Here is a 56,753-nt window from a genome sequence, read left to right as displayed (position 1 = left end):
GAGACGACGGTGCAGTTGCAGCACCGCGTGCAGGAGGCGAGCCGGGTCCGGCTGCCGCGCGGCCTGTTCGAGAAGATGAGCGGCATCGTCCGCCGGCACGTGGCCGGGCCGGGCGAGTACGCGTCCACCCTCGCGGTCGCCGCCGCCGACAAGGCCCTCCGGAGCGCGGACCTCGACCCGCTCGACATCGACGTTCTGCTCTTCGCCTCGGCGTCGCGGGATCTCGTGGAACCCGCCACGGCGCACATCGTGCAGGCCGAGCTGGGGTCGAAGGCGCACGCGCTCGACGTCACCAACGCCTGCAACAGCTTCCTCAACGGCATCGACCTGGCGCGGTCGATGGTGCTCGCCGGCCGCGCCGGGCGGGTGCTGGTGGTCACCGGCGAGACACCCACGCGGGTGATGCGGCCGTCGGTGCGCAGCCTCGCGCAGGCGCGCGAGGCGTTCGCGGGGTTCACGTTCGGCGACGCGGGTGCCGCCGTCGTGGTCGAGGCCGTGCCGTCCGGCGGCATCTTCGACGTCGACACGGAGACGCTGTCGCAGCACTGGCGGGTGGGCGGCATCCCCGGCGGCGGGTCGCGGCACCCGCGCGGCGACGAGCACACCTACTTCTCCGGCGACGGGCGCGCGCTGCGCGGCGTCTTCGAGAAGGTCGGAACCGCGATATTGGACCGCGTGCGCTACCGCACGGGCCTCGACTGGCCCGACTACGCGAAGGTGCTCGTGCACCAGGTGACCCAGCCGTACCTGGAGCGCTTCGTCGAGGTGACCGGCGTGCCGGCGTCCCTTCTCGACGTGACGGTGCCCTCGCACGGCAACCTGGCCTCGGCGACCCTCGGTGTTCAGCTGGCCCGGGTGTGGTCCTCTTTGGACGCCGGCGACCGGGTGCTGTTCGTCGGCCTCGGCGGTGGCGTCAGCGTGATGACGATGGCGTGGCAGCGATGACCTCCCTGTGGGTGATCGTGCCCGCCTACAACGAGGCGGCCCGGATCACCGCGACGCTCGACGCGCTCGCGGCGCAGACCGACCGGGACTTCACGCTGCTGGTGGTCGACAACAACTCGCTCGACCGCACCACCGACGTGGTCCGTGCCTACGACCGGCTGCCGGTCGAGCTGATCGTCGAGCCGCACAAGGGTGTCGGCTGCGCGGTCGACACGGGTTTCCGGCACGCGATCGCGCACGGCGCCACGATGCTGGCCCGCACCGACGCCGACTGCCTGCCCCGGCCAGGCTGGGTCGCGGCCGCCCGCGCCGCCCTGGTGTCCAACCCCGGCCTGGTGGCCGGGCGTATCGTGGCCCGCCGCGACGAGCACGGCCCCGTCGGGCGCGCGGTGTTCCGCGTGGTGGTGGCGGTCGCGGCGGCGTTCGGCCGGCTGCGTCCGGCCAACCGCGGCACGCGGTACCTCGCCCCGTACCGGATGCACGCGGGTAACAACATGGCCATCACCGCCGCGCTGTACGAGGCGTGCGGCGGGATGCCGCGCCGCCCGTCGCCGACCGACCGGGCCTTCCTCAACCGGGTCCGCCGCACCACGGCCGTGATCACGCGCTGCAAGGCGATGGTGGTGGAGAACTCCACCCGCCGGCTGCGCGCGTACGGCCTGCGCGGCGCGGCCCGCTGGTACCTCGACCGCGGCAGCGGCGGGCTCACCCCGGACCCGCGCTGATGCTCACCGAACTGGCGGCGGCCCTGCGCGGCCGCGACTCCGACCGGCCGGCCGTGATCGGCCGGATCACCCGCGGCGAACTGGCGCTTCTGAGCGACCGCTACGCCGTGGCGCTGCACCACAGTGGACTGTCCACAGGGGACACCCTCGGGTTGGCGGTGCGGCCGGGCCCGCGCGCGCTCGCCGTGATGCTGGCCGCGCACCGGCTCGGCCTGCGCGTGGCGGTGCTCGACCCGTCCGCCGGCCCCGACGTCCTCGTCGCCCGCCTGCGGCTGGCCGCGCCGGCGCTCGTGGTGGCCGACGCCGCCGCACAGGCCGCGGCCGGGTGGGCCGCACCGGTGGCCCGCCGCGCCGGCCTGTCCCTTCCCCGGCTGCGCGCGATCGCGCCGGTGGTCACCGTGGGCCGGCGGCTGCCGGGTTGCGCGCCTTCTATACGGGACCGGGACGGAGCGCCGCCCGCGGCCTTCGACGGCGACGGCGACGCGCTGGTCATCTTCACGTCGGGCACGACGAGCCAGCCGCGGGCCGTGGTGCACACGCGGGCGAGTGTCGCCGCGGGGACGCGTGCGGTGGCCGACCTGGTGCGCCCGGCCGCCGGCGTGCCGGTCGTCGGAGGGACGCTGTTCGTGCTCGTCCCGGCGTTGGCGTGCGGGGCGCCGGTGGCGCTGCCCGCGCGGTCGCCGCGCCGCCTGGCCCGGCAGATCTCGGCCGTCCGGCCGCAGGCGACCTACCTGACGCCGCCGCAGCTGCGGGCGGCGCTGTCGGCCGGCGCCCGGTTCACCGGCTCCGTCTACAGTGGATCGGCCCCGGTGAGCGCGACCCTGCTCGGCCGCGTGGTGGCGGCGGGCGCCGCCGACGCCTTCGGCGTGTACGCGCTCACCGAGATCTTCCCGGCGGCGGTGGTGTCGGCGGCGGAGAAGACCACGTTCGCGGGCACCGGTGACCTCGTCGGCGCGCCGCTGCCCGGTGTACAGGCGAGCGTCGACCGCCACGGGGTGCTGCGGCTCGCCGCTCCCCAGGCCGCCGACCGGTACCTGGGCGAGGACCCGTTCCTGACGGTGGACACCGGCGACGTCGGGCATCTCGTCGACGGTCGCATCGTCCTCGGGGGGCGGGCGAAGGACATGATCCTGCGCGGGGCCGAGAACATCTACCCGGGGCTGTACGAGCCGGCGCTGCACGTGCCGGGTGTCGACCTCGCACTCCTCGTGGGCGTGCCGGCCGGCGACGGCGACGAACGGCTGGTGGCGGTCGTGCAGCCCCGGGCGGGCGCCTCGGCGCGTGCGGTCCGGGCCGCCCTGGACACGCCGCTGCGCCGGATGGGCGCCGCCCGTCCCGACGCGGTGCTCCTCGCCGATGTGCCGCTGACCGGCCGGTCGCGCAAGCCCGACCGCGCCGCCGCGTCCGCCTTCGCCGCCCGATACCTCGAAGGAGTGGCGCCATGAGCAGGCCGGCCCTGGGGCCGGCGTCGCCTGGACTGAGGAGCGCAGGGAGCGCAGCGACCGAAGCGACGAGGGAAGGCGACGCCACACAGGCCCCAGGGCCCGCGCCCGCGCAGGCGGGCGCATCAGGCAGAGCGTGGGGACGCGTCAAGCGGTCGCACGAGCGGTACACCTCGGCGAACGGCGACGCGCTCGCCGGTGCGCTCACGTACGCGTTGCTCATCAGTGCCGCCCCGTTCGTCGCGCTGGCCGCGCTCGCGCTCGGCGGGCTCGGCGTCAGCAGCGGTGCGATGGCCTCGGTGGCGCACCGGGCCGCCGGCGTGGTGCTGCCCGACAACGTGGCGGCGGCGGTCGACAGCGTGCAGCCCGGGCCGGGGCTGCGGCTCGCGCTGGTCGGTGCGTTGCTGTGGGGGTCGATGCGGCTGGTGCGCGCGTTGCGCACCGGGGTCCGGGCCACCTGCGGCCAGCCGGCCGGCAGCGGCAACCCGTTCCGGGACGCGGCCCGCGACGCCGTGCTCGGCATCGGCCTGCTCGCCGCCATGGCCGTCGCCGCCGCGGTGACCGCGTTCGCCGCTACCGGCCGGTGGTGGGGGCCGCTGGTCAGCCTGCCGGTGGTGGCGCTGCTCATCGCGTGGGCCACGGTCCGCTGCGCGTGGCGCGGCACCGGGCGCCCGGCGTGGCCGGCCGCGCTGCGCGCGGCGTTCGCGGCCGCGGTCCTGCTGCATCTGCTCACGATCGCGGCCGGCCCGTACTTCGCCGCGACCGCCGACCTGCACGCGACCGTGTACCGCTCGGCCGGCGCGATCGTCGGCGTGCTGGTGTGGTGCAACCTGGCCGCGCGCATCCTCTTCCGCGCCACGGCGTGGGCGTCGACGGCCGCGCCGCCCGACGGGGCCGTCGCGGAGAGGCCCGGCGACCTCTGGGTGGTCGTGCCGGCGTTGAACGAGGCCACCTCGATCGGACGCACGCTCGAGGCGCTCGAGGCGCAGACCGACACCGACTTCACGCTCGTCGTGGTCGACAACGGGTCCACCGACGGCACGCCCGAGGTGGTGAAGGCCTCCGGAATGCCCGTGGTGCTGCTGACCGAGGAGCGCCCCGGACCGGGTACCGCCGCCGACGCCGGTTTCCGGTACGCGATCGCGCACGGTGCCACGTACCTCGCCCGTACCGACGCCGACTGCGTCCCCGCGCCCGACTGGGTGGCGACGGCCCGCGCGACGCTCGCGTCGGGGGTCGAGTTCGCCTGCGGCCGCAGCGTTCCCCGGCCCGACGAGTCGCCGTCGTGGGCGGAGCGCCGGCTGTTCCCGGCCGCCGTGCGGCTCGCCGCGGTCTACGGCCGGTTCGCCCAGCGCGGTCGCGCCTACCGGACGCCGTACGTGCTGTGCCACGGTCACAACCTGGCGTTCACCGCCGACCTGTACCAGCGTTGCGGCGGCGCCACCGACACCACGCTGCTCGACGGCTCGGAGGACGTGGAACTGCTCAACCGCGCCCGCCTGTACAGCGACCGGGTCCGGCGGGCCGAGAACCTGGTGGTGTACAACAGCCTGCGGCGGCTGCGTTCGTGGGGACCCCGGCGCACGCTGCTCTGGTACTGGGACCGCCGCTACCGCCCGGCCGACGAGGCCGAGACCCACGTGCGGTTGCCCGCGTGAGGGCACGACGGCGCGACCGGCTGGTGTACCTGCTGTCGCATCCGTTCCTGTTCGCGCTCCTGGGCGCCACCCGGTTCGCGTCCTCGGTGCGGATCGGGCGCACGGTGCTGGTGCACGGCACCGACGGCTACGTCGACGGGCTCACCCGCGTGCCGCTCGACCGCACCGCGCCGGGCAGCACCGGCGGGATCGCCCGCGCGGCCGGCGGAGCCGACGTCGTCTTCGACGAGGAGGGTCCGGAGCACCGCTCCACCCGCCGGTCGGTGGGGCAGGCGCTGGCCGGCAGCCGCCTCGCGCCCGTGTGGCAGGAGGTGCTGCGGCAGCGGCTGCGGCCGCTCGGCACGGGCGGAACCGTCGACGTGGTCGAGGTGGCGGTGGAGCTCACGGGCGCCACGGCGGCGGCGCTGCTGGGGGTCGACGCGCACCCGGTCCGGTTGGCGCGGGCCGCGCGGCGGGCGGCGGCCGACGCCGCCCGCGACCACCTCCGGCCCGGGCGGCGTCCGCAGAAGCCCGGGCGGCGTCCGCAGAGGAGCGACGCGGCGCGTGAGCTCATCGAGCTCGCCGGCTCCGAGCGCGGGGCGATGCTCGCCGTCGCCGCCGTCAACACGATGGTCTCCGCGCTGCCGCGGGCGGTGGCGTGGTGCGCCGACGACGACCTGTGGTCCGCCGCGGCCGACCCGGTACGGCGGCCGGTGCTCGTCGACGAACTGCTGCGCGTGCTCGCGCCCAGCCCGCTGCTGCCCCGGGTCGCGGCCGGCGACGGCACGGTCGCGGGCCGGCCGGTGCGGCGCGGCGACCGGCTGATCCTCGTCGCCCGGCACGCGGCGCACGCGCACCGCCGCGGACCGTCCACGGTGGACCCGGCGCCGCCGAAGGTGGCGCAGCTGGTGTTCGGAGCCGGTCCGCACGCCTGTCCCGGTGCCCGCCTCGCCCGTGCGCAGCTCGCCGACGCGCTCGCGGCGTTCGCCGTGTACCGCCCGGTGGTGGTGCGGGCGGCGGTCGACCGGTCGGCCGCGTTGCCCGGATGGTCCACTGTGGAGGTCCGGGCCGGATGAGGATCGTCGTCACCGGCGCCAGCGGCTTCTGTGGCGCGGTCGTCGCGCGGGCCGCGGCCGCCGCCGGGCACGACGTGGTCAGCGTCGGTCGCCGTCCGGGGCCGGTGGGCGTCCACCTGCCATGGGACGCCGAGAGCGGCGACTACCCGAACCTCGCCGGCGCCGAGGCGGTGGTTCACCTGGCGGCCGCGGTCGGCGACCCGGGCCCCGGACCCGCGGTGGAGCGACGGTTCCGGCGCATCAACGTCGACGCCACCGCCCGGCTCCTCGACGCCGCCGCCGGCCGGCCGGTGGTGCACGTGAGCAGCGCGAGTGTCTACGCGCCGGGTGTCCACAGTGGACCGGTGCGCGAGGACGGCCCGATCGGCGACCAGCACTCCGCGTACGGGCGCACGAAGGCGGCCGGCGACCGGGTGGCCCTCGACGGCGGCGCGGTGGTGCTGCGTCCCCGCGCCGTCTACGGCCCCGGCGACCCGCACCTCCTCCCCCGCCTGCGGCGCGTGGTCCGCGGGGGCCGCGCCCTGCTGCCGGGGCCCGACACCCGGATGAGCCTGACCGCGGTGGAGAACCTGGCCGACGCCTGCGTGGCGGCCCTCGCCTGGCCGGCCGGTGCCTACAACATCGCCGACGCCCACCCGTACCCCCGTGACGCCACGCTGAAGGCGGTCCTGGGAGCGAGGCCGCTGCACGTGCCGGTGACACTGGCGAACACGGCCGCCGCCGTGGCCGGCGCGGTGGCGTCGAGGCTGCGCCGGTCTCCGACGCTGACCCGCTACGCGGTCGACCAGCTGGCACACGGCCTGGTGCTCGACCTGACCCGGGCCCGGGAGCAGGGCTACGAGCCGAAACGCACCCTGCCCGACTTCCTCTGGGACCGCACCGCGCCGTAGCCGCGGCCCCACGATGTCAACACAAGGTGGCCGCCACCGCGTGTCATACGCGTGATGTTCGACGAGTACGTCCGCGCCCGCGGGCCGGCCCTGGTGCGGCTGGCCTGGCTGGTCGCCGGCGACCGCCACCTCGGCGAGGACCTCGCTGGTACGGGCGCCGGTCTCAACGCCGTCCAGTCGACGGTAAGGCTGTACCCGGGTACCGGATGCAAGTGTCGTGCGCCAGGTCACGCTTATTGTTCCGACGGCTCACGTCGCGGCACGGTCACCAGACCGCGGCGGGTCACATCCGGGGTGGAAGTGACCCGCCGTGGCACGCGTGGTCATCGGGCGGCCGGCACCGGTGCCGGGTTCCGGTCGGATCCCGACGCGGTCCCCCGGCGGCTCGGCCACCAGGCGCGGTGGCCGAGCACGCTCATCACCGCTGGTGCGAGGACCATGCGGATGACGGTGGCGTCGACGATCACGGCGGTGGCCAGGCCCACACCGATCATCTTGACGAGGACCTCGTCGATGCTGGCGAAGCTGATGAACACCACCGACATGATGATCGCTGCGGCGGAGATGACCCGCCCGGTGGCGGTCAGCCCGGCGATGACCGCTCGGTCGGGGTCGCCGGTGTCCCGGTAGCCCTCCCGGATCGCCGAGAGGAGGAACAATCCGGCCGCGAGCACCACCCCGGCGATGACCCACGGCAGCCGCACCGCGACGGCGTCCGCTGCGTCGATCATGAACGCGGTCTGCCCACCGATGTAGGCCCGGCCACCGTCGGTGAGGATGGCGGGGGCGATGATCTCGCGGATGTGGTGGACAGGTCGGTCACCTCGGCGTCCTGCGGTGCGTGCCGCGGAATTACCACCAGCAGCCCGAGATCGCCGTCCGGGCTCGACACCGGTTCGGTGACGTGCAGCACCTCCGGGTCCGTGGCCAGCCGACCAGCCAACCGCGCCACAGCGCCGTCCGACGCGCCGGACGGGTGCTCACTGCGATCAGCAGAGGAGCGTTGAACCCCGGCCCGAACCCGGTCGCGACCGCGTCGTAGGCGCGCCGCTGCGGCCACGTCTGCGGCTGGTTGCCGTCGTCGGGGGCGCCGAGACGCAGCGACAGCAGCGGCGCCGGTTGAGGTGCGCACCCCACCGCGCCCAGCCACGACCACCGCCCTCGGTAGCGGCCGGATCCAGTGAGGGGGCGGCCCGGCGACGCCCCCGTGGGAGCCGGAGCCGGTCGACGCGGTGCCCGAGCAGACCCAGCAACGCGGGCAGCAGGGTCAACGCGGCCGCCACCATGACCGCGATGGTGATCGCGGTGGCCAGGCCGAGGGTGGCGATGAACGGGATCCCGGCGAACATCAGCCCCAGGATCGTCACCACGACGGTGCCGCCGGCGAAGACCACCGCGTGCCCGGCCGTGGCCACCGCCCGCCCGGCCGCCTCCACCGGTGGTCTGCCGGCAGCCAGTTCGGTCCGGAACCGGGTCACCACGAACAAGGCATAGTCGATGCCCGCGCCGAGGCCGAGCATCACCGCGATCAGCGGCGCCGCGGTCGGCACGTCGACGACCGAGCCGGCAAGTAGCACCAGGCCGGTGCCGGCGGTCAGGCCTGGCATCGCGACCAGGATCGGCAGGCCGGCAGCCACGACCGAGCCGAACGCGATCAGCAGCACCAGCAACGCCACGCCGAGCCCGATCAGTTCGGCTTCGCCGCCCTCCGGTTCGAAGGCCCGCTCGATGATGATGCCGCGATGCTCCACCGCGACCCCTTCGCCACGGACGGGCTCGGCGGCGGCGTTCAGCCGGTGATACACCTGCGCGGTCAGATCCCGGATGTCAGCGCTGTAACGCACCGTCACGATCGCGGTCCGGCCGTCCGGGCTGATCGCCGCGTCGGCCGACTCGAGCCCCGCCAGCGGGTCACCCACCGCGGACACGTCCGGCTGCCTACGTACTTCGTCGAGCATGCCGCGGATCGCGGTGGCCCGCGGCGGATCGCGCAGCGTGCCGCTGTCGACGTGCAGCACGATGTCCGCGCTCGTCGCCCCGAAGCCCGGCATGTGGTCACGGGCCAGATCCGCCGCCCGCTGCGACTCCGCACCCGGAATTCGGTAGTCGTTGACGAACGTGCCACCCGACACCTCGCCCAACACGACCAACGCCACCGCGACCAGCAGCCAGCCAGCAAGGACGCGCCACGGGTGTAAGGCAGCGGACACACCCAACCGTTCCAGCCCCCTACGCACCGGACGGGGCCTCATCCGCCGCGGCGGCGTCGAACTGCATAACCATGCCGGACTCGTTCGGCGTGACCGTGAAGCCCTCCCCCGCGAGCCATTTCGTCATACCGGCAACCCCGTCGGCGGCGTAGTCCGGCGCGTAGAAGTACCCGTCCAGCATCGCGCGTGCGGTGTGCTCGTCGCCGTCGGCGACACCGTCGACCAGACTGATGTCCCACCACACTTCGCCGCCCGTGGTGCTGACCGTGAAGTTGTAGAACGGGCAGCACGCCTTCTCCCGGACGGCCAGGTCACGTACCCACGCCGCCACGTCCTCGTCGGCGCGGAACCGCAATCGAACCCCTCCATCGGTCCGGTCACGCCCGGCCAGCGCCTGGCTGAACAGCCGGGCGTACTCGGCCATCCGCTCGTCGGCGGTGTCTGGGGCGTCGGTCAGGTCGCATGCGATGGCCGGCACGTTCACGGTCACGGCGTTGTTGTCGTCGTTCATGCGTTGCTCCTCGGGGCTGGTCGGGCGTTGTGTCCAGTCACCCCGGAACCGTAAACTCTGAACTCAGGTCCAGAGTCAAGAGTGGAGCGCGATGAAGATCGGTCAGGTAGCTGCCGACGCCGAGGTAACCGTCGACACGGTCCGGTTCTACGAGCGGCGCGGCGTGCTCCCGCCGCCGCAGCGGCGCCCGTCCGGGTACCGCGAGTACACCCCGGCCGCGGTCGAACGCATCCGGATGGCCCGCGCACTGCAGCAACTCGGGTTCACCCTCGACGAGATCATCGACGCCCTCCACGCCCATGACTCCGGAGACACCAACGAGGCCAGCCAGCTCTGGCGTCTCGAAGCCGTCGTCGACCGCATCGACGCCAAGATCGCCGACCTACAGCACACCCGACGCACCATCACCGACACCATTGCCGAGTGCCGCGCCGGCCGATGCCGCTTCAACTCAACCAGACACTGCTGAACCGACGCCGAAACAACAAGCCGAACGATCAAACCGACATGCAATGGCCAATCGTCTGAGACCGCAGGCACAAAGCAGACCGCAGGACGGCGCCGACGACGTAAATCAATTGATCTGGGCGCTTCGATGTGACGTTTGGCGCGACCGTGCCGCCGAGGGCGGTGACGTTGGCCGACACCGACCTCGTCGTGAGCGGTCCTGCTCGCAGGGCGCTTGGTTCCTTCTCGGGGTGACCTGGACAGGTGCTTCGCCGAGCGCACCGACATGAGGCATCGGCAGGTCGGCCGAGGCCAGGTCGCCGACGAGCCGGGCGACGGTGGCGCCATCCGTTCCGCGGACACAGCGGCGATCAGGTTAGGAGGTCACCGACCGCGCGGTCATTTGAGCCCGGCGGTGGCACTCATCCGGAGTGACCCGCGCCGTAGGCGACAGCCTCGGCTTGGCGGTTCAGTGCCGACCTTGGGCGGGTTGGGGTCGGCGGCACTGGTGGCCGCGCGATGGGCGGCGTCTCGCGCGCCGCCGGCCTGGGCGGACACGGATGGGCCGCAGCGACACCCTCGGCGAACAGCCCGGCGAGCAGATGGCGGGTGCCGACCACGGTCATGCCGTCTGCTTGGGCGTGCTCGCCTGCCAGGCCAGGCACGCTTGCAAGCGCGACGGATGCTACGGGCGAACGGCGGCACACCGGTGACGGCGGCGCTGTCGGCGAAGCGTTGCCGCGCGGCCTGCTTCGACACCTGAGCCGGGCGCCGATATGGGTCCATCACAGACCGTTGCTCGGTGGCTGTTGTATTTGACTGCGGCGATCAGCGACCCGAGGCGGTGCTGCCGGTACCTGGCGCTGCCTCGTTGGCGAGCCATACTGCGGCGAGGACGAGTTGTGCGATGGCGGTGAGGGTTTCGGGTTCGACGCGGTCCGGCGTGTCGGCCGGGCTGTGGTATCCGGCCATACCGGCTCCAACGCCGATCGCTGGGAGACCGGCTGCGGCGTAGCGGCGGTTGTCCGACGCTACCGGCCCGGGCTTGAGGGGCACTCCGGTGTGCCGGCCGGCCTGATCAACGATCGCCAGCAGTGCGTGGGCAGGTCCTCCGGCTTCCACCGCGGCAGCCTCGTGCAGGTGGCCGGCACCGTCGACATTGACGACCAGAGGCGACGTTTCCAGCCGTGCGGCGTGGTGGGCCGAGCCGAGGGCGCCGGTCTCTTCTCCGTCCAGGAAAGCCACCGACAGGCCGGCGCCACCGTGCAGCACCGGTGCGAGTAGGCGAGCGACCTCGCAGATGACCGCGACCCCGCTGGCGTTGTCGGCGGCTGCGGGCTGGCGGAGGCCGGGGTGGTCGCCGACACCGTCGTAGTGGGCAGTGAGGAGCAGGTCCGGCCGGCCCGGTGCGGCGGGACGGATGCGGCCGTGGAGATTGGTGCCCGCCACGTCGATACGGCGGATCGGTGCGTCGGCGGCCAATTCGCCGCCGAGGTCGAGCATGCGGCGGTGCAGCGCGGTCTCGACAGTCAGCATCGGCAGCGGGCCGGGGTTCGGCCCGGCGAGCATCGTGTACTGCCAGCCGTCTGCGTCGACGCCGCGTGGGAGCAGCAGCCCGGCGGCGCGGTAGGCGTGGCCGTAGGCGTCGAACAGGCTCATGCCCGGTGGGACGACGAGCCACCGGTCGACGGGGCCGTCGGTGCCGGCGATGCCGAGCGCACCCGGCCGGGGCGTCGGAAGGTCGGCCGATGCCAGGTGGATGGCGACGTCGCGGCCGAAGGTCAGGGCGTGGACCTCGCCGTGGTGTCTCCAGTGGACGGTCGGCGCGCGGTAGATGTCAGGCACAGCGCGTACGGCGAACGGGTCCGTGTGCGGGGCTGCGCCCATGTCACTGAGTTGCCCGCCGAGCCAGGCGCGGGCGGCGGCACCGCCGGCCGTACCGACGCGCCGGCCGGTGAACTCGTCGCTGGCAAGGCGGGCGACGGTGGCGCTCATCCGTTCCGCGGACACAGCGGCGAGAAGGGCGTCGAGGTCACCGGTCGGCGCGACGGGTAAGCCGGCGGTGGCGCTCATCCGCAGCAGCCCGCGCCGGAGGCGACGGCGTCGGCCTTGGCGGTGGCACCGCAGCAGGATCCGGATGCCTGGGCCTCGGCCGGTGTGCCGCAGCACGGGGAGCCGGCGGCATCAGGAAGGGTGATGCTGGTGTTCTGGGGCGGGTTGCCGCAGCAGCCGCTCGATCCGGCCACGGACAGGGCTTCGGCGGGGTCGCCGGCGAATCCGCCCCGGGTCTGGGTGTCGCTCATGGATGGTCTCCCTGTCAGGTGAGAGGTCAGCGGATGCCGGCCCACGTGTAGGCGGCGGTGCGGTTGCGGTCGTAGCGGGTGTCAGCGCGCTGCGCGGCGGTGGTGACCTCGACGCAACTGTCGCAGAACTGGACGCCGACCTCGACGGGGCGCCGCCGCTTGATCCAGAACATGGCTGTTGCTCCTTGATCGTGTAGAGCTTGGTTAGACGGACATCTAAATGTAGGCACCTATTTCGAAGACTGTCAACTTAGACATGGGTCGAATCAGCCGGCGACGGGAGCGGCGAAGGACTTGCCGCGCGCGCGAGGATGCCGGCTGCGGCGACGAGACACGCTCCGCTGATTCCGACGGCGACCGGCAGGTAGCCACCGTCTGTCAGCAGGGCCGCAGCGCCGAGCGGCGCACCCGCCCGGGCCAGGGTGATGGGCACGGAGAGACTGCCGGCGATCGTGGCGTAGGCGACGGTGCCGTACCGGTCGGCCAGCAGGGCCGGTGCGGCGAGACTCGCGACACCGAACCCGAGCCCGAACGCCACGACCCCGATGACGGCTCCGAGCCGGCTACCCCCGACCACGAGCAGGCTGAGCGCCGCGACCGCCTGGACGGCGAAGATCGCGGCCACCACGGTCGTCATGCGGATCCGGCGCTGTGCCCCGGTGAGGACGATCCGGCCGGTCACCGACAACACGCCCAGCAGGCCGGCGACGGTGGCCGCGAACGTGGCCGGGTGCCCGGCGTCGGTGAGCAGGCCGACGAGGTGGAACGTCATCGCGGTCATCGCCGCGCCGTGCGCCACGAACGCAACCGCCATCGCCCAGAACCGCGCGTCACGAAGCGCCGCCCGGACAACGGCCGCCCGGTCACCAGCGGTGCGGTCGGTCGCTGCCGGTCGCGGTCCGTCGGGCTCCAGGTGCGGTGCTTTGCGGACGACGAGCGCGTGCAACGGCACCGTGACCGCACCGTGCACGACAGCCAGGACGAGCAGAGCGGTCCGCCAGCCGTACCGGTCGACGAGGGACCCGGCCAGCGGCAGGAAGATGGCGGAGGCGAAGCCGGCGACGAGCGTCACCCCCAGCAGTGCCTTCGGGCGTCGGACGGAGTCGAACCAGGACACCACGACGGCGAACGCCGGCTCGTAGAGCACCATCGCGCCGGTGACGCCGATCCCGATGAGGACGGCGTAGAGCTGCCACGCCTGCTGCACCTGCGACCACGCCACGAGCAGCCCGGTCGCCGCCAGTGATCCCGTTGTCATGAGTGCCCGGCCGCCGCGCCGGTCGAGCCACCGCCCGACGGGCACCGCCATCACGGCACCGGCGAGGATTGAACATGTCATCGCCCCGGTCACCGTCGCCGTCGAGACCTGCAGCGTGACGGCAATCGGCCGCATGAGCACGGCGAACGAGTAGTACAGGACGCCGTACCCGACGGTCTGCGTCACCGCCAAGGCGGCAACGATCCGCCAGCCACGGAAACCCGGCGGGCCGCCGGCCCGAGGACCGGCGGCCACCACAGGAGCGGACGTCACGGCGTCAGCCGCAGCACCCGCCACCCTGCCCCTCCGCCTGCTCCGTCGGCGTCTCGACAGTTGAGGCAACGGGCGGCAGGGCCAGCGGAGCGGACAGCAGCCCACCGGAGATGCCGGTGACCAGCCCACGTCCGGCCGGTGCCGCGACCGTCTCGGTCGCCGGGGCACCACAGCAACCACTGCTGCCGGCGTCGATGGTGTCGGCGTCGAGCACCGGGTTGCTGTTGCACACGCCGGTCTCGGGCAGGTCGAGTTGAACGTCGCGGGCGGCCTTCCAGTCGCCCGCCAAGGCTGCGACCACCGACCTGGCCTGTTCGTAACCGGTGGCGAGCAGGAACGTCGGCGCGCGGCCGTAGCTCTTCACCCCGATGGCGTAGTAGCCGGGTTCGGGGTGGGTGAGCTCGTCGACGCCGTGCGGCGGCACGGTGCCGCAGGAGTGCTCGTTCGGGTCGATCAGTGGCGCCAGCGCGCGCGTCGATCCCATGACCGGGTCGAGGTCGAGGCGCAGCTCCGCGGCGACGCCGTGGTCGGGGCGGAAGCCGGTCGCGGACACGATCCGGTCGACGGTGATGCTGTCGCTGCCGTCGGAGACCACGACGCGGCCATCGGTGACGGTCACCGACCGGACGCTGAAGTTGGTGACCAGCTTGATGATTCCTGCCTCGACGTGTTCGCGGAGCCGGCTGCCGAGCGCACCCCGCGCGGGCAACGCGTCGGCGGCCTGGCCGCCGTAGGTGCGCGCCGGGCTCGCCGAGCGGATCGCCCACACCACAGCGGTTCCCGGCTCGTCGCCGGCCAGTTCGGCCAGGGACAGCAACGTGTTCGCCGCCGAATGCCCGGCGCCGACGACCAGCGTCCGCTTGCCGGCGAACCGGTCCCGGTCGGCGCCGAGTACGTCGGGCAGTGCGTGCTCGACGAACCCGGTCGCGTCCGTTTCGCCGTGGGCGGGGATGCCGGCGGCGCCGAGCACGTTCGGGGTGCCCCAGGTGCCCGTGGCGTCGATGACCGCCCGTGCCAGCACGTCCTCGCCGTCGGCGAGGCGGACAAGGAACGGCGTGGTGTCGCGGCCGGCGGTGCGGAGGCGATCGAGGCCGAGCCGGGTGATGGCCAGCACCCGCGTGTCGTACCGGACGTACGGCTTGAGTTCGGGCAGGTCGGCCAGCGGCTGCAGATACTCCCCGGCCAGCTGGCCGCCGGTGGGAAGGACGTCCGGATCGGGCTCCACCCAGCCGGCCTCGGCGAGCAGCCGGCGGGCGGCCTGGTCGACATTGAACCGCCACGGGGAGAACAGCCGCACGTGCCCCCACTGCCGCACCGCCGCTGCGGGACTGGCACCAGCTTCCAGCACGGTGAACGGGATGCCCCGTTCGGCCAGGTGCGCGGCGGCGGCCAGCCCCACCGGACCGGCGCCGATGACGGCTACCGGCAGGTCCTCCAGGCGGATGCTCATGTCAACTTCCTCCACATACATCGCGATCCAGCACGTCTGACAAACGCTCGCTGCCTTGACGTCGCTCTAACTTGACGATTATCTAATCAGCAAGGTTGCAGGCTGTTTCGAGATCTGTCAACCTAGAGGAATGTCGAAACAAGGCTCGGGTCTGTCCCTCCTCGACCTGTCGGCCGAGCCCTGCTGCTCGCCGCTGGCCGAGGCCCGCATCCCGGCCGGAACCGCGGAACTGCTCGCGCCCGCGTTCAAGGCGCTGGGCGACCCGGTCCGCCTGCAGCTGATGTCGATGATCGCCTCGGCACCCGACGGCGAAGCCTGCGTCTGCGACCTGACCCCGGCATTCGACCTGTCCGGTCCGACGATCTCCCACCACCTCAGGACCCTGCGCGAGGCCGGCCTCGTCGACGCCGAACGCCGCGGCACCTGGGTGTACTACCGGGCCCGACCCGGTCTGATGCGCCAGCTCGCAGCCCTGCTCGCGACCGACGCGGCAGCGCCGGTCGCCTGACTCGGGTCCTGCTTCAGCCCTCCGGCGTACCCGCGTCCGGCGAGGGGGGTGGACAGCAGCAGGCGAGGTAGCCCTGCAGTTCGGTGAGCCGGGCGCCGATCGAGGTGGGGTCGGCCCGGTAGCGGACGAGTTTGCCTTCCCTGGCCGACTGCACCAGCCCTCCGCGGCGCAGGATCGCCAACTGCCCCGACGTGGTCGACTGTCCCAGGCCGCAGCATTCGGCGATCTCGCCGACCGTCAGCTCCCGCCCGCCGGCGAACACGGTCATCATCTGCTGGCGCGTCTCGCTGGCCAGCGCCTTGAGGAAGTCGCGGGCTGCCCCGTCCAGAACCGGCGGTGTATCCATCTCTGCAGTCTTCCTCACACATCATTTCGTCATCTTCCGATATGACGATACATTAGCCGGCATGACATCCCCAGACCTCGTGATCGTCGGTGGCGGCCAGGCCGGCCTCGCCACCGCCCACACCGCCCGCACCATGGGGCTACACCCGCTGGTCCTCGACGTGTTCGCACAGGCCGGCGGGTCATGGCCGCACTACTACGACAGCCTCACGCTGTTCTCACCGGCCCGGTTCTCGTCCCTGCCCGGCATGCCGTTCCCGGCGACCCCGACCGGTACCCACCGGCGGCACCACGATCGAAGCCCCACTGGTGATCGCAGCCGCCGGCAGCTTCAGCACGCCGCACCGCCCGCACCTGCCCGGCCTCGACACGTTCGAGGGCACCGTCCTGCACTCCTCGCAGTACCGGACACCGGAAACGTTCGCCGGCCGACGGGTCGTGGTGGTCGGTGGGGGCAACTCCCGCGGTCCAGATCGCCACCGAACTCGCCACGGTCGCCGACGTCACGATCACCACCCGCAAACCACTGCGGTGGCAGCGGCAACGCATCCTCGGCCGGGACTTCCACTGGTGGCTCGACCGCACCGGCCTGGACACCTCGCCCCTCGGCCCCCGAATCCTCAAGAGCAGCAGAGTCCCGGTCATCGACGACGGCCGCTACCAGGCCGCCGTCCGGGCCGGCCGCCCCGACCACCGGCCGCTGTTCACCCGCATCGACGGCGACCGTCTACTGTGGACAGACGAGACCCGCGAACGCGTCGACGCGCTCATCCTCGCCACCGGCTACCGACCAGGCCTCGGCTACCTCGGCGTGGCCGACCAGCCGGAGCACCGTGGCGGCGTGTCCACCGACGTGCCTGGTCTGGGGTTCGTGGGGCTGGAGCACCAGCGCAGTCTGGCCTCGGCCACGCTACGCGGCGTCGGCCGGGACGCGGCCCACGTGCTGACGGCCCTCGTCCGTCAGCGATCCGGACGCCAGCCCGTTCACTGAGCGACGTCGAGCTCCGACACCAGCTTCTCGACCCGGCCCCGGATGTCGTCGCGGATCCGGCGGACGGCGTCGATACCCTGCCCGGCCGGGTCGTCCAGATCCCAGTCCAGGTACCGCTTACCCGGGAAGACCGGACACGCGTCCCCGCATCCCATCGACACCAGCACGTCGGAGGACTCGGCCGTGGCGTAGTCGAGCCTGCGCGGCGTCTGCGCGGTGATGTCGATACCGACCTCACGCATCGCCTCGACGGCGACCGGGTTGATCTGGTCGGCAGGTTCGGACCCGGCGGAGCGGACCTCGACCGAGTCACCAGCAATATGCCGCAGCCAGCCGGCGGCCATCTGGGACCGGCCGGCGTTGTGGACACAGACGAACAGGACGCTGGGCTTGTCGAAGGTCTGGTCAGGCATGTCATGTCACCTTCGCTCGGGGCCGACGAGTGTCCGCGGCCCTCTCCATCATCATGTGGGCGGTGCGGGTCCATGCGGTCGCGGCGATCTGGACAGCGTCCCATGGGCTGCCCAGTGGCGGGGTGTAGGACAGGTCGAGGTGTTCGATGTCGTGGACGGCGGCGCCGTAGCTGATCGCGGTGGCGAAGATGTCGATGCGTTTGGCGATCTCGGCGCCGTGACTGCCCAGCAGTTGTGCGCCGAGGAGCCGTCCGGACCGGCGGTCCCCGGTGACGCGGACGCGGATCGGCGTGGCGCCCGGGTAGTACGCCTTGTGGTCGTCCGCCGTGATCGCCACGGTCAACGGGGCGAAGCCCGCGGTGCGGGCGGTGTCATCCCGTAGGCCCGTTCCGGCCGCGACGAGGTCGAACACCTTGACGGCCTGCGTGCCCAACGATCCGGCGAACACGGCGTCTCCACCGACGGCATTGATGCCGGCGACCCGGCCCTGCTTGTGCGCGGTCGAACCGAGCGGCAGGTAGACGTCGGCGTCCAGCAGCCGGTGGTAGGTGTGCACGCAGTCCCCTGCCGCGTAGACGTCGGGCAGCGTGGTGCGCATCCGCCGGTCCACGGCGATCGCGCCCCGCACGCCGAGCGCGGCACCTGCGTCCGCCGCCAGCTGCACATCCGGTCGCACACCGGCGACAACCAGAACGATGTCGCCGTGGAACCGGTCGGTGTCGGTGTCGACACCGAGCTTGCCGTCGTCGGCGGCGATCGCACGCACCTTCGTGCCGTGGTGGACGGAGACGCCGCGTTCCACCAGGTGCTCGGCCAACGGTTCGGCGAGCTCCGGGTCGATGGTGGGCATGACCTGGTCGAGTTGTTCGAGCAGCGTGACCTGCAGTCCACGAGCGGTCAGCGCCTCGGACATTTCCAGCCCGATGTACCCGGCACCGACGATCACCGCCGAACGGGCCTTGCGCTGCTCGATCGAGCGCAGCAGAGCGAAGGTGTCCCCCATGGTGTGCAGGACATGGACGCCGTCGGCCGGCCCGAGTCCGTCGAGCCCGGCGATCGGGGGTCGCACCGGCGTCGCGCCCGTTCCGATCATCAGCCGGTCGTAGGCCATCGACACCGTTTCGCCGTCGGGCGTACGAACCGTGACCGCGTGCGCTGGCGGGTCGAGCGCGACGACGCGATGCCGAGCCGCAGCCGCAGACCGGCCGCTTCGAGGTCTCCCGCGGTGCGGTGGGCGAGGTTGCGCCAGTGCGGCACCTCACCCGAGACGTGGTACGGGATCCCGCAGATGCTGAAGTTCGGATACTCGTCCGCGACGAGCAACGTCACCTCACCGCCCGGATCGAGCTCGCGGGCGGCCAGCCCGGCGCTGATGCCGGCGTCGCTGCCGCCGATGACGAGCAGCTTCATCGGCGTGCTCCCTCGACTGTCTTCCGATCGGCGACGGCGGGGGTCACTACCTCGTAGGCGGCGCGTCCCGCGTCCGGATACAGCGCCAGCACGAGGCCGACGCCGAGGACCAGGCCGACAAGCTGGGCCACGACGAACGCCGGCACCGAGCCCGGGGCGATGCCGGCGAAGGTGTCGGTGAACGCCCGCCCGACCGTGACGGCCGGGTTGGCGAAGCTCGTCGACGAGGTGAACCAGTACGCAGCGCCGATGTAGGCACCGACGGCCGCCGGCGCGACGGCCGCCCGGCCGGAGCGGGCCAGGGCGAAGATGAGCGTGAGCAGACCGACGGTGGCGACGACCTCGCCGAGCCACAGGTGTCCGGCCGCCCGGTCCTTGCCGGAGAAGTCCACGGCGGACAGGTCGAACATGAGGTTGGCCAGCACGGCCCCGGCGATCGCTCCCGCCGTCTGTGCGAGGACGTACCCGCCGAGATCCGTGGCGGTCAGTCCCGTCCGGGCGCGACGGCCGAGGAACCAGTCGGCCGCGGACACGACCGGGTTGAAATGGGCCCCGGACACCGGTCCGAACATGAGGATCAGCGCACCGAGCGCGAACGCGGTGGCGACGGAGTTCTCCAACAGCTGCAGGCCGACATCATCGGGCGACAGGGTGGTGGCCATGATGCCGGAACCGACGACGGCGGTAACGAGCAGCGCGGTGCCGACGAACTCGGCCAGCAGCCGTCGCCACAAGACTGGACGGTTCACCGGGTCGCCGGGACGTCGAGCTGGTCGAGCAGGACCCGGACGCGCCGTTCGATCTCGTCGCGGATCGGCCGGACCGCCTCCACACTCTGGCCGGCGGGGTCCTCCAGGTCCCAGTTCTCGTAGCGCGTGCCGGGGAAGATCGGGCACGCGTCGCCGCAGCCCATCGTGATGACGACGTCGGCGGCGCGGACGATCTCGTCGGTCCACGGCTTCGGGTATTCACCGGTGATGTCGATGCCGCGTTCGGCCATCGCGGCGACGGCGGAGCGGTTGATCTCGGTGCCGGGTTCCGAACCACCGGACCAGGCCAGCGCACGATCACCGGCGAGGTGGGTGAAGAAGCCGAGGGCCATCTGGGACCGGCCGGCGTTGTGGGTGCACAGGAACAGCACGACCGGCTTGCCGTCACGCTGGTGTCCCTCGACCCGGGCCAGCGCCTGCAGCCGCTGCCTGGCGAACCGTTCGGCCAGCAGCGGCAGGAAGTTGGGGACGGTGCTGCGGTTGGCGAACTGGTCGTAGCTGGTGTACAGGAACCGTTCGATGGTCTCCGTGCCGTAGGTGCCGTCGAACTCACGACCCAGCCGCGTCGCGGCGGTGCGCAGGGCGAGCTGCTGGTCGACGGACAGATCGCGGTGCTCGTAGGTGGTCGTGTCAGTCATGGTGGTCCCCTTTCCGGGGCTGCGGTGCACGAACGGGGCCGGGCGTGATGGCCGGAACCAGCCGGTCGATGCGGTCGGCGAGGTCGGTGTAGGCGGCTTCGAAGGCGGCGTCGGTGTTGACCCGGACCGGGTCGGGCACCGACCAGTGCAGTTGCGCCCGGTGCGCGCCGGTGAGGTCTTCGTGGGCGTTGTCGCACACGGCGATGAGCAGGTCGCCGGGTTGGGCGACGTCGTCGAGGTGGGCGGTCGCGGCCGGATCGAGAGCCAGGCCGTGCCGGTGCCCGACCTTGAGTGCTCGCGGGTGGACGCGCGCCGCAGGGTGGGTGCCTGCGGACGCCACCGGCCCGCCGGTCCGCTCACGCCACAGGGCCGCAGCGAGCTGGGACCGGGCGGAGTTGTGGGTGCAGACGAACACGACCCTTTCGGCGGACAGGTGCGGTGGCCCGAGCAGGGCCAAAGTCTCCGGCCGCAGGCGCAGGTAGGTGCGGCGCCGGTCGCCCTCGGAGCGGGTCCTCGCCACCAGGCCGGCCTCGTCCAGGACCTTGACGTGATGGGCCACGAGGTTGGTCGCCATGCCGAGCTGGTCGGCGATCTCGCCGGGGGAGGCGTCACCGATTCGCAGTGCGTCGACGATCGCCAACCGGGCCGGATCGCCGAGCGCGGCGTGTACCCGAGCGCGGGCTTCCACGGAGGCAGACTCAGCGTTCATTGACTCAACTATGGCTGAGTTATGTTTGCGCAGTCAAGTCCGGGTCGGATCGGCCCCTCGCCGGAGCGGAAGGTCGGCTTGACGTTGGACCGGGCTCCAAGGTTTACCGTGACCCCATGAGCACCACGGTCACCGGGACATCGAACGGGCTGCGGGTCGGCGAGCTCGCCGAGGCGGTCGGCGTCAGGGCCGACACAGTCCGGTACTACGAGCGGGCCGGGCTCCTGCAGGCTCCGGCTCGCACGTCGTCCGGGTACCGGACCTACGACGAGACCGCCGTCGACCGGATGAGGTTCATCCAGGGCGCCCAGCGGCTCGGCCTTCGACTGGCCGACATCCAGCAGTTGCTCGCCATCCGCGACACCGGCAGCTGTCCCTGCGAGCCGGCCGAGCAACTGCTCCAGCGCCGACTCGCCGAGCTCGACGCCGAGATGGCCCGGCTCGCCGCTCTGCGGTCGGAGATGGTCGCGATGATCGACGGCCTGCCGACCGCCGACTGTTCACCGCCCGTACCGGGCGTGTGGTGCCCACCGGCTGGAGAGGAGGTGAACCACGATGACTGACCTGATCAACCTGTCCTGCTGCGAGGACGACTGTCCGCCCGACTGCTGCGACTGACCCCAGCCGACACCGTGGGTCCGCCGAGCGCGCCGGCGGCCCACCCGAATGAGAGTCCAGCCCATCCCGAACCCGCCGCCGCCAAGCGCGGAGGGCCCTACCTGGTCCAGGCGCCGCCGAGAAGCTCGTGGATCTGGTCCGTGCTGGGGATCCGGCCGGAGAGCACGACCTGTTCGTCGATGACGAGGGCGGGCGTGCTCATCACCCCGTAGCCGACGATGGTCGGGTAGTCGGTGACGGCGATGATCTCGGCGGTGATGCCCAGGTCGGTGACCGCGTCGCGGGTGACTCGTTCCAGGGCGTGGCAGTTACCGCAGCCAGGACCGAGGATCTTGATGTGCATCATTGTGCGCTCCCTACAGGATGGCGTTGAACAGGTAGCCGGTGGCGAGGATCCCGGCGGCGACCACGCCGACGAAGGCGGCCAGCAGCTGAAGCTTGAGGACGCGGCGCAACAGGATCAGTTCGGGCAGCGACAACGCGACGACGCTCATCATGAACGCCAGCACGGTGCCCATCGCGACGCCTTTGGCGTGCAGCACCTCGACCAGGGGCAGGACACCGGCGGCGTTGGAGTACAGCGGCACCCCGATCACGACGGCGACCAACGGAGCGAGCGGGTTGTCCGGGCCGGCGACGCGGGCGAAGAAGTCCGCCGGCACCCACCCGTGGATGACCGCACCCAGGCCGATGCCGGCCAGCAGGTACGGCCACACCCTGCGCAGGATCGTCACGACCTCCTCCCGGCCCATCACGACGCGGTCGTCGAAGGACAACCGCTGCCCCGGCGCGACGGCCGCCCCGCGCAGGGTGGTCTGGTAGACGAACGGCTCGACCCAGCTGGTCGGGCAGACCCGGCCGAGGACGAACCCGGCCACCGTGGCGATGACCAGTCCGGAGCCGATGTACAGGGCGGCGATCTTGAAGCCGAACATGCCGTACAGCAGTACGACGGCGACCTCGTTGATCATCGGGCTGGCGATCAGGAACGACAGGGTGACCCCGAGCGGCACGCCTGCGGCGACGAAGCCGATGAACGCCGGCACCGCCGAACACGAGCAGAACGGTGTGGCCACACCCAGCCCGGCTGCGGCCACGTTGGCGATGCCTTCGCGCCGACCGCCCAGCAGGGCGCGGGTGCGTTCCAGGCTCAGGTAGGACCGGGCCACCGTGACCACGAAGATGATCCCCACCAGCAGCAGAACGATCTTCACCGAGTCGTATAGGAAAAAGTGCACCCCGCTGCCCAGCCGCGACGTCTCGTCGAGGTTCAGCCATCGGTAGACGACCAGGTCCCACCACGGCCCGTTGACCCGGTACAGCGCCAGCCACCCGACCGCGGCGGCAATCAGCGCCGCCGAATGCCATAGCCGGCCGTGCCCGCCCGCCCCGATCGGGGCGGCCTCCCGTTCTGCGGCAGGCCTGACCGCGTCCCCGCTCACCGTGACTCACCCGCCGCCGTCCCGACGGCAGGTAACGCCGCGCGCAGACGGGCCGACGCGTCGGCAGTGACGGTGTAGTCCATCCACCGGCCGCGGCGGGCGGCGCTCACGAGGCCGGCCTCGCGCAGCACCCTCAGGTGGTAGGACAAAAGGTTGGGCGCTACCGCGGCGACCGGTTGCAGGTCGCACACGCACCGGGTGGCGCCGTCGGCGAGATGGGCCAGCAGTCGCCACCGCACCGGGTCGGCGACCACCGCCAGCAACGCTGCCGGTTCGACTGCGGTTGATGCAATCCCGGTTGAAGTGTTCACATCATCAATGTCATGGCCGGGTACCCCGGCCGCATCGGGTCAAAGGTCCCGACCCCGCGGGACTCGGTACCCCTTCGGCCAAAGCCTCGATCCACCGTTCCCGGACAGCCTCCGACGCAGCACGATCTGTTGGCTTCCGGGCTAACGGCGACGATGAACCGGGCGGTCCTGGGCGAGAGCGTCGAGGTCGATCAGGCGGACCCGACCGCACTGGTATCGATGCGGCCACCAGACCGCCTCCGCCGGACCGGGCATGTTGCCTTCGACGCGGTGGTCGACCATGCGCGGTCGGACGGTCGAGGCGACGGGCCAGCGAATGTCCGCGGCAGTCAGGTGTTCATGGAAATGCCGTTCGCGGACGGCGGATTCGAACGTGAACAGCACCGGCCAGGCGCGTCCGACAATCCGGCCCAGGTCGGTGTAGCCCTTGATCTTGCGGGTGAGCCGGTTCAGAGGCTCGGTCGACAGGTCGATCTCGACGAAGAACGGCGCCGTCACGTCATGGTCTGTCCAGATCCCGTGTCCGTCCGGGCAAATCGCCGGCCGGTGGGCGAGAGCGGCGGGGTCGACGGGCCAGCCGTCGGGGCCGCAACACTGCCATCGATCACATCGGCACCCGGTGGGTTGGGCACGATAGTCGAACGCGCCTCCGCCTTCAGGATCCTGACGAGCAGCGACGCGCGGGCGTTGGACACCCCGTGACCGTCATCCCGCATAGCGTCAGCCAGGTTGTCACGCGAGAGGGACCGACCGTCCCGTGACAACGCGGCGCGCGCTGCCCGCGCGGCCGGAACCAGGTGTGCCACAGCGCTGATGTCAACCGGGCGCGGGCCGGCCGTCCCCTGACCGGAGACGATCGAGGACGGCCCGGGTTCGTCCCGTCCCGTCCTCGGCACGGGACGGAGGACGTCCGGGACTGTCGAAGACGTCCGTTGGACGTCCGGAACCGTCCGCTGATCGTCCCCACGATGATCGGGTTGGCCGTGGTCGAGCATCGAGAACAGGAGCTTGATCGCGGCCAGCATCGACAGCGCCGGCCAACCGGCCAACGCCTTGCCGACCGGGTCCGCACCACCCACCGCGATGTTCGCGGCCAGGCTCGCCGCGGTGCCGACGATGAGTGCGGCCCACGGCACCCAACCGGTGGGGCGACCGGCCCGCCGTTGGGCAACCAGGAACAGGCTGGCCACGATCTCCAGTCCGTCGACGCTGATCGGGAACGCGTAGGACTTCCAACCCAACTGGCCGTGGTCCAGGGCGAGCTCGCGCATGTGCGCGAAGCTGATCGCACCGGCCACCACCGCCAGCCCGCCCACGAACCCAGCCGTGGCGAGCAGCAGCATGCGGTCGGTGCGCCTTCTTACGGTCATGACAACCGTGCGCACCCACACGATGTGCGCCCTCACCACGCTCCGCGCCCCGCACACCTCCGGAGGAACCCTGCGATGACCGACCTGATCTCGGCGGCGCTCCGCGAGCGGGCCTACGGCGACATCCACATCGAGCGGCTGCTCTCGGCGGTGCACGCGGGTGCCCGGCGGCGCCGTCGGCGGCGGGTCGCGGGCACCGCCTGCGCCGTGGTCGCGGCCGTCGCGGTGGCGGCGGCCGGCAGCGTGGTCGTGTCCGGGACCGGTGGAGCGCCCGTCCGGCCGGCCGCGTCCCCCGCGCCGCCCGGTGAGATCCCGCGCCCGCCGGTGCTCGAGGGCGCGCCGGTCGCGTCGTTCACGCCGACCGCCCTGGGCTCCGACCCGACCCTGTTCCACCTCGACGTCACCGGGCTGGCGTCGTGGAGCGGGCTCAGCTGGTCTTCGCGGCCCGGCTACGAGGAGCTGCGCGTCACGTCGGCCGAGGAGGGCGGCGAGCTGACCATCGAGGCGATCCAGTCCCGCGACAAGCTTTCCGCGCTGACCGGCGAGACCACCCGCACCGAGGTGAACGGTCTGCCGGCCGAGCTGGTGCGGACGACCCGCCCGACCGGGAACACCTCGCCCTGGGGCGCGTACGGCGTGCGGTGGGAACCGGTACCGGGGGTCTGGGCGCAGGTCCTGGTCGCGTTCGATCGGGACGCGGCGCTGCGGGTCGCCGGGCGGGTGCGGCTCGACCGCACGTCGCGCTGCGCGCTGCCCTTCCGGTTCTCCGGTCTCGATGACCGGGTGCGGGTGATCAAATGCGAGACCTCGTTCTCCGGTGGCCGCACCATGGGTGCCGTCTGGTTGGCCGTCGGCGACGCCGAGGCGGAGTGCTACGTGGCGGTCGCGCCACCGGCGGCGAACCCGACGACGCCGACGGAGACGATCGGGGGGCGGGCCGTGGCTGTGCTGCCGGGCGGCGCCGGGCCGGGCGGCTTCCCGCAGATCGAGTACGCGTTCGACGGTGGACTTGCCATCTTCTGCCCCTTCTACACCACCATCGACGACCCGTTCCTCCGCTCGCTCGTACCGGCGTTCGTGCCGGTCAGCGACCCCGACCCGCAAACGTGGCCGCGATCGCCGCTGCGGTGACCCGGCGTGTCCCGCGGGTCGGCCGCGGTGCCGGGGGCAGACTCTCGCCATGGTCAAGACGGTGCGGCCGGTCACCTACGACGACGTCATCTACATCGGCCACTACTTCCGTGAGGGCCTGCCCGTCGTCATGGACCTGACCGCCCTGGCCAACCCGGACGCCCAGGCGTTCGTCGACTTCGCGGCCGGGCTCGTGGTGGGCTGCGGCGGAACGATGGAGCGGGTGGCGCCCAAGGTCTTCCTCCTGGCACCTGGCAGCATCTGAAAGAACTTTTGATGATCCGGACAGAAGTTTCCCGGACAAGGAACTTTCTTTTGTCGATGGCTGCCGATACTGTCTAGCGCACCGACGTAACACCGACGACACACCCCGCACCCGGTACACGTCAACCGCTGACCCTCCCTCGTTCGCCCCTCATCAGTAGGCACAGCCGCTGGTGTGTTCACCCTGCCCGGATTCGGGAGCCCGCAAGGAGAGGTGGATCCGTCATGCCCGAACAGCCCCAACCACGCCCCCGGTTAACCCGCCGCACGATCCTGGCCGCCACGGCCAGCGCCACCGCCGCGCTCGGCGCGGCCGGCGCGACGCTGCTGCAGACCGGTCCCGCCGCCATCGCGCACAACAACCGGCTGCGCGTCGAGCCGCTCATCCCGGAGCGCAACCGCGGGATCATCCTGTACAGCGTCCGCGACCGCATCAGCGCCGCACCCGACGACAGCGGGGTCCCCTACGGTTTCGAGCGCGTCCTCGCCCGGCTCGCCGAGATCGGCTACAAGGAGATCGAGTTCGCCGGGTACAACCAGAACACGGCGATCCTCGGCCGCCAGATCACGCCGCAGGAGATCCGCAAGATCCTCGACGACAACGGGTTGAAGGCCAACGGCACGCACGTCTCGATCAACCCGACGACGTTCGAGCAGCAGATGGACATCGCGCAGACGCTGGGCATGGAGAACATCGGCACCGGCAGCGACCCGACCAACAGCGCCTACAAGGCCGACTGGGACGCCGCCGCCGACGTGTGGAACGAGCTCGGCCGCAACGCCCGCAAGCGCGGCCTGCGCCTGTACACGCACAACCACGACATCGCGTACTCGTTCCTGCTCGACTCCGGCCCGCTCGACGCCAACGGCAAGCCGACCCGCTCGTCCGGGATCCGGCGGCTGGAGTACTTCTTCGGCAAGGCCGACCCGCGGTACGTCTTCTTCGAGATGGACGTGTTCTGGGCCTACGTGGCCCGGTACAAGCACCAGACCTACACCGACCGGAACGGCAACCAGCGCACCGACCTGTTCGACCCGATCCTCACCGTGGCCGACAAGCCCAAGCGCTTCCCGCTGTTCCACGCCAAGGACGGCAACAAGAACACCGCCGTTCCCAACGGATACGACATGGTGCCGTTCGGCGAGGGCGACATCCAGATGCAGCAGTTCTTCCAGACCATCGGCGAGCGCGACTTCCACCACGCCAACTGGGAGCAGGACACCGCGCCCGGCGGCACCGCGAACCCCGGCCAGTCGCTGGCGTTCGCCGACGTGAGCTACGACAACATGTCCGAGCTCACGATCTACAAGTAGGACCCGCTCCAGCCCTGAGTTTTCCTGCCCGGAGGGCTCGATGAAACCTGCCCGCAGAAGGCCGTGGTTCCTGTTCGCGGCCGCCCTTCTTCTCCTACCCGTACCCGCCACTCCCGCCGTCGCCGCGCCGCAACCCGACGGTGGTGCCGCGGCCGCCGCGCCGGGCGACGACCTCACCCCGCACGAGAACGGGCCGCGCTCGCTGCGCTCGGACGTGCGGGCCCCCAAGGACTACAAGGTGCTCGTGTTCACCAAGACCGCGGGCACGCGCCGACCGTCCATTCAGGACGGTGTGAGCCTCATCAGGGACCTGGGCAAGAAGAACGGGTTCACCGTGACCGTCACCCAGGACGCGGGCGCGTTCACCGCCGCGAACCTGGCGAAGTTCCGCTCGGTCGTGTTCCTCAACACCACCGGCGACGTGCTCAACGCGGCCCAGGAGGCGGCGTTCGAGGGGTACGTGAAGGCCGGCGGCGGCTGGACCGGTGTGCACGCCGCGGCCGAGACCGAGACCGACTGGCAGTTCTACCAGCAGCTGCTCGGCGCCCGTGCCACCGGTGCCAGCGGGGTGCAGCAGGGGACGGTCGACGTGGCCGACCGCGCGCACCCGTCGACCGAGACGGTGCCCCGCAACCTGACCCTCACCGAGGAGTGGTACACCTACTCGCAGAACGTCCGCGGCCAGTCGCACGTGCTGGCGGCGCTGCGCAACCCGGCCAACACCGACCAGCCGGTCGCGTGGTGCAAGGACTACCAGGGCGGCCGGTCCTGGTACACCGGGCTCGGCCACTCGATCGAGTCGTACCGCAACAACAACTTCAAGAAGCACCTGCTCGGCGGCATCCAGTGGTCGGCCGGCGTGGTCGAGGGCGACTGCGGCGCCACGGTTCTCGGCAACTACGAGAAGGTGACGCTCAACGACGAGCCCGGCGAGCCGATGTCGCTCGCGGTGCTGCCCGACGGCCGGGTGCTGCACAACACCCGCAACGGCGAGGTGCGGCTGTACGACCCGGCCACCGGCGCCAGCCCCGTCATCACGACCGTTCCCGTCTACACCCACGACGAGGACGGCCTGCAGACGGTCTCGATCGACCCGGACTTCGCGACGAACAAGTGGGTCTACATCTACTACGCGCCGCGGCTGAACACGCCCGTCGACAACCCGGCGACGCCGGGGGTCAACGAGGGCGACGCGCCGGTGACGAGCACCGACCCGACCGTCTGGGACGCCTTCAAGGGCTACAACCAGCTGTCGCGGGTGAAGTTCGTCGAGACGCCGACCCCGCACCTCGACCTGTCGACCGAGCAGCAGATCCTGCGCGTCGACGTCGACCGCGGCGCGTGCTGCCACGTCGCCGGCAAGGTGCAGTTCGACGCCAAGGGCCTGCTGTACATGACCACCGGCGACGACACCAACGCCAGCGGAAGTGACAACTTCACGCCGATAAACGAGTCGCCGACGCAGGGACCGGCCTACGACGCGCAGCGCTCCGCCGGCAACACCAACGACCTGCGCGGCAAGCTGCTGCGGATCAAGGTACGGCCGAACGGGACGTACACGATCCCGGCCGGGAACCTGTTCCCGGAGCACGAGGACTACGACAACAGGACCCGTCCGGAGATCTTCCTGATGGGGCTGCGCAACCCGTTCCGGTTCGACGTCGACCCGTCGGGCATGGTCTACATCGGTGACTACTCGCCGGACTCGCGGGTGTCGAACCCGGCCCGCGGACCGGAGGGCACCGGCCGGTGGTTCACGGCGAACAAGGCCGGCAACTACGGCTGGCCGTACTGCTACTCGCCGGCGCTGCCGTACATCGACTTCGACTTCGCCACGCGCACGTCGAAGCAGCCGTTCAACTGCGGCGCGCCGGTGAACGACTCGCCGCGCAACACCGGCCGCCAGGTGCTGCCGGCCGTGCAGGACCCGGACTTCTGGTACACGTACGAGGCGCGCACGCCGTGCCCCGGCGCGTACCTGGCCAACCCGCCGACCGCGTGCGACTTCAAGTGGCCCGTGATCGGTACCGGCGGCGTCGGCCCGCACGGCGGTCCCATCTACAAGTACGACGCCGGCAGCGCGTCGCCGACGAAGTTCCCGGAGTACTACGACAACTTCGTCGCCTTCGGCGAGTTCACCCGCGACAAGCTGTTCATGATGCGCACCGACGGCAAGGGCAACTTCCTCGGTGTGGAGCAGTTCCTGCCCGGGTTCGTGTTCGACAACCCGATGGAGATGGAGTTCGGACCCGACGGCACGCTGTACTTCCTGGAGTACGGCGACGGCTTCTTCCGGGCCAACCCCGACGCACAGCTGGCCATGATCCGGTACGTGAAGGGCACGCGGTCACCGGTCGCGGCGCTCAACGCGACGCCGACCTCCGGCCAGGCGCCGCTGACCGTGCAGTTCTCGTCGGCCGGCTCGTACGATCCCGACCCCGGTGAGTCCATCTCGTTCGCGTGGGACTTCACCAGTGACGGCACCGTCGACTCCGCCGACCCGAACCCGTCGTTCACCTACACGACGAACGGCGTTTTCACGGCGAAGCTGACGGTCACCGACTCCAGCGGGAAGACGGCGGTGCTCACGCGGGTCATCACCGTCGGGAACACGGCGCCGACGGTCACGGTGACGACGCCGGTCGACGGCACGTTCTTCAGCTGGGGCGACCAGATCCCGTTCACGGTGACGGTCACCGATCCGGAGGACGGCACGATCGACTGCTCCCGCGTCACTGTGACGTTCGTGCTCGGCCACGACACGCACGGCCACCCGCAGGGCTCGACCACCGGCTGCACCGGCACGCTGACGGCTCCGGCCGACGGCGCCGACCACGCCGGCGGCTACCTGTACGGCGGGATCAGCGCCTCTTACACCGACCTGGGCGCCAACGGTCAGCCCGCACTGACCACAGTGGACCAGGCGGTGCTGCAGACGAGGCAGCAGCAGGCCGAGTTCGCGCGGGTGCTCACCGGCGTGACGACCGCGACCACGTCCGACACCGGCGGCGGGCTGCACGTCAACGGCATCGACAACGGCGAGAGCATCGCGTTCGACCCGGTGAACCTGGGCGGCGTGAGCACGGTGACGCTGCGGTACTCGGGTGGCACGGCGGGCACCCCGCGGGCCACGGTCGAGCTCCGGCTCGACTCGCCGACCGGTCCGGTCGTGGCGACCACCACGGTCAACGGCACGGGCGGCAACAACACCTGGGCGAGCCAGGCGGTGCCGGTCAGCCAGGCGGCGGGCACGCACCGGTTGTACCTGGTCTTCACCGGGGTACCCGGCGGGGCCACGACCGGGTTGCTCAACCTCAACTGGGTCCAGTTCGACCCGTAGGCGCGAGGGCCGCGGCCTCCCCCGGTGCGGGGGGAGGCCGTGGCCGTTCGGCCCGTCTCACGCGTCGAGTGGGTGACTGGTCGAAGTGTCTACTTTTAACCTTTATGTCCTTGGGGTAGCCATGAGGACATGCGGGGACTGAACACCAGAATCGTGTCGTTGGCGACCACGGCGGCGGCCGTCGTGGTCACGGCCGTCGCGTCCACTCCGGCCGCGCACGCCACCGTGGTGGGGACGCCCGTGCTGCGGTACTCGTTCGACAAGGGCTTCTCGGACGATTCGGGGCACGGACACGCGTTGACCGTCTACGCCGTGCGCGGCGGCACCACGGCGGCCGTCGCGAACGGCGCCGGCCAGGCGCTGCGCTTCCCGAAGCACTGCACGGGGCGCAAGTGTCCCCGGGTGGTGCTGCAGACGGCGAGCACCGACGAGCTGAACCCGGGCACCGCGGCGTTCCGGTACGGCGCGACCATCCTGCTTCCGAAGAAGGAGACCACCTCGGGGCAGAACGTGCTCCAGAAGGGCTACTCCTCGGCCGGCGGGCAGTACAAGCTGCAGATCGACGGCAGGGCCGGCCGGCCCTCGTGCGTGCTGGTCGGCACCGGCCGCCGCGGGATCCACCAGGCGCGCAGCCCGGTGTCGGTGGCCGACGGGGCCTGGCACACCATCGAGTGCCAGCGCTCAGGGTCCACGTTGAGCGTCACCGTCGACGGGGTCGTCCGCGACACGGCGACGGTCCCCGCCACCCTGTCGGTGTCGAACGCGGCACCACTCAGCATCGGCGGCAAGGGCGCCTACGCCGACAACGACCAGTTCCAGGGGACCGTGGACGAGGTCTGGGTCGCCCGGGGCTGACAGCCGGTCGCCGGCCGGCCCCACCCCCGGGTGCCGGCCCTCCACGAGGTCCCGGAGCGCGGCGACGAGGGGCCGGCGCCACCGGACGCGGGCACGGGCGGTGAGGGCCGCCCGCAACCGGGTCGCGGTCGTCAGGCGCGAGGTCACCCCGCGCATCAGCCACCCGATCGCGGACTCCAGGTCGGCGGCGCTCTGGGTGAGGTCGACCACGGTCTCCTCGACCCGGGTGCGCGGCGGCTGGAGCAACGGGTCGCGCGGTGGCCCGGCGCGGGCCGACCGGTGCACGACCAGGTCCGGGTACCGCCCGACGGTCCGCCACCGCGGCACGCTGACGTGGACCGGGGCGGCCGGCTCCGCGACGATCCCGTACAGCTCGGCGGCCGTCTCATGGCTCAGCGCCGCGCCCGGACCGCAGAACAGGACGGCCGCCCACACCCGCGCCGCCCGCGGCACCGGGCCGGAGAAGCAGGCGAACACGCCGGGGAACAGCCGTTGCCAGCGCCCGGACAGGACGAGCCGGCGGATCGCCGAGTCGGTCAGGCCGGCGCGCCGCGCCTGCACCCGGGTGATGACGCCTGCCTGGCGCCGGACCGTTTCGCGCACCGGAGGAGCATCGCGCCCCGCGGGACCCGCGGGGAAGCACGAGTTTCCCCCTGTGGACAACCGGCGCTCCGTCCACAAGGGAGAACCGCTCAACTTCGGTGCATTGCGGCCGAAAGATACGCGTGAGCCGCGAAGCCAGGGTCACGTCGCCGTCGCCGGGTGCTGTGCTCACCGGTCCGTCGACGTTCGCGGGGTACGAGATCCTGGCCGAGATCGGGCGCGGGGCCGCCGCCGTCGTGTACCGTGTGCGCCGGCCGCGCACCGGCGCCGAGTACGCGCTCAAGGTGCTGCAGTCCGGGAGCGAGGTCACCGCCTTCCGGCGGGAGGCGGCGCTGATGGCCATGATCAACCACCCGGGCCTGCCGCGCATCCACGAGGTCGGCACGGCGGAGGGCCGCACCTACCTGATCATGGACCTGGTCGAGGGTGAACGGCTCACCGACGTGCTCGCCCGCGGGCGCCTGAGCCCCGAACGGACGATCGCGCTGGCGCTCGACGTCGTCGACCCGCTGACCGCCGTGCACCGCACCGGGGTCGTGCACCGCGACATCACGCCCGACAACATCATGGTCCAGCCCGACGGCACCGCCCAGCTGATCGACTTCGGACTGGCCGCCCGCACCACCGCCGAGCAGACCGGCGCCGCCGTCGGCACGCTCGCCTACTGCGCCCCGGAGCAGGCGGGCACGCTGCGGCGGCCGGTGAGCCGCCGGTCGGACCTGTACTCGTTGGGTGCCGTGCTGTTCCAGTGCCTCGCCGGACGGCCGCCGTTCCCGACCGACGACGTCGGCGAACTGCTCCGCCTGCACGCCGTCGCGCCGGTACCCGACCTGGCACGGCTCGTGCCTGGCACCCCGGCCGGCCTCTCCGACGTGGTCTCCACCCTCCTCGCCAAGGACCCCGACGACCGCTACCAGACCGGCGAGGAACTGCTCGCCGACCTGCACCAGCTCGGCGACGCTCCGCAGCGTCCCATCCGGGTGCGCTCCGGGGGCGGCGGCGCGGCGCCCGACCAGCTCAAGCCGCTCGTGGGCCGCGCCACCGAGCTGGCCCGGCTGACCCGGGCGTGGGTGTCGGCACGCTCCGGCCGGGGCGCCGTGTGCGTGCTCCGCGGAGGCCCGGGCGCCGGCAAGAACCGGCTGGCCAGCGAGCTGGTCACGCTCGCCGCGTCCAGCGGCTCGCTGGTGCTGCGCGGGCGCGGCTCGATCGACGACGCGGTACCGATGGCGCCCCTGCGCGAGGCGTTCGCCGGGTGCCTGCGCGAGGCCGACCGGCTGCAGGCCGACGAGCGCGCCGACGTGCAGGCACGGGTCCAGCGCTGCGCCGGAGACGCCTTCCCGCTGCTGACCGGCCTGGCGCCGGAGCTGGTCGGCCCCGGCACCGCGATCGGCACCGCACCCGGCGGAGGCCGCCACGCCGCGGGACGCGGCCGGCACAGCAGGGAGGAGTCGGGCCGGACCGGACCCGACCCCGAAGGGCAGGACCAGTTCACGCTCGCCGTCGTCGGGTTCCTCACCGCGCTGGCGCGGGAGTTCGGCGGCCTGCTGCTCGTGCTCGACGAGGTGCAGTGGCTCGACGCGGGCACCATCCGCGTCCTCACCCGCCTCGCCGAGGATCTGCCCTCGGTCCCGTTGCTCGTACTCGCGACGGGCCGCGACGACCCGGCGAGCATCGCCCGCACGGACGCCGTGGTGGCCGGGCTCGGCCACCCGACGGCCGACATCACGCTCGGGCCGCTGACCGAGGCCGGCGTGGCCGAGCTCGTCGGCAGCCTGCTGCCCGGCGTCGAGGTCGACGTCCGGCTGGTGCGGCTGCTCAACGCGCGCGGCAGGGGCAGCCCGTTCGTCGTCCAGGAGTATCTGAGCGCGATCGTCGACGCGGGCCTGCTGCGGCCGAGCTGGGGCACCTGGATCCTCGACGAGGACGGCCTCGACGCCCTGCGGCTGCCCGACGACGCGATCGGGCTGGTGCTCGCCCGGGTCGACGGCCTCGGGCCCGGCGTGCGGGCGATGCTCGTCACCGCGGCCGTCGCCGGCAGCCGGTTCCGGCCCGACCTGGTCGCGGCGGTGCACGGCGCCGGGGTGTCGGAGGTCGTGGCCGCGCTGCAGGAGGCGGCCGGGCGGGGACTGGTGGAGGCGCGGCCCGACGGAAGCTACGCGTTCCTGCACGACCGGATCCGCGAGGCGCTGCTCGACCAGGACACCAGGGACCTCCACGCCCGCATCGCGGCCGTTCTCGACGGCACCGGCACCGGGGCGGAGCACGTCTTCGAGGTGGCCCATCACTACATCGGCGCCGGTACGGCCGCGCCCGTCGAGGCGGCGACCGCGGCGTGCGTCGCGGCCGGGCGGCTCGCGTTGCGCACGTTCGCGCCCGCGAAGGCGGTCGCGTTGTTCGAGCACGTGATCGAGCTGACCCCGACGCCCGACGCCGCCGTGCTCGTCGCCCTCGGCACGGCCCTGCGCCAGACCGGCCGGTTCGCCCGCGCCGCCACGACGCTCGAGCGGGCCCTCACCGTCGAGCGCGACCCGTTCGCCCGCGCCGACATCCTCACCTCGCTCGCCACCGTGCACCGGTCGGTGTGGAACCTCGCGTCGGCCCGCGACGCGGTGTCGGCCGGGCTCGCGGAGATGGGGGCGGCGCCGCCCCGCAACCGGTTCGCCCTGGTGCTGACCAGCGCGCTGCTGTTCGTCGTCGGCGTGCTGCGGATCGGCCGCGGCCGGGTCCGGGGTGACCGGCGGCGGCGCTGCGAGATGATCGCCGCGCTCCACGAGGAGGCGACGTACGCCGCGTTGCTCGGCATGCGCCGCTTCGACGTCGTCATGCACAACCTGCGGGCGTACCACTGGCTCAACCGGCTCGGCCACGGCGGACAGTACGCGCGTAGCCTGAGCGTGTTCGCGTTCGTGTGCGCGAACCTGGGCCTGCGCCGCCTCGCCGACCGGCTGTTCCAGCGGGCGGCCGACGACGACGGCACCGCCGACCCGGTCGTCCGCGCGGTCAACGCCTACCACCGCGGCGCCGCCCACTACCTGACCTACCGCGACGACGGCGAGGCCTGGACGCACGCGATCGACGAGCACGGCCGGTCCCTGGACCTGGCCTCCTACACCGACGCGGTGGCCGTCTTCGCGATCGACGCGCTGGCCGCCGGTCGCACCCGGGAAGCCACCCGGTGGGCGGAGCACGGCCGGAGCCGGCTCACCGTGAGTGCCGGCGAGTCCACGTCGCTGCTGGTGCTGCCGGCGATGATCGCCGCGGCCACCGGCCGGCCCGCCGACGCCGCGGTACGGCAGCAGCGGGTGGCGGCCGAACAGGAGCAGAACTCGAACCGGGGCACCGCCATCCGCCGGTCGCTGACGGAGCTGTTCGTGCTCACCGAGCAGGAGGAGACCGGTCCGCCGTTCGACCGGGCGGTCGCCGCGTTCGAGGCGCTCGGTCACCGGCACCGCGACCTCGCCCGGTCACACCGCTCGGTGCTGCACACGATCGCGATGGGCCGGCTGGCGCAGGCGCGCGCGGCCGCACCCGACCAGCGCGCGGCCCGGCTCGACCAGGCCCGTGACGCCATCGCGGCGTTGCGGGTGAAGCCGGCGCACCCGCCGCAGGTCGCGCGCCGGCAGGTGGCCGAGGCCGACCTGCTGGTGCTCCACGGCGCGCCCGACCGCGCGCTGCGCCTACTCAACCGGATCCGGCCGAACACCGGCCCGGACGCGCCGGCCCTGGCCTACGAGGCGGCCCGGATCCGGGCCCGGGCCCTGCGGGAACTGGGCGCCAACGAGGAGTCGGTGCGACAGGCGCTGCTCGCCGCGGCGATCGCCGAGCACGAGGGCTGGCCGCACCGCGTCGGCTGGATCACCTCCGAGTTCCCGGGCACCCGGCGCCGGCGCGCCTCGTCCCCGCATCCCGAGGTTGCGAGCGAGACCGACCTCGACGACCACGACCACGACGTCGACCGGCAACGGCTGCGGGCGCTGGAGGAGGTCGGCCGCGCCGCGTCGCGGGTGCTCGACCCGCAGGAGCTGGCGCGCATCGCCCTCGACGAGACCATCCGCATCCTGCGCGCCGACCGGGCGTTCCTGTTCCTCGCCACTCCCGACGGCGAGCGGCTCGTGCCGCACCTCGGCCGCGACGCGGCCGGCAACGACCTCGGCGAGCTGACCGCGTACAGCGCGAGCCTCGTCGAGCGGGTCCGCGAACGGCGGGAACCGTTGGTGGTGACCGGCACCGACGAGAGTGCCGCGCTGGGCGCGACGAGCGCGATCCAGCATGGGCTGCGGTCCATCATGGTGGCGCCGCTGCGGCTGGAGGACCGGCTGCTCGGCGTCGTCTACCTCGACAGCCAGATCGCCAAGGGCATCTTCACCGCCAACGACGCCGGCATCCTCATCGCGCTGACCAACCACGTCGCGACGTCGCTGGAGACCGCCCGCGCCGCGCAGCTGGAGATCTCGGTGCAGACCGCGCACCGCCAGCGCGACCTGGCCGAGCAGCTGCGCACGGCGTTCGAGTCGATGAGTGACACGCTCGAACCGGAGAAGATCCTGGTGCGGCTGATGCGGTCGGCCCGCTCGCTGCTCCGGCTCGACCGGGCCTGGTTGCTCAGCCGCGAGGACGACGGGCGGTGCGTCGTCACCGAGTCCGGCTTCTACGGCGAGACGGCGCGTGAGGTCACCGCGGACCGCACCACGCTCGCGCTGCTGGCCCGCGACGAGCCGGCGTCCGGTACGGACGTCGGCGTGCCCGCGGCGATCACCGAGCGGCTCGCCGACGCGCGCGGCTGGCTCGTGCTGCCGTTGCGGTCGCGGACCGCGGAGGTCGGCGTGCTCGTGCTCGGCTCGACCGACCCGACCACGCTGACCCACCAGGTGGAGGTCGCGTCGGCGCTGGTGGCGCAGGGACTCACCGCGTACGACAACGCGAGCCTGTTCGCCCGGGTGCAGAACCTCGCGGTGGTCGACGAGCTGACCGGCATCGCCAACCGCCGCCGGTTCCTGGAGATGGCCGACCGCGACCTCGTGGCGGCGATCCGGCACGGCCGCCCGCTGTCGGCGATGATGATCGACATCGATCACTTCAAGAGCGTCAACGACACGTACGGGCACCCGACCGGCGACGACGTCATCCGCGAGGTCGCGTCGCGGCTGGCCGCCCACGCCCGCCGCACCGACCTCCTCGGCCGGTACGGCGGCGAGGAGTTCTCCCTCGTGCTCCCCGAGACCGGCACCCTCACCTGCAAGGAGCTCGCGGAACGGCTGCGGTCGGCGATCGCCGACGAGCCCGTGCAGACCCGCACCGGCCCGCTCGACGTCACCGTCTCCATCGGCACCGCGTCGCGGCAGCCCGGCGACCACGACCTCATCACCCTGCTGTCACGGGCCGACCAGGCCCTGTACGAGGCGAAGAACGCGGGACGCAACCGGGTCGCATAGATTCCTGTCGTGGCGTCCTATCGATGGCTGGTGCTCGGTGCCGGTACGGCGGCACAGGCCGCCGCGGCGGCCTACCTGGTCGGCCTCGCCGCGATCGCGCCGGCGCTGCGCGCCGAGTACGACCTCGGCCTCACCGGCCTCGGCCTGTTCCTGGGCGCGCCGACGCTCGGCATGGTCGCGTCGCTGATGGCGTGGGGATGGGCGTCCGACCGGTACGGCGAACGCGTGGTGATGACCGTCGGACTCGGTACCACCGGTGTGCTGCTGCTCCTGGTCCCGCTGCTGCCCGGCGCGCTGGTCCTCCTGTTCCTGGCCGGCGCGGCCGCGAGCGGGGTCAACGCCGCCAGCGGGCGCGCGGTCATGGCGTGGTTCCCGGCCCGGGGACGCGGGTTCGCGATGGCCGTGCGCCAGTGCGGGCTGCCGTTCGGCGCCGCGCTCGCGGCCGCCGTGCTGCCGGTGCTCGCCGACCGTGGCGGCACGACGCTGGCGTTCCGGGGACTGGCGGTGTTCGCGCTCGCCGGTGCCGTCGCGGTGTTCGTCGTGGTCCGCTCGTCGGGGACGGGCCGCGGCGGCCTCTTCCGGGACGTGCTGCGCCACGGCCCGTTGCTGCGGCTGTGCGCCGTGGCGGTGCTGCTCATGCTGCCCCAGGTGGCGATCACCGCGTTCGGCGTCGAGCTGCTGCTCGCCACCACGTCGTTGTCGGTGGCGCAGGCGGCGGTCGCGCTGGTCGCGGTGAACCTGTCGGGCGCCGGCCTGCGGCTGCTCGTCGGCTGGTGGTCCGACTGGACCGGGGTGCGGCTGGGCCCGTTCCTCGTCGTCGCGGTGTGCATGGTGGCCGCGTTCGACCTGCTGGCCGTCTACATCTCGCTCGGCGGGCCGTTCCTGGAGGTCTTCGTGGTGCTAGTCGGCGCGCTGGCGTTGAGCTGGAACGGGTTGGCGTTCGTGGTCGCGGCCGAGCTGGCTCCGCCCGGCCGGTCGGGTTCGTTCCTGGGGTTCGAGAACACCGCCATCTACCTGGCGAGCGCGGTGGGTGCGGTGCTGGTCGGCTTCCTCGCCGACCGCCTCGACTGGGCCACCGTGATGGGTGCGTTGACGCTGCCCGCCCTGCTGGCCGCCACGGTGCTGGCGTTCATCCTGTCGTCCGTGCGCACCGGCGTGTAGCGCTACCGGCGAACATCCGCCTCACGTGTAGCGCTGCCACAGGTCGCGCAGCGGGCGCCAGCCGCCGTCGCCCTCGGTCCACACCTTCTCGATGTACGCGGCGCCGGTGGTGCCGCTGTCCTCCCACCAGATGCCGCCGTACGTCCTGCCGTCCCGTTGGTTCGCGAACTCGATGTAGGCGCCGGTGGTGCGTCCCGACGTGCCGGCCCGTTGCGCGACGACCGGTGCCGCGCCGGCGGCGAGCGTCGCGGAGGCGGCATTCTCGGACTGCTTCACCGCGCGCGCCGCGTCACGGTCGGCAGCGGAGGCGAACCGCACGAAGAACACGTCGACGGTGGTGTCGACCGCACACGCCACCCGGGACAGCTCCCCCGGGTACGGGGCCGGACCGCCCGCCTCCCTGTTCGACAGGCAGGCGCCCAGCCACGGCACCCAGCCCTCGGCGAGCGGTGCGAGCACCGGCCCGATCCGGCGCCGGTTCGCCTCTTCCTGCGTCTCACCGGAACCGTCCACAGTGGACCCACCAGCCGTACTTCCGACGAGGTACCCCGTCGAGCCGAAGACGAGCAGCCCGATGAGCAGGCCGAGCAGCAGCACCCCGATGGGCGGCCGCCCCCGCGCGTACGGTTCGTCGACACCCCGCCGCGCGGGTGGAACCGTGGGATGGCCGCCGGTCTGGTACAGACCCGGGTGGCCGCTCCCGGCCGGCACCTGCGACCGGGTGATGGAGGTAGGCACCACCACCCGAGCCGGCCCGGCAGGCGCGGACCTGGCGTGGGCCGGCACGGGGTGCGCGGGCACCGGGTGGGCCGGCCCGGTGCGGGCCGGCATCGCGTGGACCGGCATGGCACGCACGGGCACGACGTGGGCCGGCACGGGGTGCGCAGGCACGGTATGGGCCGGCATGGTGCGCGCGGGCACGGCGTGAGCTGGCACGGCGTGAGCTGGCACGGCGTGAGCTGGCACGGCGTGAGCTGGCACGGCGTGAGCCGGCACGGCGTGGACCGGCATGGCGCGCGCGGGCACGGGGTGCGGCGGCGGGGCGTGGACGGGCGCGGGCGACGCCGGCACGGGGTAGGCGGGCAACGGGAACCCGGGGCCAGGGTGGGCGGGAACCGGGAACGTGACCGCCGTGACCGGAACCGCCGTCACCGGAACCGCCGTCACCGGAACCGGCACCGCGGTGACCGGCTCGGGCAGCCCCGGCGCCGCGACCCCCGCCGGCGCCACCGCCGCAGGCCCCGCCGGCGCCACGGTCGGCGCCGGCACCACGACCGGCGGCGGCGCTGTCACCGGACGGGGCGGGCGCTGCGGCCTGCTCAACGCCCGATGGTCGATGGGCGCGGGCGGCAGCGGCGCCGACCGGTCCACCGGCGGATACATCACCGGTTCGACCGGCATCGTCGGTGGTTCCGGAGCGACAGGCGCCGCCCGGTCGACCGGAGCGCCCGGCCCCACCGGAACCGGCGACACGACCGGAGCGGTCCGACCCGCCGGCCGCGAACCGCCCGCAGGAGCCGGGACCGCCGGCCGCGAACCGCCCACAGGAGCAGGGGCCGCCGGTCCGGGTGCCGGCACCGGCAGCGCCGGCAGTACCCCCGACGGGGCGCCCGGGCCGGTCGGCACCGGGTCCGACGGCCACTGGACCGCGGGCGGCCCCGCCCACGGGGTGGCCCGGCCGCCGGTCACGACGGGTCCGCCAGTGCGGTGCGGGCGGTCGCGTCGCGGTCATCGAGAATCGATGGTGGGGAGTCGTCGTCGCGGTGCCAGGAGACCATTTCGGCGTTCGACCAGGCGTCGGAGCCCAGGCGGGGGTCCACTACGGCGTAGCCGTCGGCTCCTCGGAAGCCACCGCCCATACCGGCGGCACCGGCCATCATCGGCATCGGCCCGCCCATGGCCGTGCCGGTGGTGCCGCGGGCGGCGCCGTCTGACCGGGTCGCCGTGCCGGCCGCCAGGCCCGGAGCCGCCGCGAGACCAGGCGCCATTCCGCCCAGCGTGGCCGGTGCGGCGGGCGCCGGTGCGGAGACCCCGGAGACGGCGCCCACAGAGCCGACCGGTGCCGGCCCGCCCGCGCCGGCGAGCATTCCCGCACCGGCGAGGGCGGTGCCCGTCCGGTCCTCGATGGGGTCGGTGGCCGCCGCGTCGTCGAAGCTCACCGGCGTCTCGCCGATCAGTTCCGGTGGCGCCGCCGGCATCGTGGCGGGCCACGAACGGTGGTCGGTGACCCGGTACTCGGCGGCCAGCCGGGCCACCAGGGTCGACACGCGTTCGCGGGCCTTCGCCTGCTCCTCCGCCGACGGCACGTGCCCGAGCGCCGAGGCCTCCACGAGTTCGGGACGGTCGGGCTCGACCAGCTGCTGCGTCTCCTCCAGCGAGTCGGCCATCACCGTGAGGCCGTTGCGGATGGCCGCCGCCTCCAGGGCGAGCCGGTCGGCGAACGCGACGACGAGGTTGATGTGGTACTCGAACTCGCGGGCGCCGGTGCTGCGGAACCGGGGCAGCAGCCGCGCCAGGTCGGCGCGGACCGACCGCGTCACCGACTCGATCGCGTCGCCGGCCGTGCGCCACGCGCCGGCGACGCCCACCACCTGCGCCGGCGCGCCGGCCATGAGCATCTCGTACAGCTCGCGGTGGGACAGGTGCCGGTACCGTTCGTGGAACTCATCGGCCACGGGTGTGCCCACCGTCGACCGCCTCGCTCACGGGGCTCATCGCGCGGCGGATCTTCTCCGCGTCGGCCCGGTTGAACTCGTCGATGGTGCGGTACTCCCGGGCGAAGCCGGCCGTGGCGTGTCTGGCCGCCGCGAGCGCGGCCACCAACCGGTTCAGCCGGGCCACGTACTCCTCGTGGAGTCCCACGTACCGGTCGGCGGTCTGACGTGCGTCGATGAAGGTGCCGAGCGCCGGAGAGTGTGTCTGCGACAACGTCCGGATCGCGGTGAAGCTCTCGTCCAGACGGGCCTGGATGGTCTGCTCGAAGTCGAGGAGCGACAGGGGGTCGACTGTCATTTCGTCCGCGGCCATGTCAACCCTTCGGTGAAGGTCGATGCGTTACCTGTTGACCTCACTCACGCAGAATCAGCCCGATCGGCTCACCGTCGGCGAAGGAATTTCCGGAGCCACCGTCGCGGGCGGGGCGAGCAGCACAGCAGCGGCCGGATCGAGCGCCGGTCCCGTGGAAATGAGCGCCAGAACCGCCGCGGGAAGGTCACCCGGTCGTACGCCGCTGTAGCCGAGTGCCTTCAACGCCCCGGCGGAGTCACGCGGCAACGGGTACTTGATGCCCTGGTCGGTGACCAGATAGACGACGGCACCGGTGAGGCTGCGGACCAGCGCCGCCCGGCCACCGGGAACGGCGACCCGGTCGGCGACCGGCACCCCGTCGGCCCCGGCACCGGCGGGTTGCGCCTGTCCGGCGGCGAGCGCGAGCGCGTCGTCGTAGCCCGGGTAGGTGCGCACGGTCACGTTCTCGCCGCCGCGCACCTCGGCGCACGCCATCGCGAACCGGCCGGCGGCGCCGCGCACGTCGGGCACCTCGGTCGGGAAGCCCGGCGGTTCCACGGTTCCCGACACGAGCTTCTGGCCGGCCTCCGCGGGTGAGATGTCGACGGCGTTGCCCGCCAACCGCGCGGCGACCGCGCCGACCGGCACGAGACCCGTGCGCACCGCCACGTAGAACTGTTCGGCCGCCCGGTAGAGCCGGCCCACGGTCGCCACCGCGCCGCCGATCTGCACCTGTGCCTGGGTTCCGGCGTCGGGCACCGCCAACGGCTGCAGGTCGGGACCGGCGGGCAGCGCGTTGAGGAACGCGCCACCGACCGGCGTCGGGCGCACACCCGCCCAGCCCAGTGCCGCCACCGTCGCGTTGTCGCGGATCCGCAGGCGGAAGTTGCGCAGGACCAGGTACCGCACGTCGTCGACGCTGACCAGCAGCCCCTCGCCGGTGCCCGGCGCGATCCCGTTGGCCGGCACCTCACCGACGATGACCTGCGTGGCCAGGGCCACCGAGTCACGTGACCGGGGTGCCGAGCACACGCTCCACGGCATGCCGAGCAGTTCCTTCTTCGTGGGCAGCGCGTCCGGCGCACCCGCGATGCCGACCGGCCGGCCCCGCGGCACGTCCCGCAGCGACGCCTGCGCCATCGTGCGCACCTGCGGCTTCTCCTCGTTGAGGATCAGGCGGGCGGAGGTCCAGTTGAGGACCGGGTGCAGCAGCCCGTCGAGGTACAGGTACTTCGACCCGGTCTCCCGCTCGACGATGATCGCCCCGGCCACCGGGCCCTTCCCGCCGGGACGGATGAGCCCGTACACCCCGAACCCGGCGAACACCAGAAGCGCCACGACGAACCCACCGAACACCGCGAACGCGAACCGACGCATCGGCAGCTCGTTCGTCTCCGGTTCACCGACGAGTTGCGCCGACACGATACGACGGGTGAGGAAGCGGTAGGCCTGTACGTACTCGCGTCGACTGCGCATCCGATCTCCGCCTCCCGAAGGTGCCGACATCCTACGACCCGTATTCACGCATCCAAGTACACAGTTGTTCGACGTAAGGTGTGCCCATGCCCGACTTGATGGCGGCGGGACGGTCCGCCGGCCGGTTCGGTGCGGCCCAGCTCGTGTCCGTCGAGCTGGCCGCGGTCGTCGCCATGGCCGTCGCGTACGGCCTGCCTCCGGTCACGTCCGCGATCTGCGGCGCGGTGACCTTCGTCGTGCTCGTCCTGACGCTCGGCCGGTCCGGTGGCCGCTGGACCTACGAGGTCGTGGCCGCGCGCCGCCGGTTGGCCCGGCGCCGTCGCGAGGGTCTGCGCGCGGCCGGCGCGGCCGCACCGCGGCGCGCGGTGCTCGCCGCGTTCGCACCCGACCTGTCGACGCGGACCGCCACCGACCGCGGCACCGCGTTCGGCGTGGGCATGGACGAGTTCGGATGGTTCGCCGCGATCGCGGTCGTGCCACCCGACGGGCTGTCCCGCGACCCGGCCGGGACGCTCGGCCTGGACTGGCTCGCCCGCCTCGCCGCCGAGACGTCGGTTCCGGCGAGCACGCTGCAGGCGGTGGTCCGGGAGGCCGACGGTCCACCGCCGGGCGTCGATCCCGCGTCGCCGGCGGCGGCGTCGTACCGGATGCTGCGGCGCGCGCTCGGCCTCCCGGCCGGTCGCCAGGTCTGGCTCGTCGCCCGCCTGGCGCCGCGCGACGGCGCGCTCGTGTCGGCCGGACGCGGTGGCGGGGAGGAGGGCGTGCACAAGGCCCTGGCGACCACGCTGGCGCGGATCGGCACCGGACTCACCGAAGCCGGCCTGAGCTACCGGATCCTCGACGAGGCCGCCCTGCGCGCGGCCGTCACCGTCGCATGTGGACTGTCGGTCGTGCCGGGAACGCACCCGCCCCGGGAACGGTGGTCGCGGGTCGAGTCGGACGGCGCGGTGCACGTCTCCTTCGCGGTGCGTTCGTGGCCGGCCGAGCCGCCGGCCTCGGCCCTGTCCGACCTGGCGCGGGTGCCCGACGCGCTGGCGGTCAGCACGGCGGTCGTGTTCGGTCCCCGCGCGTTGCCGCCGGCACCCGACGAACCGGCACCGACGGCGGGCCCGGTTCCGGTGCGCACGCTGATCCGGGTGGCCGCCGACCCGGACACGGTGGCGTCGTGTGTCGCCACGCTGCGGGAGACCGCGGCGCGGCTCGGCATGACCCTGGTGCGGCTCAACGGCGAACAGGGCGCCGGCGTCTACGCCACCGCGCCCACCGGTGCCACCATCGGGCTCGCGCCCTGGTGAAGGCCGTCGCGAAGGAGGAAAAGGAATGCTGACCGGCAGCGCCCGCACCACCGCACCCGAGGTGTCCGCGAACGCGGCCGCACGCCTCGTGTTCCCGGTCGACGCCGACGGACTCGTGCTGGGCCGCGACAGTACCGGCCGGCCGGTGCTGCTGCGGATGTTCGACAGCGTGCCGCGTCGTGTGGTGTTCATCGGCGGCTGGTGGGCCGCGCAGGTGCTGCTGTGCCGGTGCCTGGCCGTCGGCGCGATGGTGGCCGTCGACACCCCGGACCCGGCGGAGGCCGACGTCGTCGCCGAGCGCGACCGGTGGCTGGCCCTGGGCCGGCTCGCCACCGGATCGGCGGGCCGGGTACGGCCGATGCCGGCCGGCGTCGGGGACTGGCCGGCCACCGCGGCGCAACCGGTGCTGCGGCTGCGCGACCGGGGCGCGACCGGTGCCGCGGAACCGGCGCCGGGACGGCCGTGGCACACCGACCTCACCGTGCTGCCGGCCGTCACGGCGGCCGCGTCGCAGGCGATCGCCGACGCCGACGTCGTTCTCGTGCAACGCCTCCCGCGCGCCGATGCCGACCGGGTCTGCGCGGCGCTGGAGCTCGGCCCCGAGTACGCGCCGCTGCTCGGCGCCATGGAGAACGAGATGGTCGCCGCGTTCGGCGGCGGCGTCGTGCGCTACTCCTGGCTCACCCCCACGCCACTGGAACGCCAGCTGTTCGGGTGAAGCTCACTCAGCCGCGGACCGAACGGATCCAGGCGTAGAGACCGCTGACCCACAGCACCAGCGGGATCACCGCGACGATGAGAACCACCTCGACGATGTCGACGACCCGCCCCCAGATCGGCGACGACGGACGCCGCCCGCCGGCCAGCACGAAACCGACGCTCACCGCCGCGACGACGAGCAGGGTCCCGAGAATCGCGGTGAGCCGCGTCGTCGCGTCGACCGCGGTGAACGCCGCGACGAGCGCCGCGCCCACGGCGACCCCGCCACCCGCGATCAGCGGCAGCCGTTGCACGCGGCTGATGAACCACCGGGCCCGGGCGAGCAGCAGCAGTCCCAGCACCGAGCACAGCGCCAGCCCACCCACGCCGTCGGATGCGACCACGACCGCCGCTCCCCCGGTGACCGCGGCCAACGCGCCGAGCAGCGCGCCGAGGTAGCCGTCGGCGCGGTCGGCCCGCCGCAGCACGTCGGCGCCGTCGACGGTCTCGGCGTCCTGGGTGAGCGCGGCCCGGTCGGTCGGAACCGTCGGGACCGGCAACCGGCCCAACCGGTACGCGAACATCGGCAGCAGCGGCAGAAGAACCAGCGCCAGGCTGACCGTGAGCGCCGCCGCACCGGCCGGCGTGGCGTCGAAGAGCAGGCAGATCACGCACGCGAGAAACACCCCGCCGGCACAGATGCCGCCGAACAGGAACGCCGGCGCAGACCGGGCGACCCCGATCGACGCTGCCGCCACCGTGAGCATCACGGCCGTCGCCGCGCAGAGCACGTGCGGCGCGGAGAGTTCGCCGACCGGGCGGTCGCCGGCGAGGACCAGCAGACCGCCGACCGCCGCGTACACCGCCGCGACGAACGCGAACGTGGTGGCTCCGGCCACGTCGCCGGCGACGCGTGCCAGCAGCACGGCGACCACCAGCAACGCGACCGTCAGGCCCAGCGCGGCAGAGGCACCCGGCACGTGCGGCGGACCCGCGAGCAGCGCCAGCGCCGCACCGCCGAGCAGCGCCAGCACCGCGAACGCCAGACCGACCACGCGCGTGGTGGCCGCGTTCCACCGCCCGGAGCGGTCGCGGGTGGCGGTGGCGACCGCGTCGACCACGTCGTCGAAGACCACCGTCGGTGCTTCCTGGCCACGCGGTCGCAGGTACAGCAGTTCGCCGTCGCGCACCTCGAGCTGCGCCGGGGTGCTGGAGATGTCGAGGGACCGGCCGCCCAGCCGGGCCAGCGTCCAGCCGTCGCGGGCGGACTGCTCGTCGGCCAGGTCGGTGCCGGCGTACCGCAGCACGGTGGGCAGCAGGTCGGCCAGCGGCACGTCGGTGGGCAGGGCGAGGTCAACCCGCATCCGCGGGGCCACCACGGTGACGCGGCTCAGTCCGCTCGGCACGCAGCGACCCCTCTCCCACACGGCTGTCGATATACTAGCCACGCTCCACGGCCCCGGACGGTTCGAACCAACGACGGGAAACTTGCGTAGGCATGGCGTGAGCACTGTCATCTACCGCCGTTCGCCGCGGCAGTCGGCGCCACCGTTGCCACGCGGTGAGCTCGCGCTGGAGGCACCACCCGAGCTTGCCGACCCGTTGCCACGCGGGTTCCTGCCGCTGCTGATGATGCTGCCGATGGTGGCGGGTGTCGCCGCGATGGCGATCCTCTACTCCGGTCGCGGGAACAGCAACGTCCTGACCTACGTCGTCGGCGGCCTGTTCGGCCTGTCGATGCTCGGCATGGCCGTCGGCACGATGGGGCAGTCGCAGGGCACCCGCCGGGCGGAGATCGACGCCCAGCGACGTGACTACATGCGGTACCTGGCGCAGGCCCGCCGGCAGGCCCGCCGGGCGGCTGACCAGCAGCGCACGGCGTTGACGTGGCGGCACCCCGACCCGGCGGCGCTGTGGTCGGTCGCCGCGTCGCGGCGGATGTGGGAGCGGCGCAGCTGCGACGACGACTTCGGCGAGGTGCGCGTCGCCGAGGGGAACCAGCGGCTCGCGGTGACGATCGTGCCGCCGGAGACGCGTCCCGTCGAGGACCTCGAACCGATGAGCGCGGTCGCCCTGCGACGGTTCGTGCGGGCCCACTCGACGGTTCCGGACCTGCCGCTGGCGATCCAGCTCCGGTCGTTCAGCCGCGTGGTGCTGCGCGGTGACCGGGAGGTCGTGCTCGGCCTGGCCCGCGCCGTCATCGGTCACCTCACGACGTTCCACTCCCCCGACGACGCGATCGTGGCCGTGGTGGCGGCACCGGAACGCCTGGCCGACTGGGACTGGGTGAAGTGGCTGCCGCACGCCCAGGACGAACGCCGGTCCGACGCGGCCGGCGCCAGCCGCCTGGTGTACGGGTCGATGGCCGCGCTGGAGGCCGACCTCGGCGACGGGCTCGGCGACCGGCCGCGCCACTCGCCCGACGCGCGACCGCTGACCACCGCGGCGCACCTGCTCGTGGTTCTCGACGGCGGCGAGGTCGCGGCCACCTGCCAACTGCAGGGGCAGGGCCTGCTCGGCACGACCGTGCTCGACACGTCGGGAATGGTGCCCAGGGACGCCGGGAGGTGGCTGCTCTGCCTCGACGTCACCCCCGAGGCCCTGACCGCCGACCGCGGTGACCGGCGCACGCCGCTGGGCCGCCCCGACCTGCTGACCCCGCAGCAGGCCGTCGGCCTCGCCCGCCAGCTGGCCCCGTACCGCCTGTCGCAGCAGGCGGTCGGCGCCGAAGAGGCGACGTCACGGGTGATGGAGCTGCCCGACCTGCTCGGGCTGGCCGACGCCGGAGCGGTCGACCCGGCCCGCACCTGGGCCCCGCGCGCCGACCGCGACCGGCTGCGGATCCCGTTGGGTGTCACGCCCGACGGCGCCGTCGTCGAGCTGGACTTCAAGGAGGCGGCGCAGGACGGGATGGGCCCGCACGGGCTCATCATCGGCGCCACCGGCTCCGGGAAGAGCGAGCTGCTGCGCACGATCGTCTCCTCGCTCGCGATCACGCACTCGTCGGAGGAGCTGAACTTCGTCCTCGTCGACTTCAAGGGCGGCGCCACGTTCGCCTCGCTCGACGCGTTGCCGCACACCAGCGCGGTCATCACCAACCTCGCCGACGAACTGTCCATGGTGGACCGGATGGAGGACGCGCTCAACGGCGAGCTGGTGCGCCGGCAGGAGGTGCTGCGCGCGGCCGGCAACTACGTGTCCCGCAACGAGTACGAGAAGGCGCGCCTGGCCGGTGAGCCGCTCACGCCGATGCCGAGCCTGCTCATCATCTGCGACGAGTTCAGCGAACTGCTCGCGGCGAAGCCCGACTTCATCGAGCTGTTCGTCACGATCGGCCGGCTCGGCCGCTCGCTCGGGGTGCACCTGCTGCTGGCGTCGCAGCGGCTGGAGGAGGGCCGGCTGCGCGGGCTCGACACGCACCTGTCGTACCGCATCGGGCTGCGCACGTTCTCGGCGATGGAGAGCCGGATCGTGCTCGGGGTCGCCGACGCGTACGAGCTGCCGAACGCACCCGGTCACGGGTACCTGAAGGTCGGCACCAGCACGATGCGACGGTTCCGCGCCGCGTACGTCTCGGGGCCGTACCGGGCGGCCGGGCCGAGGCGGGAGCAGGCGGTGGTGCGGCGGCTCATCACGCCCTACGTCGCCACGCACGTGCCGGTGCCGCCGGAGCCCGAGGTCCCTGAACCGCAGGCCGACCCGGCCGCGCCGGCCCGGCAGACCACGATGCTCGACGTCATCGTCGACCGGCTGCGGGGCAGGGGCGCGCCGGCGCACCAGGTCTGGCTGCCGCCACTCGACGCCGCGCCGGCGCTCGACACGCTGCTCGGCCCGTTGACCTCCAGCACCGACCGCGGGCTGACCGCACCGGACTGGCGCACCGGTGGCCGACTGCTCCAGGCGCCGGTCGGCGTCGAGGATCGCCCGTTCGAACAACGCAGCGACCCGCTCGTCGTCGACCTCGCCGGAGCCGCGGGAAACCTGGTGGTCGTCGGCGGACCCCGTACGGGCAAGAGCACGCTGCTGCGGTCGCTCGTCGCGTCCCTCGCGCTGACCCACTCCCCGCGCGAGGTCCAGTTCTTCTGCGTCGACTTCAGCGGTGGCGCGCTGCGCGCGCTGGAGGACCTGCCGCACGTGTCGGGCGTGGCGGTGCGGCGCGACCTCGAGAGCGTGCGGCGCACGATCGCCGAGGTGACCGTGCTCGCCGACGAGCGGGAGGCGCTGTTCTCCGAGCGCGGCATCGAGTCCATCGAGGCGTACCGCGAGGGCCGCGCCACCGGCGAGTACGACGACGACCCGTTCGGCGACGTGTTCCTCGTCATCGACGGCTTCGGCCAGCTGCGCGCCGAACACGACGAGCTCGACGCCACGATCACCAGGCTCGCCGGTCGCTGCCTCAGCTACGGCATCCACATCGTGGTGACCGTGACCCGCTGGGCGGAGCTGCGCTACAACGTGCGCGACCTGTTCGGCAGCCGGCTCGAGCTGCGGCTCGGCGACCCGACCGACTCCGAGTTCGACCGGCGCGGCGCGGCGAACGTGCCGGAAGGCTCACCCGGACGCGGTCTCACGCGCGACAAGCTGCACTTCCTCGCCGGGTTGCCGCGCATCGACGGGCAGACCGGCGCGCACGACCTGCCGCAGGCCACCGCCGACCTCGTCCGCCGGGTCGCCGCCGGCTGGACCGACGACCCGGCCCCGAAGCTGCGGCTGCTGCCGCGCCTGCTGCCCGCCACCGAGCTGATGGCGAAGGTGGCGCAGCGGCCGGCCGAGGGCATCCCCATCGCGTTGAACGAGACGCACCTCGCCCCGGTGTACCTGAACTTCGCGGCCGAACCGCACCTCATCGTCGCGGGCGACGCCGAGTGCGGAAAGACCAACCTGCTGCGGCTGATCGCACGGTCCATCATGGACACCCACACGCCCGACCAGGCGCGCATCGCGGTGGTGGACTACCGTCGCACCCTGCTCGGCGTGGTCGAGGGCGACCACCAGCTCGAGTACGCCGCCTCGGCGCAGGTGGCCGCCGGCATGGCCGGCGGGCTCGCCGCCGCGTTGAAGGAGCGGCTGCCGGGACCCGCCGTCACCACCGCGCAGCTGCGCGACCGGAGCTGGTGGTCCGGGCCGGAGATCTACATCGTCGTCGACGACTACGACCTGGTGTCGCCCGGCCGGGAGAGCCCGTTGCTGCCGCTGCTGGAGTTCCTGCCGCAGGCCCGCGACGTCGGCCTGCACATCGTCGTGGCCCGCCGGTGCGGTGGCATCTCGCGCGCGTTGTACGAGCCGGTCCTGCAACGGATGCGCGAGATGGAGGCTCCCGGTCTGCTGATGTCCGGCAACCGCGACGAGGGAATGGTGTTCGGCACGGTGCGTCCGAGCCAGCAACCACCGGGACGCGGAACGCTGGTCCGGCGCAGCGACGGCGTGAACCTCGTACAGACCGCGTACTCCGACCCCGACTGATTGAACCGTTCACACACAACGCCCGTGGAGCATGTCAGAACGGTCAATGCATCGGCCTCCCGGAGGGCAGCGTGGCAGTAGAACGCGTCAAGAATGCAGATGGAACCTCCACAGCACTGTCCATCATCAAGGACTACCAGGCGCAGATCGACGAGCAGATCAACAAGATGAAGAACACGTGGGAGGCGTTGCGTCCCAGGTACCAGAGCAGAGGCGCGACGACGTTCTTCAACGCCTGCGACGAGATCGAGAGGCACGGCAGGGGCCTCATGACCGACATGACCGGTGTCATCGACGCGCTCGGGAAAGCCGGCCTGATCCTCACCAACTACACGGCCGAGGAAGAGGCCGCGGCGCAGAAGGTGGCCGACGGCAACGACGTCGGCGCCTCCGCGCACGGTTACCAGTACGCGATCACCCACAAGCCGGGCGGGGGGCACTGACCATGGGCGACGGTTTCGTCAACGTCACATTCTCGGACCTGAAGCACGCCGCGGACACGGTCTACGTGTGCGTCGAGCGTATCGAGGACCTCGTGCAGGCGATGGTGGATCTGGTCGGAAAGAACGCCGAGAACTGGGAGGGTGGCGGCGGCGAGATGTTCCTTCAGCTGAAGGCGTCGATGGCGCAGAAGCTCATCCAGATGAACGCGTCGGCCGGACGCGCGGTCGACCACGCGTACGGCGTGCACGACAACCTGTACCGCACCGACCAGGAACTGGCGCGGCTGATGGGGAACACACCATTCGGCGGGCAGACCGTCTACTAGCTCCGGAACCAGCACGAACCGACGGCCGGCGGAGATCCGCCGGCCGTCGGTTCTTCCGTCTGGAGCAGAGCGGATCAGGCGTCGATGACGCCCGAGGGAACACCGTCGTCCACGGCGAACAGCGGGTCGGACTCCACCAGCGCGGTGGTGCGCGTGCCCTGTGCCGCCTGGTTGTTGGCCAGACCGGCTGCTCCGCCGGCGCCCATCATGCCCGGCATCATCGTGGCCGTCTTCGGGGTCGCGCCACCGGATCCGGGCACCACGCCGGCTCCGGCGCTCCCGCGTTTCGCCACCGCCGTCATGGCCGCGGCCGGCGTCGCGACCGCGTCGCCGATCGGCAGCCTGCCGCCGCCGGCGCTCACCCCACCGCCACCGGCGGATCCGAAACCGGCTCCCGCGAGGTCGCCGGCGCCGGCGAGCCCCGTTCCGGGTTCGAAAGGCTCGAAGCCGGTTCCGGGGTCGAGGTCCGGCGGCGTGAAGCCCGTGCCGGTGTCCGTGCCGCTACCGGTGTCCGGGCCGATGTCCGTACCGGGCAACGGTGTCGACGGTGTCGTCCCGGCCGCACCCACACCGGCGGTGTTCGCCGCCGGATTCGCGGCAGCCGGGTTCGCGGCAGCCGTGTTCGCCGCGGTGTGAGCCGCCTTGTTCGCGGCGGTCTTCGCGGCGTCACCCTTGACGTGTGGCACGTCGACCGGTGTACCGCCCGGCATCTCGCCGACCAGCCGGCCGTACGCCGCCCGCAGCCGCTCGTACGCGATCCGCGACACGTCCTCGCCCTCGTCGAGCGCGAGCCGGATCTCGGTGTCCCACCGGGCCTTCAGCTCGGGGGCGGCATGCGGGTTCAGCCGCTCGGTGCGCTCCCGCAGCCGCCGTTCGAACTCGCCCGGAGCGAACGGCGTGTGCACGCCCTCCCGCACGGCCCTGCTCTGCCGGGCGATGATCTCCGGACGGAGCCAGCTGGGAACGAAGATGTCGCGCATGGCGGTGGTCAGCTCGTCGGCGCACGCGTCCAGCGCGATCCTGACCCGGTGGTGCTCGGCCACGGTCTTCTCCGCCGCGGCGCGCAGCGCCATCACGTGGCCGCGGAACGCGTTGGCGCCGCCGCCCGTCCACGAACCGCTCCTCGTCGCCAGCCGCGCGAGCATGTCGGCCGTCCCGGTCACACGCCGCAGCGCGGTCTCCCACTCCCGGGCCGACGCCCGGAGCAGATCCGGCCGCCCGAGGAGCGTGACCTCGTTGACGTACCGTTCCCACTCTCCCGTGTAGGCCATGCCCGCCTCACGTCCCCGTGCGCCGGCCGGTGACGAAGTCGAGCACCGACCACGCGCTCACCTCGTTGCGCCTGTCGGCCGTCGCGTACTCGGCGGCGATCCACCGCACGGCGCCCGCGGTCCGGTCGAGGCTCGTGGTGAGGTCGCGCAGCGCGGTGTCGACGTGGTCGCGCGCACCCTTCATGCGGGTGCCGAGATCGGTGACGCTGCTGCCGAGACCCGCACCGCCGAGCGCGCTCTGCCCACCGCAGCCGCCCTCGCGCGCCGTGCGGTCCGCGTCCGTCACGATCCGGCGGATGTCCTTCACGAGGTCGCCGACGTTGGTGCAGTAGGACGACACCGCGTCGAGGTGGTCGACGCTCACCTGGAGCCTCAGGGTGCGCTCCACCACGTCGTCGTAGTCGACAGCCACCACAACCCCCGTCTCAGCCCACGACGCCGGTGGGCGCGTCGCCGTCAGCGCCCCACGGGTCGTCGTCCTCGTTCAACCAGGTGCTCGCGGCGCGTTCGCCACCGGCGGCGCGGTGGGCGCCCGCGCCGGTCATCGGCATCATGCCGCCCGCCATGCCCGCGCGGGTGCCGGCGACGGCTCCGGTGGCCGGTGCGGCGCCCAGCCCGAGCGCGCCCGCGGTACCCGCCGCGCCACCGGCCAACGACACCGCGCCGGCGGCGTTGACGGAGCCGTTGATGGAGGCCGGCGAGAAGCCGCCGGAGCCGGCACCACCGACACCACCGGCACCGGCGAACCCGCCGGCGCCCGCGAGACCCGCACCCGCCGGCACGGTCCCGCCGAGCCCGCCGGCGCCGCCGGCGAGGTCGGCGCCCCCACCGGTGAACGCCGGCAGCGTCACCGGCCGGGACCCGGTGCCGGGAACCGTGCCCGGCGCCGCCGGAGTGACGGGCAGGCCCGCCGACCCGCCGTCACCGGTGAGCTTCTTCTGCAGGAAGCCGCCGAGCGTGTCCGTGACCACCTTGATGAGCGCGCCCGCGATCTGCTGGTCGAGCGCGCCCGCCTGGGTGAGCTGGCCGTTGATGGATGCCGTGTACGCGTTGGCCTGGGCCCAGTACTGCTTGAGGCGCGCCGGACCCCACGTGCTCCAGTGCGCCGCGCATTCCGCGATCTGCTCCGGTCCCGGAGTGACCACACCGGTGGGCCAGACCTGGAACCGCTTCGCCGTCGCGGTGGCCGCGATCGCCTTCATCCGCGCCTGGGTCGCGATCAGCTGCACGGCACCCGCGGCGGTGACCGCCTGCGACTGGCCCATGAAGCTGGTCAGCTGCTGGAACCCGGTGTTCGACTGCGCCGACTGGTTCTGCTGCGCGACCGCGGCAGCGCCGAGGAACGACGGCAGCTGGACGTTGCCGTTGTAGGTCGCGTTGGTGCCCGACATCTGCTGGCCGATGGCCTCGACGAACTTTCCGAGGGCCGGCATCAGCTGCAGCTGGGCCAGATCGAACCCCATGTACGACTTCGGTTGGCTCACGGCGCACCGCCGTCGGCGAGCGTGGCGGCCCGGCGCGCGTGGGTCAGGTCCTGGTTCTCCAGCTCGTCGGCCTGCCGGCCGAGATGCGTCGCCTGGTGCTGGAGTTTCGCCGAGAGCTGGCCGACCGCGGCGAGCGCGGCCTGGGTCGCGGCGGCCATCGCCGCGTTGGTCTGGTCGAGCACGGCCATGCCGGCCGCGGTGGCGGCGGTTCTGGCCGCGAGGTCCCTGACGTGGTCGATCAGGTTGGTGTCACGCTCCAGCACGTCGGCCTTCGCCGCCCGGACCTCGGCGAAGTCCCCCTGCAGTCTCTCCGGACCGATGCTCAACGACGCCTCCCGGTGTCCGATGCGACCGCGTTCACGAGTGTCGATGCGGTCGGCGCGAAATATAGTGTCGGGCGGGCATCCCGCCCGCGTTCACGAGAGTCGAGGGCGCCATGACCACTCCGTCCGGGCCGGTGTTTCCGCCCGACCCCGCCGTCGCCGAGGCCCTGGCGCGGGCCGACGCGGCCATCGAGGAGTCCGACGCGGCGCTGGCGGAGCTGCACCGGCTGCGGTCGGCCACGTTCCAGGGCACCGATCCGGCGAGGCTGGTCACCGCCGTCGTCGACGGCGACGGTCTCGTCGTCCGCGTGACGTTCGGACGGTCGATCGGCCGGTACCACCCCGACGACGTCGGTGCGGCGGTCTGTGCCGCCGTGTCGGCCGCGCAGGCCCGGGTGAGCGAGGCGTACGCGACGCCGGAGGAGACGCCGTGACGTACGACCCGGACGACGAGCCAAGGTACGAGGAGGCCACGCGGGCCGGCATCGCCGGTCTCGAGGCCTACCGGGCGCGGCTGGTCGCCCTGGCCGCGCGGACGGTGCGGGTCACCAGCACCGACCGGCAGGTCACCGTCACCGTCACGTGGGGCGGCCGCGTCACCGAGGTGCGGATCCACTCCGGCGCGCTGCGCGGATACTCCAGTACCCGCCTCGGCGACGTCGTCACGAGAACCGTGCGCACCGCGCAGGAGCGGGCCCGCGCGGAGTACGAGACTGAGGCCAGGCGCCTGATGCCGGCCGAACCGCCATCCATCGACTGATCTCATGCCCTTGACCACGTGCCCGGACCCGCACGCGGTTCAACGTCACCGGAAAAGGCTCACGGACCGGGACGCCAGCCCCGCTGCCGCCCGCGCCTGACCACCGGCACCGACACGAGCGCCAGCAGCGCCACCACCGCGCCGATCCCGCCGACCCACCCGGCGACCACCTTCGACGACGCCAACGGATCGACCTCGCGTACCGGGTCCGGTACCCGCCCACCGTCCGCGGCCGCGGCCGTTCCCGGACGCAGCGCGCCCACGGCGCGGGCCGGGTTGACCACACCGTGGCCGACCTCGCGGGTCCACAGCTGCGGCGGATGGTCGGCGGTCGCGGTGATGCGCCGTGACACCTCGTCGGGTGTCAGGTCGGGGGCGTAGCCGCGGATCAGCGCGGCCACCCCCGAGACGTAGGCCGCGGCGAAGCTGGTGCCGCCCTCCTGCGTGAACAGGTACCCGCCACCGGCCGGTGACGGGCCGGCGATGTTGTCGCCGGGCGCGGCGACGTCGACGAAGTCGCCCGGGGTGGAACTGCCGACGTGCCCGTCCTTCTCGTCGACCCCGGCGACGCCGATGACGCCCGGGTACGCCGCGGGATACACGGCACCGCCGCGGTTCTGTCCGCCCTCGTTCCCGGCGGCGGCCACCACGACGACCCGCCTGCCGATCGCGTACGCGATCGCCTGTTCCAGCCCCGGGGTGGGCGGTGTGGTCAGCGAGAGGTTGATGACGTCGGCACCGCCCTGGTCGACCGACCAGCGAACGGCGTCGGCGATCCTGTCGGACAGGTCGGCCTCCGTCGACCGCCGCTGGTCGCGCAGGACGCGCACGGGAACGATCGTGGCCGCCGGCGCGATTCCGTGGAAACGGTAGCCACCGCTGGTGTTCTCGCGTCCGGCGATGATGCCCGCGATGAGCGTGCCATGGCCGTTCTCGTCACAGGTGCCGGCCGGGCCGCCGGAAACCGGGGCGTCCAGGAGGTCCCGACCCGCCCGTACCTTTCCCGTGAGCGTGGGGTGTTCGGTCGACACACCGGAGTCGACGACCGCGACGGTCACCCCGGTGCCGACGCTCAACGGCCATGCGTTCTCCGGCCGCAGGCGCTGCAGCGGCCAAGGTGCCGCAGCGAGCGGATCGGTGACGGTGGGTCCGCATCCCGGTGCCCGCGCAGCGACCGGCACGGCCGGAACAACCAGAGTGACCGCGGCGACCGCGACGACGGCGCCCACCCGAACCCACACGCCGACAGACTACGTCGACGGATCCCGATCGGTTCAACGCGACGGCCCGGGCGGTGAACCCGCCCGGGCCGCGCTGGGGGTGTGGCGATCAGCTCGCGGTACAGCCCGACACGCCGCTCGGACCGGTTCCCGTTCCCTGGAAGCCGAACTCGGTCGTCTGTCCGGCGTTCAGCC

At 72.8% G+C, this 56,753-nt stretch carries 52 protein-coding genes and 3 pseudogenes (1 of these 55 running past the window's edge); 25 read left to right on the top strand and 30 right to left on the bottom strand.

Going from position 1 to position 56,753, the window contains the following annotated elements; translation table 11 throughout:
• The 6 genes in view from Voc01_RS15820 to Voc01_RS15795 are tightly spaced (each overlapping or abutting the next) and all read left to right on the top strand, a layout consistent with a single transcriptional unit that may run on beyond the window.
• Positions 1-945 carry the 3' portion of a 3-oxoacyl-ACP synthase III family protein gene (locus tag Voc01_RS15820; RefSeq protein WP_203928181.1) on the top strand. The gene continues 63 nt to the left of window position 1, outside the view, so only the last 945 of its 1,008 coding nucleotides appear in the window; its start codon lies off the left edge, out of view; it ends in the stop codon at positions 943-945.
• On the top strand, positions 942-1,670 hold the full coding sequence (locus Voc01_RS15815; RefSeq protein WP_203928180.1) for a glycosyltransferase family A protein: 729 nt from the start codon (positions 942-944) through the stop codon (positions 1,668-1,670). Before Voc01_RS15820 ends, Voc01_RS15815 begins: the two co-directional genes overlap by 4 nt.
• Positions 1,670-3,115 carry a class I adenylate-forming enzyme family protein gene (locus tag Voc01_RS15810; protein ID WP_203928179.1) on the top strand — a complete coding sequence of 482 codons (1,446 nt, stop codon included), beginning with the start codon at positions 1,670-1,672 and terminating at the stop codon, positions 3,113-3,115. Before Voc01_RS15815 ends, Voc01_RS15810 begins: the two co-directional genes overlap by 1 nt.
• Positions 3,112-4,770, top strand: a complete 1,659-nt coding sequence (locus Voc01_RS15805; RefSeq protein ID WP_203928178.1) for a YhjD/YihY/BrkB family envelope integrity protein — start codon at positions 3,112-3,114, stop codon at positions 4,768-4,770. The genes Voc01_RS15810 and Voc01_RS15805 overlap by 4 nt, the downstream gene beginning before the upstream one ends.
• Positions 4,767-5,825 carry a cytochrome P450 gene (locus Voc01_RS15800; protein WP_203928177.1) on the top strand — a complete coding sequence of 353 codons (1,059 nt, stop codon included), beginning with the start codon at positions 4,767-4,769 and terminating at the stop codon, positions 5,823-5,825. Before Voc01_RS15805 ends, Voc01_RS15800 begins: the two co-directional genes overlap by 4 nt.
• On the top strand, positions 5,822-6,715 hold the full coding sequence (locus Voc01_RS15795; RefSeq protein ID WP_203928176.1) for an NAD-dependent epimerase/dehydratase family protein: 894 nt from the start codon (positions 5,822-5,824) through the stop codon (positions 6,713-6,715). The genes Voc01_RS15800 and Voc01_RS15795 overlap by 4 nt, the downstream gene beginning before the upstream one ends.
• Before the next feature lie 323 nt (positions 6,716-7,038).
• On the opposite strand, the gene Voc01_RS15790 is transcribed toward Voc01_RS15795, so the two are convergent.
• The 3 genes from Voc01_RS15790 to Voc01_RS15780 form a co-directional block, all read right to left on the bottom strand.
• A complete protein-coding gene (locus Voc01_RS15790; RefSeq protein ID WP_203928175.1) occupies positions 7,039-7,446 on the bottom strand; it encodes an MMPL family transporter in 408 nt (135 codons plus the stop codon).
• A 258-nt stretch (positions 7,447-7,704) separates the two neighbouring features.
• Positions 7,705-8,925, bottom strand: coding sequence for an MMPL family transporter (locus Voc01_RS15785; RefSeq protein ID WP_203928174.1), 1,221 nt, complete (start codon positions 8,923-8,925; stop codon positions 7,705-7,707).
• A 19-nt stretch (positions 8,926-8,944) separates the two neighbouring features.
• Positions 8,945-9,436 carry a hypothetical protein gene (locus Voc01_RS15780; protein ID WP_203928173.1) on the bottom strand — a complete coding sequence of 164 codons (492 nt, stop codon included), beginning with the start codon at positions 9,434-9,436 and terminating at the stop codon, positions 8,945-8,947.
• 91 nt (positions 9,437-9,527) lie between these two features.
• On the opposite strand from Voc01_RS15780, the gene Voc01_RS15775 reads away from it, so the two are divergent.
• On the top strand, positions 9,528-9,905 hold the full coding sequence (locus Voc01_RS15775; RefSeq protein ID WP_203928172.1) for a MerR family transcriptional regulator: 378 nt from the start codon (positions 9,528-9,530) through the stop codon (positions 9,903-9,905).
• A gap of 806 nt (positions 9,906-10,711) precedes the next feature.
• Here Voc01_RS15775 and Voc01_RS15770 read toward each other — a convergent pair.
• From Voc01_RS15770 to Voc01_RS15750, 5 genes are all read right to left on the bottom strand, one after another.
• Positions 10,712-11,956, bottom strand: a complete 1,245-nt coding sequence (locus Voc01_RS15770) for a M28 family metallopeptidase (protein WP_203928171.1) — start codon at positions 11,954-11,956, stop codon at positions 10,712-10,714.
• Positions 11,953-12,186 carry a hypothetical protein gene (locus Voc01_RS15765; protein ID WP_203928170.1) on the bottom strand — a complete coding sequence of 78 codons (234 nt, stop codon included), beginning with the start codon at positions 12,184-12,186 and terminating at the stop codon, positions 11,953-11,955. Before Voc01_RS15765 ends, Voc01_RS15770 begins: the two co-directional genes overlap by 4 nt.
• A gap of 26 nt (positions 12,187-12,212) precedes the next feature.
• A complete protein-coding gene (locus Voc01_RS15760; protein ID WP_203928169.1) occupies positions 12,213-12,359 on the bottom strand; it encodes a hypothetical protein in 147 nt (48 codons plus the stop codon).
• 77 nt (positions 12,360-12,436) lie between these two features.
• Entirely contained in the window at positions 12,437-13,630 is a 1,194-nt protein-coding gene (locus Voc01_RS15755) for an MFS transporter (RefSeq protein WP_239160232.1), read from the bottom strand.
• A gap of 91 nt (positions 13,631-13,721) precedes the next feature.
• Positions 13,722-15,167, bottom strand: coding sequence for an FAD-dependent oxidoreductase (locus Voc01_RS15750; RefSeq protein WP_203928167.1), 1,446 nt, complete (start codon positions 15,165-15,167; stop codon positions 13,722-13,724).
• A 130-nt stretch (positions 15,168-15,297) separates the two neighbouring features.
• Here Voc01_RS15750 and Voc01_RS15745 point away from each other — a divergent pair, with 130 nt between their 5' ends.
• Positions 15,298-15,675, top strand: a complete 378-nt coding sequence (locus Voc01_RS15745; protein ID WP_203928166.1) for an ArsR/SmtB family transcription factor — start codon at positions 15,298-15,300, stop codon at positions 15,673-15,675.
• A 13-nt stretch (positions 15,676-15,688) separates the two neighbouring features.
• Here the strand turns inward: Voc01_RS15745 and Voc01_RS15740 are convergent, their stop codons facing one another.
• Positions 15,689-16,021 carry an ArsR/SmtB family transcription factor gene (locus tag Voc01_RS15740; RefSeq protein WP_203928165.1) on the bottom strand — a complete coding sequence of 111 codons (333 nt, stop codon included), beginning with the start codon at positions 16,019-16,021 and terminating at the stop codon, positions 15,689-15,691.
• 89 nt (positions 16,022-16,110) lie between these two features.
• Here Voc01_RS15740 and Voc01_RS54645 point away from each other — a divergent pair.
• Both Voc01_RS54645 and Voc01_RS15730 read left to right on the top strand, forming a co-directional pair.
• Positions 16,111-16,425, top strand: a pseudogene (locus Voc01_RS54645) (hypothetical protein); the annotation flags it as partial.
• A 43-nt stretch (positions 16,426-16,468) separates the two neighbouring features.
• Complete coding sequence (locus Voc01_RS15730; protein ID WP_203928164.1) at positions 16,469-17,011, top strand: NAD(P)/FAD-dependent oxidoreductase; 543 nt, start codon at positions 16,469-16,471, stop codon at positions 17,009-17,011.
• On the opposite strand, the gene Voc01_RS15725 is transcribed toward Voc01_RS15730, so the two are convergent.
• The 5 genes and pseudogenes from Voc01_RS15725 to Voc01_RS15700 form a co-directional block, all read right to left on the bottom strand.
• Entirely contained in the window at positions 17,005-17,424 is a 420-nt protein-coding gene (locus Voc01_RS15725; RefSeq protein WP_203928163.1) for an arsenate reductase ArsC, read from the bottom strand. The two genes, Voc01_RS15730 and Voc01_RS15725, sit on opposite strands and share 7 nt — an antisense overlap.
• 1 nt (position 17,425) lies before the next feature.
• Positions 17,426-18,673 (bottom strand): FAD-dependent oxidoreductase, encoded by a 1,248-nt coding sequence (locus Voc01_RS15720; protein ID WP_239160231.1) that lies wholly within the window; start codon positions 18,671-18,673, stop codon positions 17,426-17,428.
• Between the two features lie 196 nt (positions 18,674-18,869).
• Positions 18,870-19,583, bottom strand: a pseudogene (locus tag Voc01_RS15710) (aquaporin); the annotation flags it as partial.
• The gene (locus tag Voc01_RS53075) at positions 19,580-20,242 is read right to left on the bottom strand and encodes an arsenate reductase ArsC (protein WP_203928159.1); all 663 of its coding nucleotides are present in this window, start codon (positions 20,240-20,242) and stop codon (positions 19,580-19,582) included. The pseudogene Voc01_RS15710 and the gene Voc01_RS53075, both read right to left, overlap by 4 nt.
• Positions 20,235-20,951, bottom strand: coding sequence for an arsenate reductase/protein-tyrosine-phosphatase family protein (locus Voc01_RS15700; RefSeq protein WP_203928158.1), 717 nt, complete (start codon positions 20,949-20,951; stop codon positions 20,235-20,237). The genes Voc01_RS53075 and Voc01_RS15700 overlap by 8 nt, the downstream gene beginning before the upstream one ends.
• 116 nt (positions 20,952-21,067) lie before the next feature.
• Between Voc01_RS15700 and Voc01_RS15695 the strand changes: the two genes are divergently transcribed.
• Complete coding sequence (locus Voc01_RS15695) at positions 21,068-21,514, top strand: heavy metal-responsive transcriptional regulator (RefSeq protein WP_203928157.1); 447 nt, start codon at positions 21,068-21,070, stop codon at positions 21,512-21,514.
• A gap of 152 nt (positions 21,515-21,666) precedes the next feature.
• Here the strand turns inward: Voc01_RS15695 and Voc01_RS15690 are convergent, their stop codons facing one another.
• The 5 genes from Voc01_RS15690 to Voc01_RS15670 all read right to left on the bottom strand — a co-directional run bounded on the left by Voc01_RS15690 (position 21,667) and on the right by Voc01_RS15670 (position 24,707).
• Positions 21,667-21,915, bottom strand: coding sequence for a thioredoxin family protein (locus tag Voc01_RS15690; protein WP_203928156.1), 249 nt, complete (start codon positions 21,913-21,915; stop codon positions 21,667-21,669).
• 10 nt (positions 21,916-21,925) lie between these two features.
• Positions 21,926-23,011: a permease gene (locus tag Voc01_RS15685; protein WP_203928155.1), complete on the bottom strand. Its 1,086-nt coding sequence runs from the start codon at positions 23,009-23,011 to the stop codon at positions 21,926-21,928.
• Complete coding sequence (locus Voc01_RS15680) at positions 23,008-23,322, bottom strand: ArsR/SmtB family transcription factor (protein ID WP_275423722.1); 315 nt, start codon at positions 23,320-23,322, stop codon at positions 23,008-23,010. The genes Voc01_RS15685 and Voc01_RS15680 overlap by 4 nt, the downstream gene beginning before the upstream one ends.
• Positions 23,323-23,463: 141 nt before the next feature.
• Entirely contained in the window at positions 23,464-23,820 is a 357-nt protein-coding gene (locus Voc01_RS15675; RefSeq protein ID WP_239160228.1) for a replication-relaxation family protein, read from the bottom strand.
• Positions 23,817-24,707, bottom strand: a complete 891-nt coding sequence (locus Voc01_RS15670) for a DUF2637 domain-containing protein (RefSeq protein ID WP_239160227.1) — start codon at positions 24,705-24,707, stop codon at positions 23,817-23,819. Before Voc01_RS15670 ends, Voc01_RS15675 begins: the two co-directional genes overlap by 4 nt.
• A gap of 60 nt (positions 24,708-24,767) precedes the next feature.
• On the opposite strand from Voc01_RS15670, the gene Voc01_RS15665 reads away from it, so the two are divergent.
• From Voc01_RS15665 to Voc01_RS15645, 5 genes are all read left to right on the top strand, one after another.
• Positions 24,768-25,823, top strand: coding sequence for a hypothetical protein (locus Voc01_RS15665; protein WP_203928153.1), 1,056 nt, complete (start codon positions 24,768-24,770; stop codon positions 25,821-25,823).
• 49 nt (positions 25,824-25,872) lie between these two features.
• Entirely contained in the window at positions 25,873-26,088 is a 216-nt protein-coding gene (locus Voc01_RS15660; RefSeq protein ID WP_203928152.1) for a cell division protein SepF, read from the top strand.
• 224 nt (positions 26,089-26,312) lie between these two features.
• The gene (locus Voc01_RS15655; RefSeq protein ID WP_203928151.1) at positions 26,313-27,401 is read left to right on the top strand and encodes a sugar phosphate isomerase/epimerase family protein; all 1,089 of its coding nucleotides are present in this window, start codon (positions 26,313-26,315) and stop codon (positions 27,399-27,401) included.
• 40 nt (positions 27,402-27,441) lie between these two features.
• Positions 27,442-30,741, top strand: a complete 3,300-nt coding sequence (locus Voc01_RS15650) for a ThuA domain-containing protein (protein ID WP_203928150.1) — start codon at positions 27,442-27,444, stop codon at positions 30,739-30,741.
• 129 nt (positions 30,742-30,870) lie between these two features.
• Complete coding sequence (locus tag Voc01_RS15645; RefSeq protein WP_239160226.1) at positions 30,871-31,596, top strand: LamG-like jellyroll fold domain-containing protein; 726 nt, start codon at positions 30,871-30,873, stop codon at positions 31,594-31,596.
• Positions 31,597-32,076: 480 nt separating this feature from the next.
• Here the strand turns inward: Voc01_RS15645 and Voc01_RS54070 are convergent.
• Positions 32,077-32,199 (bottom strand): annotated as a pseudogene (locus Voc01_RS54070) (type IV toxin-antitoxin system AbiEi family antitoxin domain-containing protein); the annotation flags it as partial.
• Between the two features lie 122 nt (positions 32,200-32,321).
• On the opposite strand from Voc01_RS54070, the gene Voc01_RS15640 reads away from it, so the two are divergent.
• On the top strand, positions 32,322-37,631 hold the full coding sequence (locus Voc01_RS15640; RefSeq protein ID WP_203928149.1) for a diguanylate cyclase: 5,310 nt from the start codon (positions 32,322-32,324) through the stop codon (positions 37,629-37,631).
• Between the two features lie 9 nt (positions 37,632-37,640).
• Positions 37,641-38,792, top strand: coding sequence for an MFS transporter (locus Voc01_RS15635; protein WP_203928148.1), 1,152 nt, complete (start codon positions 37,641-37,643; stop codon positions 38,790-38,792).
• A gap of 21 nt (positions 38,793-38,813) precedes the next feature.
• Here Voc01_RS15635 and Voc01_RS15630 read toward each other — a convergent pair whose 3' ends face one another.
• From Voc01_RS15630 to eccB, 4 genes are all read right to left on the bottom strand, one after another.
• Positions 38,814-40,193 (bottom strand): hypothetical protein, encoded by a 1,380-nt coding sequence (locus tag Voc01_RS15630; protein ID WP_203928147.1) that lies wholly within the window; start codon positions 40,191-40,193, stop codon positions 38,814-38,816.
• 284 nt (positions 40,194-40,477) lie between these two features.
• The gene (locus tag Voc01_RS15625) at positions 40,478-41,467 is read right to left on the bottom strand and encodes a hypothetical protein (protein ID WP_203928146.1); all 990 of its coding nucleotides are present in this window, start codon (positions 41,465-41,467) and stop codon (positions 40,478-40,480) included.
• On the bottom strand, positions 41,457-41,804 hold the full coding sequence (locus tag Voc01_RS15620; protein ID WP_203928145.1) for a hypothetical protein: 348 nt from the start codon (positions 41,802-41,804) through the stop codon (positions 41,457-41,459). Before Voc01_RS15620 ends, Voc01_RS15625 begins: the two co-directional genes overlap by 11 nt.
• A gap of 69 nt (positions 41,805-41,873) precedes the next feature.
• Positions 41,874-43,274, bottom strand: coding sequence for a type VII secretion protein EccB (gene eccB / locus Voc01_RS15615; RefSeq protein WP_203928144.1), 1,401 nt, complete (start codon positions 43,272-43,274; stop codon positions 41,874-41,876).
• A gap of 86 nt (positions 43,275-43,360) precedes the next feature.
• Here eccB and Voc01_RS15610 point away from each other — a divergent pair, with 86 nt between their 5' ends.
• Entirely contained in the window at positions 43,361-44,569 is a 1,209-nt protein-coding gene (locus tag Voc01_RS15610; RefSeq protein ID WP_203928143.1) for a type VII secretion protein EccE, read from the top strand.
• 25 nt (positions 44,570-44,594) lie between these two features.
• Positions 44,595-45,287, top strand: a complete 693-nt coding sequence (locus Voc01_RS15605) for a hypothetical protein (protein WP_203928142.1) — start codon at positions 44,595-44,597, stop codon at positions 45,285-45,287.
• Positions 45,288-45,294: 7 nt separating this feature from the next.
• Here the strand turns inward: Voc01_RS15605 and eccD are convergent, their stop codons facing one another.
• The gene (gene eccD / locus Voc01_RS15600) at positions 45,295-46,674 is read right to left on the bottom strand and encodes a type VII secretion integral membrane protein EccD (protein WP_239160225.1); all 1,380 of its coding nucleotides are present in this window, start codon (positions 46,672-46,674) and stop codon (positions 45,295-45,297) included.
• Positions 46,675-46,771: 97 nt separating this feature from the next.
• On the opposite strand from eccD, the gene eccCa reads away from it, so the two are divergent.
• The 3 genes from eccCa to Voc01_RS15585 all read left to right on the top strand — a co-directional run bounded on the left by eccCa (position 46,772) and on the right by Voc01_RS15585 (position 51,500).
• Positions 46,772-50,731, top strand: a complete 3,960-nt coding sequence (gene eccCa, locus Voc01_RS15595) for a type VII secretion protein EccCa (protein WP_203928140.1) — start codon at positions 46,772-46,774, stop codon at positions 50,729-50,731.
• A gap of 71 nt (positions 50,732-50,802) precedes the next feature.
• Positions 50,803-51,174 (top strand): hypothetical protein, encoded by a 372-nt coding sequence (locus Voc01_RS15590; protein WP_203928139.1) that lies wholly within the window; start codon positions 50,803-50,805, stop codon positions 51,172-51,174.
• 2 nt (positions 51,175-51,176) lie between these two features.
• Positions 51,177-51,500: a WXG100 family type VII secretion target gene (locus Voc01_RS15585; protein WP_203928138.1), complete on the top strand. Its 324-nt coding sequence runs from the start codon at positions 51,177-51,179 to the stop codon at positions 51,498-51,500.
• A gap of 74 nt (positions 51,501-51,574) precedes the next feature.
• Here Voc01_RS15585 and Voc01_RS15580 read toward each other — a convergent pair whose 3' ends face one another.
• From Voc01_RS15580 to Voc01_RS15565, 4 genes are read right to left on the bottom strand one after another with little or no spacing between them, the layout of a single operon-like run.
• Positions 51,575-52,771 (bottom strand): WXG100 family type VII secretion target, encoded by a 1,197-nt coding sequence (locus Voc01_RS15580; RefSeq protein WP_203928137.1) that lies wholly within the window; start codon positions 52,769-52,771, stop codon positions 51,575-51,577.
• Positions 52,772-52,778: 7 nt separating this feature from the next.
• Positions 52,779-53,183 (bottom strand): hypothetical protein, encoded by a 405-nt coding sequence (locus Voc01_RS15575; RefSeq protein WP_203928136.1) that lies wholly within the window; start codon positions 53,181-53,183, stop codon positions 52,779-52,781.
• A gap of 13 nt (positions 53,184-53,196) precedes the next feature.
• Positions 53,197-54,234, bottom strand: a complete 1,038-nt coding sequence (locus Voc01_RS15570; RefSeq protein WP_203928135.1) for a hypothetical protein — start codon at positions 54,232-54,234, stop codon at positions 53,197-53,199.
• A 17-nt stretch (positions 54,235-54,251) separates the two neighbouring features.
• On the bottom strand, positions 54,252-54,581 hold the full coding sequence (locus Voc01_RS15565) for a hypothetical protein (RefSeq protein WP_203928134.1): 330 nt from the start codon (positions 54,579-54,581) through the stop codon (positions 54,252-54,254).
• Positions 54,582-54,691: 110 nt separating this feature from the next.
• On the opposite strand from Voc01_RS15565, the gene Voc01_RS15560 reads away from it, so the two are divergent.
• Both Voc01_RS15560 and Voc01_RS15555 read left to right on the top strand, forming a co-directional pair.
• On the top strand, positions 54,692-55,012 hold the full coding sequence (locus Voc01_RS15560) for a YbaB/EbfC family nucleoid-associated protein (protein WP_203928133.1): 321 nt from the start codon (positions 54,692-54,694) through the stop codon (positions 55,010-55,012).
• The gene (locus tag Voc01_RS15555; protein ID WP_203928132.1) at positions 55,009-55,338 is read left to right on the top strand and encodes a YbaB/EbfC family nucleoid-associated protein; all 330 of its coding nucleotides are present in this window, start codon (positions 55,009-55,011) and stop codon (positions 55,336-55,338) included. The genes Voc01_RS15560 and Voc01_RS15555 overlap by 4 nt, the downstream gene beginning before the upstream one ends.
• Before the next feature lie 59 nt (positions 55,339-55,397).
• On the opposite strand, the gene mycP is transcribed toward Voc01_RS15555, so the two are convergent.
• Entirely contained in the window at positions 55,398-56,579 is a 1,182-nt protein-coding gene (mycP, locus tag Voc01_RS15550) for a type VII secretion-associated serine protease mycosin (RefSeq protein WP_203928131.1), read from the bottom strand.
• Positions 56,580-56,753: the final 174 nt, after the last annotated feature.

The sequence above is a fragment of the Virgisporangium ochraceum genome (assembly GCF_016863655.1).
In the GTDB taxonomy this organism is placed as follows: Bacteria; Actinomycetota; Actinomycetes; order Mycobacteriales; family Micromonosporaceae; genus Virgisporangium; species Virgisporangium ochraceum.
The sequence above is the reverse complement of the archived record's forward strand: the minus strand, read 5'-3'. Positions and strand labels throughout refer to the sequence as shown.

Coding starts and splice junctions, on each gene's coding strand:
- Voc01_RS15815 (WP_203928180.1), top strand. CDS start 942: ATGACCTCCCTGTGGGTGATCGTGCCCGCCTACAACGAGGCGGCCCGG.
- Voc01_RS15810 (WP_203928179.1), top strand. CDS start 1,670: ATGCTCACCGAACTGGCGGCGGCCCTGCGCGGCCGCGACTCCGACCGG.
- Voc01_RS15805 (WP_203928178.1), top strand. CDS start 3,112: ATGAGCAGGCCGGCCCTGGGGCCGGCGTCGCCTGGACTGAGGAGCGCA.
- Voc01_RS15795 (WP_203928176.1), top strand. CDS start 5,822: ATGAGGATCGTCGTCACCGGCGCCAGCGGCTTCTGTGGCGCGGTCGTC.
- Voc01_RS15790 (WP_203928175.1), bottom strand. CDS start 7,446: ATGATCGACGCAGCGGACGCCGTCGCGGTGCGGCTGCCGTGGGTCATC.
- Voc01_RS15780 (WP_203928173.1), bottom strand. CDS start 9,436: ATGAACGACGACAACAACGCCGTGACCGTGAACGTGCCGGCCATCGCA.
- Voc01_RS15775 (WP_203928172.1), top strand. CDS start 9,528: ATGAAGATCGGTCAGGTAGCTGCCGACGCCGAGGTAACCGTCGACACG.
- Voc01_RS15770 (WP_203928171.1), bottom strand. CDS start 11,956: ATGAGCGCCACCGCCGGCTTACCCGTCGCGCCGACCGGTGACCTCGAC.
- Voc01_RS15765 (WP_203928170.1), bottom strand. CDS start 12,186: ATGAGCGACACCCAGACCCGGGGCGGATTCGCCGGCGACCCCGCCGAA.
- Voc01_RS15760 (WP_203928169.1), bottom strand. CDS start 12,359: ATGTTCTGGATCAAGCGGCGGCGCCCCGTCGAGGTCGGCGTCCAGTTC.
- Voc01_RS15750 (WP_203928167.1), bottom strand. CDS start 15,167: ATGAGCATCCGCCTGGAGGACCTGCCGGTAGCCGTCATCGGCGCCGGT.
- Voc01_RS15745 (WP_203928166.1), top strand. CDS start 15,298: ATGTCGAAACAAGGCTCGGGTCTGTCCCTCCTCGACCTGTCGGCCGAG.
- Voc01_RS15740 (WP_203928165.1), bottom strand. CDS start 16,021: ATGGATACACCGCCGGTTCTGGACGGGGCAGCCCGCGACTTCCTCAAG.
- Voc01_RS15725 (WP_203928163.1), bottom strand. CDS start 17,424: ATGCCTGACCAGACCTTCGACAAGCCCAGCGTCCTGTTCGTCTGTGTC.
- Voc01_RS53075 (WP_203928159.1), bottom strand. CDS start 20,242: ATGACTGACACGACCACCTACGAGCACCGCGATCTGTCCGTCGACCAG.
- Voc01_RS15700 (WP_203928158.1), bottom strand. CDS start 20,951: ATGAACGCTGAGTCTGCCTCCGTGGAAGCCCGCGCTCGGGTACACGCC.
- Voc01_RS15695 (WP_203928157.1), top strand. CDS start 21,068: ATGAGCACCACGGTCACCGGGACATCGAACGGGCTGCGGGTCGGCGAG.
- Voc01_RS15690 (WP_203928156.1), bottom strand. CDS start 21,915: ATGATGCACATCAAGATCCTCGGTCCTGGCTGCGGTAACTGCCACGCC.
- Voc01_RS15665 (WP_203928153.1), top strand. CDS start 24,768: ATGACCGACCTGATCTCGGCGGCGCTCCGCGAGCGGGCCTACGGCGAC.
- Voc01_RS15660 (WP_203928152.1), top strand. CDS start 25,873: ATGGTCAAGACGGTGCGGCCGGTCACCTACGACGACGTCATCTACATC.
- Voc01_RS15655 (WP_203928151.1), top strand. CDS start 26,313: ATGCCCGAACAGCCCCAACCACGCCCCCGGTTAACCCGCCGCACGATC.
- Voc01_RS15650 (WP_203928150.1), top strand. CDS start 27,442: ATGAAACCTGCCCGCAGAAGGCCGTGGTTCCTGTTCGCGGCCGCCCTT.
- Voc01_RS15645 (WP_239160226.1), top strand. CDS start 30,871: ATGCGGGGACTGAACACCAGAATCGTGTCGTTGGCGACCACGGCGGCG.
- Voc01_RS15630 (WP_203928147.1), bottom strand. CDS start 40,193: ATGCCGGTCGAACCGGTGATGTATCCGCCGGTGGACCGGTCGGCGCCG.
- Voc01_RS15620 (WP_203928145.1), bottom strand. CDS start 41,804: ATGACAGTCGACCCCCTGTCGCTCCTCGACTTCGAGCAGACCATCCAG.
- eccB (WP_203928144.1), bottom strand. CDS start 43,274: ATGCGCAGTCGACGCGAGTACGTACAGGCCTACCGCTTCCTCACCCGT.
- Voc01_RS15610 (WP_203928143.1), top strand. CDS start 43,361: ATGCCCGACTTGATGGCGGCGGGACGGTCCGCCGGCCGGTTCGGTGCG.
- Voc01_RS15605 (WP_203928142.1), top strand. CDS start 44,595: ATGCTGACCGGCAGCGCCCGCACCACCGCACCCGAGGTGTCCGCGAAC.
- Voc01_RS15585 (WP_203928138.1), top strand. CDS start 51,177: ATGGGCGACGGTTTCGTCAACGTCACATTCTCGGACCTGAAGCACGCC.
- Voc01_RS15580 (WP_203928137.1), bottom strand. CDS start 52,771: ATGGCCTACACGGGAGAGTGGGAACGGTACGTCAACGAGGTCACGCTC.
- Voc01_RS15570 (WP_203928135.1), bottom strand. CDS start 54,234: ATGGGGTTCGATCTGGCCCAGCTGCAGCTGATGCCGGCCCTCGGAAAG.
- Voc01_RS15560 (WP_203928133.1), top strand. CDS start 54,692: ATGACCACTCCGTCCGGGCCGGTGTTTCCGCCCGACCCCGCCGTCGCC.